This window comes from Xylanibacter muris (genome assembly GCF_013166605.1).
In the GTDB taxonomy this organism is placed as follows: domain Bacteria; phylum Bacteroidota; class Bacteroidia; order Bacteroidales; family Bacteroidaceae; genus Prevotella; species Prevotella muris.
This window is the reverse complement of the sequence record NZ_JABKKF010000008.1, coordinates 55,998-113,668: the sequence shown is the minus strand read 5'-3', so window position 1 is coordinate 113,668 and position 57,671 is coordinate 55,998. Positions and strand designations below refer to the sequence as shown.

The 57,671-nt window shown below is 43.3% G+C and carries 40 protein-coding genes and 2 pseudogenes (2 of these 42 cut by a window edge); 27 read left to right on the top strand and 15 right to left on the bottom strand.

Annotated elements, in window-relative coordinates:
* From porK to HPS56_RS09215, 7 genes are all read left to right on the top strand, one after another.
* Positions 1-990: the 3' portion of a T9SS ring complex lipoprotein PorK/GldK gene (porK, locus tag HPS56_RS09245; protein WP_172275860.1), read on the top strand. It extends 459 nt beyond the left edge of the window; the window shows 990 of its 1,449 coding nt (coding positions 460-1,449); the start codon falls outside the window, past its left edge; its stop codon occupies positions 988-990.
* The gene (porL, locus tag HPS56_RS09240; RefSeq protein ID WP_172275859.1) at positions 987-1,829 is read left to right on the top strand and encodes a type IX secretion system motor protein PorL/GldL; all 843 of its coding nucleotides are present in this window, start codon (positions 987-989) and stop codon (positions 1,827-1,829) included. Before porK ends, porL begins: the two co-directional genes overlap by 4 nt.
* A 30-nt stretch (positions 1,830-1,859) precedes the next feature.
* Positions 1,860-3,425: a type IX secretion system motor protein PorM/GldM gene (gene porM / locus HPS56_RS09235; protein WP_172275858.1), complete on the top strand. Its 1,566-nt coding sequence runs from the start codon at positions 1,860-1,862 to the stop codon at positions 3,423-3,425.
* Positions 3,426-3,446: 21 nt separating this feature from the next.
* Positions 3,447-4,502, top strand: a complete 1,056-nt coding sequence (gene porN, locus HPS56_RS09230) for a type IX secretion system ring subunit PorN/GldN (RefSeq protein ID WP_172275857.1) — start codon at positions 3,447-3,449, stop codon at positions 4,500-4,502.
* Positions 4,503-4,532: 30 nt separating this feature from the next.
* Complete coding sequence (locus HPS56_RS09225) at positions 4,533-5,156, top strand: porin family protein (RefSeq protein WP_172275856.1); 624 nt, start codon at positions 4,533-4,535, stop codon at positions 5,154-5,156.
* Between the two features lie 859 nt (positions 5,157-6,015).
* Positions 6,016-6,918, top strand: coding sequence for an Abi family protein (locus tag HPS56_RS09220; protein ID WP_172275855.1), 903 nt, complete (start codon positions 6,016-6,018; stop codon positions 6,916-6,918).
* Positions 6,919-7,460: 542 nt separating this feature from the next.
* On the top strand, positions 7,461-8,024 hold the full coding sequence (locus HPS56_RS09215) for a leucine-rich repeat domain-containing protein (RefSeq protein WP_369800296.1): 564 nt from the start codon (positions 7,461-7,463) through the stop codon (positions 8,022-8,024).
* Here the strand turns inward: HPS56_RS09215 and HPS56_RS09210 are convergent.
* The 9 genes and pseudogenes from HPS56_RS09210 to HPS56_RS09175 all read right to left on the bottom strand — a co-directional run.
* A pseudogene (locus HPS56_RS09210) lies at positions 7,966-8,964 on the bottom strand (DEAD/DEAH box helicase family protein); the annotation flags it as partial. The gene HPS56_RS09215 and the pseudogene HPS56_RS09210 sit on opposite strands and share 59 nt — an antisense overlap.
* Positions 8,951-10,216: a DNA sulfur modification protein DndB gene (locus HPS56_RS09205; protein ID WP_172275853.1), complete on the bottom strand. Its 1,266-nt coding sequence runs from the start codon at positions 10,214-10,216 to the stop codon at positions 8,951-8,953. The gene HPS56_RS09205 and the pseudogene HPS56_RS09210, both read right to left, overlap by 14 nt.
* Before the next feature lies 1 nt (position 10,217).
* Positions 10,218-10,739: a hypothetical protein gene (locus HPS56_RS09200; protein WP_172275852.1), complete on the bottom strand. Its 522-nt coding sequence runs from the start codon at positions 10,737-10,739 to the stop codon at positions 10,218-10,220.
* A 5-nt stretch (positions 10,740-10,744) separates the two neighbouring features.
* On the bottom strand, positions 10,745-11,851 hold the full coding sequence (locus HPS56_RS09195; protein WP_172275863.1) for an adenine nucleotide alpha hydrolase family protein: 1,107 nt from the start codon (positions 11,849-11,851) through the stop codon (positions 10,745-10,747).
* Positions 11,848-14,271 carry a hypothetical protein gene (locus tag HPS56_RS09190; protein ID WP_253952432.1) on the bottom strand — a complete coding sequence of 808 codons (2,424 nt, stop codon included), beginning with the start codon at positions 14,269-14,271 and terminating at the stop codon, positions 11,848-11,850. Before HPS56_RS09190 ends, HPS56_RS09195 begins: the two co-directional genes overlap by 4 nt.
* Positions 14,272-14,288: 17 nt before the next feature.
* Positions 14,289-15,056 carry a P-loop NTPase fold protein gene (locus HPS56_RS13380; protein WP_253952431.1) on the bottom strand — a complete coding sequence of 256 codons (768 nt, stop codon included), beginning with the start codon at positions 15,054-15,056 and terminating at the stop codon, positions 14,289-14,291.
* Positions 15,046-15,891 (bottom strand): DUF4007 family protein, encoded by an 846-nt coding sequence (locus tag HPS56_RS09185; RefSeq protein WP_172275851.1) that lies wholly within the window; start codon positions 15,889-15,891, stop codon positions 15,046-15,048. The genes HPS56_RS13380 and HPS56_RS09185 overlap by 11 nt, the downstream gene beginning before the upstream one ends.
* A gap of 13 nt (positions 15,892-15,904) precedes the next feature.
* Positions 15,905-16,912, bottom strand: coding sequence for a nucleotidyl transferase AbiEii/AbiGii toxin family protein (locus tag HPS56_RS09180; protein WP_172275850.1), 1,008 nt, complete (start codon positions 16,910-16,912; stop codon positions 15,905-15,907).
* Entirely contained in the window at positions 16,905-17,510 is a 606-nt protein-coding gene (locus tag HPS56_RS09175) for a DUF6088 family protein (protein WP_172275849.1), read from the bottom strand. Before HPS56_RS09175 ends, HPS56_RS09180 begins: the two co-directional genes overlap by 8 nt.
* A gap of 669 nt (positions 17,511-18,179) precedes the next feature.
* On the opposite strand from HPS56_RS09175, the gene HPS56_RS09170 reads away from it, so the two are divergent.
* The 3 genes from HPS56_RS09170 to HPS56_RS09160 all read left to right on the top strand — a co-directional run bounded on the left by HPS56_RS09170 (position 18,180) and on the right by HPS56_RS09160 (position 24,305).
* The gene (locus HPS56_RS09170; protein ID WP_172275848.1) at positions 18,180-18,674 is read left to right on the top strand and encodes a leucine-rich repeat domain-containing protein; all 495 of its coding nucleotides are present in this window, start codon (positions 18,180-18,182) and stop codon (positions 18,672-18,674) included.
* A gap of 361 nt (positions 18,675-19,035) precedes the next feature.
* Positions 19,036-20,487 carry a glycoside hydrolase family 140 protein gene (locus HPS56_RS09165; protein ID WP_253952436.1) on the top strand — a complete coding sequence of 484 codons (1,452 nt, stop codon included), beginning with the start codon at positions 19,036-19,038 and terminating at the stop codon, positions 20,485-20,487.
* Positions 20,484-24,305: a family 78 glycoside hydrolase catalytic domain gene (locus HPS56_RS09160; protein ID WP_172275846.1), complete on the top strand. Its 3,822-nt coding sequence runs from the start codon at positions 20,484-20,486 to the stop codon at positions 24,303-24,305. The genes HPS56_RS09165 and HPS56_RS09160 overlap by 4 nt, the downstream gene beginning before the upstream one ends.
* A gap of 277 nt (positions 24,306-24,582) precedes the next feature.
* Here the strand turns inward: HPS56_RS09160 and HPS56_RS09155 are convergent, their stop codons facing one another.
* On the bottom strand, positions 24,583-26,556 hold the full coding sequence (locus HPS56_RS09155) for a C10 family peptidase (RefSeq protein ID WP_172275845.1): 1,974 nt from the start codon (positions 26,554-26,556) through the stop codon (positions 24,583-24,585).
* 281 nt (positions 26,557-26,837) lie between these two features.
* On the opposite strand from HPS56_RS09155, the gene priA reads away from it, so the two are divergent.
* A complete protein-coding gene (priA, locus tag HPS56_RS09150; protein WP_172275844.1) occupies positions 26,838-29,114 on the top strand; it encodes a replication restart helicase PriA in 2,277 nt (758 codons plus the stop codon).
* A 2-nt stretch (positions 29,115-29,116) separates the two neighbouring features.
* Here the strand turns inward: priA and HPS56_RS09145 are convergent, their stop codons facing one another.
* Together HPS56_RS09145 and HPS56_RS09140 are read right to left on the bottom strand one after the other, a co-directional pair.
* Positions 29,117-31,480 carry a C10 family peptidase gene (locus HPS56_RS09145; protein WP_172275843.1) on the bottom strand — a complete coding sequence of 788 codons (2,364 nt, stop codon included), beginning with the start codon at positions 31,478-31,480 and terminating at the stop codon, positions 29,117-29,119.
* A gap of 88 nt (positions 31,481-31,568) precedes the next feature.
* Positions 31,569-31,871: a DUF4143 domain-containing protein gene (locus HPS56_RS09140; protein ID WP_501981708.1), complete on the bottom strand. Its 303-nt coding sequence runs from the start codon at positions 31,869-31,871 to the stop codon at positions 31,569-31,571.
* A gap of 1,576 nt (positions 31,872-33,447) precedes the next feature.
* Between HPS56_RS09140 and HPS56_RS09135 the strand changes: the two genes are divergently transcribed.
* From HPS56_RS09135 to HPS56_RS09090, 10 genes are all read left to right on the top strand, one after another.
* Entirely contained in the window at positions 33,448-34,542 is a 1,095-nt protein-coding gene (locus HPS56_RS09135) for a DUF3575 domain-containing protein (protein WP_172275841.1), read from the top strand.
* On the top strand, positions 34,535-35,899 hold the full coding sequence (locus tag HPS56_RS09130; protein WP_172275840.1) for a hypothetical protein: 1,365 nt from the start codon (positions 34,535-34,537) through the stop codon (positions 35,897-35,899). Before HPS56_RS09135 ends, HPS56_RS09130 begins: the two co-directional genes overlap by 8 nt.
* A gap of 29 nt (positions 35,900-35,928) precedes the next feature.
* Entirely contained in the window at positions 35,929-37,455 is a 1,527-nt protein-coding gene (locus HPS56_RS09125; protein WP_172275839.1) for a hypothetical protein, read from the top strand.
* Positions 37,456-37,505: 50 nt separating this feature from the next.
* Positions 37,506-38,708 carry a fimbrillin family protein gene (locus HPS56_RS09120; RefSeq protein ID WP_172275838.1) on the top strand — a complete coding sequence of 401 codons (1,203 nt, stop codon included), beginning with the start codon at positions 37,506-37,508 and terminating at the stop codon, positions 38,706-38,708.
* Positions 38,709-38,726: 18 nt separating this feature from the next.
* A complete protein-coding gene (locus HPS56_RS09115) occupies positions 38,727-39,863 on the top strand; it encodes a fimbrillin family protein (protein WP_172275837.1) in 1,137 nt (378 codons plus the stop codon).
* 57 nt (positions 39,864-39,920) lie between these two features.
* Positions 39,921-40,481, top strand: a complete 561-nt coding sequence (locus tag HPS56_RS09110; RefSeq protein ID WP_172275836.1) for a DUF3575 domain-containing protein — start codon at positions 39,921-39,923, stop codon at positions 40,479-40,481.
* Positions 40,482-40,603: 122 nt separating this feature from the next.
* The gene (locus tag HPS56_RS09105; protein WP_172275835.1) at positions 40,604-43,159 is read left to right on the top strand and encodes a hypothetical protein; all 2,556 of its coding nucleotides are present in this window, start codon (positions 40,604-40,606) and stop codon (positions 43,157-43,159) included.
* A 38-nt stretch (positions 43,160-43,197) separates the two neighbouring features.
* Complete coding sequence (locus tag HPS56_RS09100; protein WP_172275834.1) at positions 43,198-45,309, top strand: hypothetical protein; 2,112 nt, start codon at positions 43,198-43,200, stop codon at positions 45,307-45,309.
* Positions 45,310-45,339: 30 nt separating this feature from the next.
* Entirely contained in the window at positions 45,340-46,875 is a 1,536-nt protein-coding gene (locus tag HPS56_RS09095; RefSeq protein WP_172275833.1) for a tetratricopeptide repeat protein, read from the top strand.
* A gap of 35 nt (positions 46,876-46,910) precedes the next feature.
* Positions 46,911-47,246 carry a hypothetical protein gene (locus HPS56_RS09090; RefSeq protein ID WP_172275832.1) on the top strand — a complete coding sequence of 112 codons (336 nt, stop codon included), beginning with the start codon at positions 46,911-46,913 and terminating at the stop codon, positions 47,244-47,246.
* Between the two features lie 223 nt (positions 47,247-47,469).
* Here HPS56_RS09090 and HPS56_RS09085 read toward each other — a convergent pair whose 3' ends face one another.
* Both HPS56_RS09085 and HPS56_RS09080 read right to left on the bottom strand, forming a co-directional pair.
* On the bottom strand, positions 47,470-48,930 hold the full coding sequence (locus HPS56_RS09085) for an OmpP1/FadL family transporter (protein ID WP_253952430.1): 1,461 nt from the start codon (positions 48,928-48,930) through the stop codon (positions 47,470-47,472).
* Between the two features lie 250 nt (positions 48,931-49,180).
* Complete coding sequence (locus tag HPS56_RS09080) at positions 49,181-51,238, bottom strand: HD family phosphohydrolase (RefSeq protein WP_172275830.1); 2,058 nt, start codon at positions 51,236-51,238, stop codon at positions 49,181-49,183.
* A gap of 203 nt (positions 51,239-51,441) precedes the next feature.
* Here HPS56_RS09080 and gltX point away from each other — a divergent pair, with 203 nt between their 5' ends.
* Together gltX and HPS56_RS09070 are read left to right on the top strand one after the other, a co-directional pair.
* The gene (gene gltX / locus HPS56_RS09075; protein WP_172275829.1) at positions 51,442-52,959 is read left to right on the top strand and encodes a glutamate--tRNA ligase; all 1,518 of its coding nucleotides are present in this window, start codon (positions 51,442-51,444) and stop codon (positions 52,957-52,959) included.
* A 12-nt stretch (positions 52,960-52,971) separates the two neighbouring features.
* Positions 52,972-54,201, top strand: a complete 1,230-nt coding sequence (locus HPS56_RS09070) for a 3-deoxy-D-manno-octulosonic acid transferase (protein WP_172275828.1) — start codon at positions 52,972-52,974, stop codon at positions 54,199-54,201.
* Between the two features lie 118 nt (positions 54,202-54,319).
* Here HPS56_RS09070 and HPS56_RS09065 read toward each other — a convergent pair whose 3' ends face one another.
* Positions 54,320-54,838 (bottom strand): gamma carbonic anhydrase family protein, encoded by a 519-nt coding sequence (locus tag HPS56_RS09065; RefSeq protein ID WP_172275827.1) that lies wholly within the window; start codon positions 54,836-54,838, stop codon positions 54,320-54,322.
* Positions 54,839-55,063: 225 nt separating this feature from the next.
* Here HPS56_RS09065 and HPS56_RS09060 point away from each other — a divergent pair, with 225 nt between their 5' ends.
* The 4 genes and pseudogenes from HPS56_RS09060 to HPS56_RS13375 form a co-directional block, all read left to right on the top strand.
* Positions 55,064-55,435 carry a thioesterase family protein gene (locus HPS56_RS09060; protein WP_172275826.1) on the top strand — a complete coding sequence of 124 codons (372 nt, stop codon included), beginning with the start codon at positions 55,064-55,066 and terminating at the stop codon, positions 55,433-55,435.
* A gap of 53 nt (positions 55,436-55,488) precedes the next feature.
* Positions 55,489-56,229 carry an energy transducer TonB gene (locus HPS56_RS09055; RefSeq protein WP_172275825.1) on the top strand — a complete coding sequence of 247 codons (741 nt, stop codon included), beginning with the start codon at positions 55,489-55,491 and terminating at the stop codon, positions 56,227-56,229.
* A 320-nt stretch (positions 56,230-56,549) separates the two neighbouring features.
* Positions 56,550-56,960 (top strand): energy transducer TonB, encoded by a 411-nt coding sequence (locus tag HPS56_RS09050; RefSeq protein WP_172275824.1) that lies wholly within the window; start codon positions 56,550-56,552, stop codon positions 56,958-56,960.
* A pseudogene (locus tag HPS56_RS13375) lies at positions 56,957-57,671 on the top strand (leucine-rich repeat domain-containing protein) (its annotated part continues 302 nt past the right edge of the window); the annotation flags it as partial. The gene HPS56_RS09050 and the pseudogene HPS56_RS13375, both read left to right, overlap by 4 nt.

The following is a 57,671-nucleotide window of genomic DNA, read 5'->3' as shown; positions in this document are numbered from 1 at the left end:
AGGGCGATAGAGAGTGTCTATGTCACAAATCCCATTACTGGAGAGAAAATGCTGGATTACTCCCAGATGAATTACAGGTATGAGGTTTATGACTATGTTACAGCAGCGTTGAGAAGAAACCGCCTTAATCCTGAAGAACGCAATCTGAATACGGATATTGCCGTTGATGCCAACAGTGAGGTATGGATTTCCAAAGATACGGCATATATTGATGACGAGGGGCGTATTGTGCGTCAGACGATCAACCGTCCTCTTTCCGGTCCATGGGATTTCCTCAATACATATATAGTGAACATATATCCCGACACAACGTGCTGGGTCAACGATTTCCCTAATGCAGATAATGAGTCTTATATGCGCTTGTATTTCAGTAATCCCGCATATAATGACTATCCTGTTGTCGGAGTGACATGGGAACAGGCTAATGCTTTCTGTGCATGGCGTACGGAATATCTTCTGAAAGGACTTGGCAATGCGGCACGTTACGTGCAACGTTACAGGCTTCCTACCGAGGCGGAATGGGAATATGCAGCCAGAGGAAAAGAACAGAATGAGTTTCCATGGGATAATAAGGATGTGTCTACGGATAAAGGTTGTTTTTTTGCCAACTTTAAGCCGGACAACGGTAATTATACAAAGGATGGCAACCTTATAACAAGTAAAGTGGGAATATATCAGGCAAACAGCAACGGGTTGTTCGATATGGCCGGTAATGTGGCAGAATGGACAAGCACTATATTCACTGAGGCCGGTGTGGAATCCATGAATGATATAAATCCCCAGTTAAGGTATAATGCGGCAAAGGAGGATCCTTATCGCCTTAAGAAGAAAATAGTCCGTGGAGGTTCATGGAAAGACCCGGAATCTTATATACGTTCAGCCTGGCGTACGTATGAATATCAGAATCAGCCCCGTTCATATATAGGTTTCCGTTGTGTGAGAAGTCTTGCAAACACTACAAGTGATAAATTCAAAAAATCAAAGAAATGACAGTATATAGCAAGTTCAATATAGTTTACCGTCTGCAAAAATGGCTGGACAGTGTGCCAGGGCAGACATTCCTTAACTATGCTTACAGTTGGGGTGCTTCAATCGTTATCCTTGGAACACTTTTTAAGCTTACCCATCTTCCTGGTGCGAATATAATGCTTTATCTCGGTATGGGTACTGAGGTTGTCGTATTTTTCATATCCGCTTTTGACCGTCCGTTTGACAAGACGGCGATAGGCAAGGAACTTCCTACACACATGGAAGAAGATGAAGAAGGACAGGAATCAGGTGAGTTTGAAAATACTGAATCGGAAAGTCATGCCGTTCAGGGTGGCGTTTCTGGAGGGACTATAATAATCGGAGGAATGCAAGGTGCTTCCGGTGAGGGTATTTCAGGTGGTAATGTATCCTTGGACAATATTCCCGGAGGACAAGTTTCCACCGGTGGCGCGGCAGTCGCTTTTGCCGGTACTCCTGAGTGGATGCAGCAGCAACAGCAGGTTTCACCGGAAATGGAAGAGGCAACCAATAATTATGTGGATGAGTTGAAGAGACTCACTGAGATGCTTGCCAAAGTTGCAGACCAGAGTCAGAGACTTACAAGGGATTCTGAGGAAATGGAGAATCTTAACCGTACTCTTACCGGTATATGTAAGGTTTATGAGATGCAACTCAAGGGTGCCAGCGCACAGATTGGCACTATTGACCAGATTAACGATCAGTCACGTAAGATGGCGGATCAGATTGCCGAGCTTAATAAGATTTATGCCCGCATGATTGAGGCAATGACTGTGAATATGCGTGTCGCGCCTGTTCAGGGGAGTGACTTACGTGAATAATATTGAAAAAGAAATAAACGCTTTGTTTAGATGGCAATAAAGAAAAGGCCGGTATCCCCGCGTCAGAAGATGATAAATCTGTTGTATGTTGTGCTTATGGCAATGCTTGCGCTCAACGTATCTACAGAGGTACTCAATGGCTTCTCCTTAGTGGAGGAGAGTATTGGACGGACCACATCCAATGCCGCAAAAGAGAACCAGGTTATATATGATAATTTTGTTGAGCAGCTTAAGGCTAACCCCGCAAAGGTTAAGGCTTGGTTTGACAAGGCGCAGGAGGTGAAGCGTATAAGCGATTCTCTTTATAACTTTGCTGACGAGCTTAAGTTTGCCATTGTACGTGAGGCGGACGGTGACGACGCTGATGTGAAGAATATCCGTGCAAAGGAAGACCTTGAGGCTGCCAATCAGGTTATGCTTGCCCCGGGCCGTGGCAAGGGCGCAGCCTTGTATAAGGCGATAAATTCGTTTCGCGAGCGCATACTAATGATGGTTCCTGATTCTGCACAGAGGGAAATAATAAGTAACAATCTGTCGACCCAGATTCCTAAAACAGCCTTGACAATGGGAAGGAACTGGCAGGAATACATGTTTGAGGATATGCCGGTGGCAGCAGCTGTGACACTTCTTTCAAAACTGCAGAGCGATGTGCGTTATGCGGAGGGGGAGGTCCTTCACAGACTTGTTGCGAATATAGATATGAAAGACATACGTGTTAACTCTCTCAATGCCTTTGTCATTCCAAATTCCCAGACAGTTGTAAGGGGCGACAAGTTCTCTGCACATATCGTTATGGCGGCAGTTGATACCACACAGCAGCCTGACATTTATATAGGAAACCGGAAGATGGAATTGCGCAACGGACTGTATGAGACGGTATGCGGGCGTACAGGTGATTTCACACTTGCTGGTTTTATCGAGGTTTTTAATGGAAGCGGAGAGCGTATACGACGTGATTTTTCACAGAAGTATACTGTTGTGGATCCCACCGCTACGGTGTCTGCCGATCTTATGAACATGCTCTATGCCGGATACAGCAATCCTATAAGTGTGAGTGTGCCAGGTGTACCGCTTAATAAAGTTCAGGCCACGATGTCGGGTGGAACGCTTCAGCCTGTTGGTCCGGGGCGTTATATAGCACGTCCGGCTGCAGTAGGCAAGGATGTTACCATAACAGTCACGTCAACGAATACGGGGCGTGTCCAGCAGATGGGACAATTCACGTTCCGTGTACGTAAGTTGCCTGATCCTACTGCATTCATATCCGTAAAAGACGAACATGGAAATCCCGACCGGTATAAGGGAGGAGCATTGTTAAAGAGTCGTCTTATGGCGGCTGAAGGCATAGGGGCCGCCATTGACGACGGTATACTTGACATCTCATTCCGTGTATTGAGTTTTGAGACAAAGTTCTACGATAATATGGGAAATGCCGTGCCGATGATAAGCGACGGTGCCAGATTTTCCGAGCGGCAGCGTTCCACGTTCCGTAAGCTGAGTCGTAACAAGAGCTTCTATATCTCGGGGGTTACTGTAGTAGGACCGGACGGAATACAGCGTAAGCTTACATCGTCTATGGAGGTTACTGTAAAATAAGAATAACAGATTATCACATATATGAAACGATTATTGTTCTTTTTGATTATATCATGTGCTGTCACTTCCGTGATGGCTCAGCCAAAGGCACGCCGCAACTCCGTGTCGCGAAACAAACAGCAGACAGCACCGTCTTCAGGTATGACCAGAAGGGCGCAGATAATGTATCCCACAGCAATTGAGATGCCGGAGGATGTTGTGTGGAGGCGTGATATTTACCGTGAGATAGATCTCATGCAGGAGTCTAATTCCGGACTTTATTATCCTGTCGAGCCCATAGACAAGCAGTTGAATCTTTTCACATACGTGTTCAAACTGGCTTTGAACGGCTATATACCCGTGTATGAGTACCGTCTTGACGGAAACGAGTCTTTTTCCGATTCGTCAAAGGTCGACATGAAGACCGTGCTTGACAATTACGGTATCTTCTATGATGAGAACAACGGGAAATTGCGTGTTGACAACAGCGACATTCCTTCATCAGAGGTGAAACTGTATTATCTGAAAGAGAGCGCATATTACGATCAGGCCAATTCCTCGTTCCGCCGCAAGGTTCTTGCATTGTGTCCGGTTATGATGCGTGAGGATGATTTTGGAGACAAGCCGTCCCGATATCCGTTGTTCTGGGTTAAGTACAGTGATCTGGAACCGTTTCTCAGCCGTCAGACTGTTATGACAAGTAATCTGAACAATGCGGCAGTGATGACCATGGATGATTTCTTCACGCTTAACAAGTATGACGGTAAGATATATAAGACAAATAATATGCTTGGTCGTACGCTTGCGCAGTATTGTGCAACAGATTCGGCCCTTATAAAAGAGCAGAAACGTATAGAGGCAGAGCTTTTGGCCTTTGAGAAGAATATATTCGGTGATCAGGCGAAGAAAGACTCGCTTGACAGTATTTCCAGGCTTGATCCTAAGGCTGCACGTGCCGCTGCAAAGAAATCGCGTGCCGGTCGCCGTTCTTCCGGCAGTTCGTCTTCATCTTCCGTCAGCAAGAAACGTTCGTCCCGTTCCTCTTCAGGAGGAGGCTCGTCGTCTGCCCGTGTTACAGTCCGTCGACAGAGACATTAATTTTTGTAATTATATAAATAGATTTTGTTTATGAAGAAAATTTTTACCGTTCTTGCAGTTGCCATGGCAATGTTGACAGCTGTTCCCTCGCAGGCTCAGGTTAAATTCGGTTTGAAGGGTGGTCTGAATGTGACAGACATGAGCTTTAGTTCTGATGTAATTGACAAATCAAACCAGACAGGTTTTTTTGTCGGTCCTACCTTGAAGGTTACATTGCCTATTGTAGGGCTTGGTCTTGATGCAGCCGCTCTCTATGACCAGCGTGATGCCAAGCTTGGTGATGAAGATTTTTCCAAGACTGTTTCTCAGCGCAGTATTAATATTCCTATCAACTTGCGCTATTCCATTGGCTTGGGCAGTATTGCCGGAGTATATTTTGCCGCTGGTCCTCAGTTTGGTTTCAATGTAGGCAGCAAGAACTATGATTTTGGCGAAGGTTACGGATTTAACCTTGAGAAGTCAAACTTCAGTATAAATCTTGGTGCGGGTCTTACACTTATCAAGCATGTCGAAATCGGTTTTGCATATAATATAGCATGCGGAAAGACCGGTGAGGCAAAGTGGACGGATATTTTAGGCAGTACTGTAGAGCAGACCTTCTCTAAGAAAAGCCGTACAAATGCATGGCAGGTATCTGCTGCGTATTATTTCTAAGTGTTTGACATCCTTAGGATATAAAAAGAATAATACGGTGTGTATTCATCATGGATGCACACCGTATTATTTTAATATTGATAAATCCCTTATCTGCCATGTATGTGTGTTTGTAAAAAATCCTGGAATATGCAAGCAATTCGTAAAGATTATTATCTTTACAATTGTACCTCACTGTATTTCGGAGGTGTGCATATTATTTATATGCTTGTTTTTTATTTCATATTTCAGAAAATAGAATAAACTGCAAGCCGGATGCAGAAGTAAAATTTATTTTGATTGTGCTGAGGTGAAGCATTTATTCAAACGCGAAGTTTAAAATAGATTAATTATAACATAAACAGATTACAATGAAAATGAAAAGATTAAGATTGCAGGTCATAGGGCTTGTATTGTTGTCGTTTCTGACAGATGTCGATGTGTCTGTTGATGAATCGTCCGAAGCCAATGAGGGCTGTATACAATACATCTCATGAGGCGTTCTCGTTGCTTTGTTCTTGACAATTTTTGTTTGAACTGCCAGATTTTTACACTGTCAAAACCAAAGCGTACAGTTATGCCTTATATGTATATATGTCTGCTCAACCTCTGCCCATCGGGACTTCCGATATGAGTATATACGTTACAAACGTAACACTTTTACCTTGAAAACAGTATTGCTTGGTTGACAAGACTTGACTTTATGGTCTGATTTAACATTGTTAAATACAACTATGTCAAAGAAATCCACTTTTACACGATTTTTTCTTGTCGAAAAGTTTGTATTGTCAATGATTATTCCTATCTTTGCATTGTCAGTCCTCGCCAAGCCTCTTAACAATGCTCAAATCGTGCGAGGCGTTTTTTTGTTTATGCACTCATGGCTAATCTTATTCCCTTTACAAAACGGTTTGAATCTTCAGAAAATCTCGTTGATTTGCTTGAATCGCGAGGTTTGCAGATTTGTGACAGGGATAAAGCCATACAATATCTTGACAATATCGGTTATTATAGGCTATCTGCTTACATGTACCCACTGTTGAAGATGCCCAAGACAGCACATCTGTACAAGAATGGTGCCACTTTCAAACAGGTGATGATGCTTTATCGCTTTGACAAGAAACTGCGACTGCTCATGTTCAACGAGATAGAAAAGATAGAAATTGCTATTAGACGTGCCGTGATGCAGATACCAGCAGACATGATTGGCAACCCTTTTTGGCTTACAGACTCTTCTAATTTCTTGGATAGTTACAAGTTTAATGATACAATGCGAGCTATATCCAAGGAGTATAGCAAATCCAAGGAAGAGTTTATCCTTCGTTACAAGCGAACTTACTCAGAGCCTTATCCACCATCGTGGATTTTAGGAGAACTGCTTACTATTGGAAATGTCAATGCCATTTATCGCAACATTAAGCAAAATCGCATACGCAAGCGCATAGCAAAGCGTTTTGGATTACCAATCAATGTGTTTGAATCATGGCTCACGGTTATTGCTGTTACTCGCAATGCATGTGGGCATCATGCCAGAGTGTGGAACAAACAGAATGCTATTCAACCAGCAATCCCAAATAGTCCTGTATATGCATGGATAACATTACAAACTGATTCCATGCGTGCTTACTTTGACCTCTGCATCATCAAGTATTTTCTCAATGTCGTATCTCCTAACAATGATATGCAATCCAAACTAACATGGTTGTTCATTCGGTTTCCCGAGATCGATTTAAAAGCTCTCGGTTTTCCACAGGGATGGGAAATCGAACCATTATGGCAATAATAACATGTGGAGTGACTACTAATCACCATATCCCCCTTACATGTTCTTCTTTGGTTGTTTCCCATTTTCCCGCATTATAGGTTTGGCTCAAATGACTCCATACAATCCCTATTATTGTAATCTTTGATGTAAGCAAAAGTTAAATCTTATCCTTTTCGTATCTAAATAGACTCCATACTGTCACTTTTCTGTCGTTTTAAAGCGTAGGCTGCTGACAATCAATTAGTAATATATACAATTGTGTTTGTTCCTTCGTTTTATTTTAATATTGATAAATCCTTTATCTATTATGTATGTGTGTTTGTGAAAAATCCTGGAATATGCAAGCAATTCGTGAAAAATGACTATCTTTGCAATTGTATTTCACTGTATTTCGGAGGTGTGCATATAATGTATATGCTTGTTTTTTATTTCATATTCCAGAGAATAGAATAAACTGCAAGCCGGATGCAGAAGTAAAATTTATTTTGATTGTGCTGAGGTGAAGCATTTATTCAAACGCGAAGTTTAAAATAGATTAATTATAACATAAACAGATTACAATGAAAATGAAAAGATTAAGATTGCAGGTCATAGGGCTTGTGTTGTTGTCGTTTCTGACAGTCGTTCCGGCAGATGCCGATGTCGTGTCTATTGATGAACTTGTGTTCACGGAAGTGGAAGGAGGCTATGAGGTGGCATCGAAGACACGGGTGTTAAGAGGTGCTGTTGTTATTCCGGCTGAGTATAACGGCAAGCCGGTAATAGGTATTGCGAAAAACGGTTTTAAAAATTCAATTTCACGATTTCAATCTGTTACTATGCCGGAGACAATAATATATATTGGAGATTCTGCTTTTTATAGTTGCAGCGGGATTGAAAATTTAAATATTCCGGCTTCTGTGAGAACTATCGGGAAATATGCTTTTTGCGGATGTCGTAATATAACGAGTTTGGATATCCCTTCCGGTGTAACAAAAATAGAAGATGGGGTTTTCTATGATTGCCGTGGCCTTACAGAAATCAATATCCCCTCCGGTGTCACTTCAATTGGAGAGGCTGCATTCATTTATTGTAAATCTGCAATAAGCAGTTCAGCGAAGTCAAAGTCTTTCCTGTACCAGTAGCCATTGCAAATAATCCCTTTTGCGATACTTTCCAGTTATTGAAAGCCGCTTTTTGATATGGTCGTGCCTCTGGAAATGGAAATTGAGGAGAAAGGGTTGCAGACCGCTCATTTTTAATATTCTCTTTCCCTTTATTCAAAGTATCAACTATTGCTGTGACTTTAGCTTGCGCACGTTCTAAAATTCTGCGGATTGAATCCGACGTGCTATTCTCTGTCCTACTATGAAGAATACATTGCTCATCTTCTAGAAGTTCCTTTATATCCTTATGCTTATAGGTCTTTGTGATATGAGTGATAATTTGGTCTGCTTTAAGATAATTGACCGTATCATCTTCACCAGAGAATGTGCGATTGAAATCGTTGACAATATCGTTAATACGATTCTTGTCTCGCTCTCCATCCCAATCGCAAAAAGCATTGATGCTCTCAATATTTTCTACAAGAGCCATTCTTGAGAAGTTACATGAACCATCAAACGCTACTTTATTAATTCCGTCAGAGAACATGCCACATTTAGAATGTGCTATACCATTGCCAACCTTGGGTGTAATAATCTTTATTTCCATACGCTCATTCCTAATAAGCCAAGACAAGCACTCGAAAAAATGCTCATCATGCTTGGAAAGAGTATATGATATGTGGTCTATTGCATTAAGGTCAAAGTACGGTGTGTTTATTTCCGATTCACCAACCACAATAGCATTGCGGTCTTCTTCGGACAACACATCATTGATTATCATCCTCATTCTACCACCATTATAAAGAAATGCAGCAAAACCATCTGCTAAAACATTGATAGCAGATGAAGAGAAAAATCCAAGTTTGATATCGAATGTAGTGGCGTTACACAATGCCTCAGAGAAGAAGCCTAGTGGCTCCCACTCTGTTCGCGACATGAAACGCCTACTATCCGGCCATATTACATCAGTTTTCAACATTTAAACTTAAATTATTAATTTGACTCATAGCTTCCTCCTCTGTATTTATGTCAAAAACTGCAGCATATTTAACCTTCATTTTTTTCATATCAACCTCTGAAAGGATTGTATTATCATATAAATATAAAAGAAGATATTTTACCAAAGCTTGGTTTCTCATAACCATTTTATGTGTCATCGGATTCCATAAAACTTTATTCCATGGACTATGTGACACTATACGCTCCATATGTTCAAAACGATGCAATATTTCGGAAAACTCAGTCGCCTTTTCAAGCCGTATTTTAGACACTGCTTCTACAAAAGGCTGTAATCCAATAGGTCTAAAAAAGATGTTTCCTCCCGATTCTGATGAACGCATTTCTGAAGCTGCAGTCGTAGGAGATGTACTATTGATAAATTCATTAAATTCAGGGAATACACTCCGCATCAAGTCCCAAAAGTCAACAAGAAAATACTCAAATGCCTCAAGTATATCATCACTTGGTCTAAATTTCAAATATTCATTCAACTGAGATTGCGTATATTTCTTACCGTCTCTAATTGTGATGAATGTATTAAACAAAGTTATGTGACATGCATACAATGTCATTAGAGAAGTAAAGGCCATTTTATCATTTGCAGGTATAGCCTTATTATTAGTTGCTTTAATCCTACTACCTGTGAATAATGGATAATTCTCTAACATATTTCTGGTAACAATAGCTACAGCATCATCCTCATCAAGCGCAATAATATCACCTAATCTTACAGGTTTTACATACCTATTTAATGTAGAAAAAATACGTCTTGAATGTTCTCTACCCTCTGGTGTATTTTTGTGACCAATTAAAACGACACTAATAGTTTCAGTTGCAATTTCCGGTTTACATTCCAAAGCCTTTTTTATACCTTCTACACGATGCTGCCCATCAACAGGAAAAATTTTCTCTTGCCCATTCAATTCTAACAAACCTATATGAGGATAAGAATGCCCATCTATCTCGTATCTGATTTCTCGCCATTGAGGATCTCCATCATAAACCGCTAAAACTAGACTATCAAAAAAATGATCTTCTCGTTTAATTATATAATCTTTAATCTTAATGTAATTATCAGATAACGAACGTTGTATCTGTTCTTTTATGGAATTTGCAGTATGCAACTCATCATCAACTTTACTTACCATAGTTGCAATCTGAGAAAATGTCAAATTCGCTATGTAATAGATAGTATTACCTATTTGTCCTTTTATTGCTGGTATATTAGTCATATCAAAAAGCTTTTACTATTGGTTGAAAATCTAATTTATCTGGAATATCTTCGTTAAAATCCGGTTTAATAGCACGGATCAACATTACTTCATTTTTGTCAATTGTATCATTATTTATATCAGGATAATACCTATAATACACATATTGCCCCCAACGTTTAAACATATTCTTAATCTTTGGTCTTTTATCGGTAAAGTATTCTTTTGCACGTTTATTAATATTTTGCAAATCTGTATAATGACATCTTCCAACGTAGACTATATGTTTTTCCATAAAAGGTAATGTAATCCCTTTGATGAAAAACAAATATATGCCACCTGTATTAGACGGAATTGCCTTAATTTCATCTGAAATTCCATCGTTTGTAGAATTTAAATATTTTATTTCTGGTTGCCAATTATCTTCACAAAAGATTGGGTTGTCACAATCTGGACAATTATCAATCCACCTTTGAGGGTTCAGATTAAATGAAATCTCAAAGTTACGATCCTCAAATTCAATATCAAAAGCATTTCTTCTCATATCTTTCAAATAAAACAATTTGCACAAAAATTATCTTCATCAATATCGCCTATGTTATCAGCCAATCTACAAGAACCCGCTTGCCGCTTTGCCTCTTGTTTCTTGATGGCATCCAGTTTAATTTGGCGGATACGTTCAGGCTTAATCAAATCAGCTAAACTCTCATTTTGATTCCAAGTATAACCACCTTTCTCAAAATCCATTGCTTTTTGATATAGTTCTGGATGTTGCTCATAAAGCCATATCCACTCTATCTTTTGTTGGAAGAAACAGAAATAACAACCAGAACGACTACGGTTGTATGTGCCAACTTTTCCATCAACTTCAAACTCAATCGGTTTGTAATAGGCAGGAACACCAACACCGCTTTCCTCTAGAATACGGAATATATCATCCCTCACAAGAATATCGTCATTGTCAACCAATGGGAAATCATCAAGTTTACCAACTGGATAATCTGTGGTTTTAAGGTATTTGAACACCGCTTTATTAAATAGCTTAGTATCTAAATCTAATAGTGCATTGGTCTTTTTACTATAATAAAATTCTTTTGTGAGTGGCTTTTCTATTATCTTCTTCGCTTCTATCAAAATATCTCCATCACACAATGAAGTATATATAGATATAAGTTGAGGAATATTATTGTTACTTAGTACCTTGTTTATGACATCCACACTCCAAATGTTTTTGCGAAAAGGGAAGATTGACTGAATATTTGGTTTTGTGGAAACATACCCTTCACGGTCTTCGTCTCCACGAATACCGACATAGGAGATTGTTGGCATATTACTTACAAACTTTTCCATTTCAACCAATTTCATTTTATTGGTACACCAACGAGCCTGAGGCGAAGGTAGATAATTACCAGATGCTTTTAGAAAATGTTCAAATGGTGTTGGCTCTGGACTACCTGCTGCGGCTCTCAACATTGTAATGCCGCCAAGATATGTGTCAAGACGGTTTATCAACAACTCCGTCTCTGCCAGTTCACATCCCGTATCAGTATTATAATACTCCAATCTCAGTTGTGGATATTTATTCTTAAGGTAGATGGCTAATGCTGCACTATCCTTACCTCCTGATATACCCAATATGTGTCGTACCATATTTATTTTAACCTTTCGTTCAACATTTTTAGCAAAACACATACATCAAGTTCATTATTACCAGATAATAGTGTTCGCACTTTACTTTCGATCTTTTCTGCCTCCGAAACTTTTGCCTTAGGAAGACGATATGTCTTACTTGATTTGAAATCACCTTTACTTGTCGCCAATTCAAAATTAAATGCAACCTCGTCAGTTTCATTATTAATTTCATTAAAGGCTGTATATCGTTCTAATTCTCCAAACAAGTGTGTGAGGTTTGACAAGAACAAGGCTTCTTCTTTGTCTTCTATAGTTTCTATTTTACGATCGAATACCACTAATCCTATCTTCTCATAAAACTCACGTTTATTGTCAGATGGAGCAAGAACTCTATCCAAAAATGATTTTGATTTAGCTGTCAGCAAGCCTTTGTTTATACTTGAATAACGTCGAATCAAAACATCTTTATATTCAATATAGTCGTGAGGCAGTCCCAAATACCCTACCACTGTTTCTTCTATACGATCTATAAACAAGTCATAGCAAATAACTAATTCATGAACAGCCGTTTTAATAAGTTGCAAATATTGGGCTGTAAACTCTTCATTGTGAAGATTATTATACCCTAAAACCGCTGGAATATCTTCAAGAAATGCCTTGCACGGATCTTTTGCAGTTGCTAAAACGTCCCTAAATTTTGCAGTCACATCATAATCGAATTTACTTGTATTTTTTGCATATTTATTCAAACCGTTATAAAACTGAAAGAACGGACGGATGGTATCCATAAGAGAATTTGATGTTATGGTCTCTCCACGCTCTTTATTTAGGAATTCTCTGTATTTATTAAACAATTCCAATTTGATACCGCTAACATCAAAAGCTTTTATCGTAAAGTCATTCAAGCGTTTCTGCAATAGTTCAAACAATTCTTTATTAATATTCAGAACAAATGTTTCGCCATTATAAAGTGCAAACTCCTGTTGCTTCACAAATAGAAAGATGGGCAACCAAAAGTCTATGACACCTTGTTTCAATTTGTATGGACGCATTTTTAATATCTTTACTAAATCTGACAATTTAAGGGCTTTTTCTGTGCTTTTCGCTAAAAAATCAGAGCAAACAGTCCATAACGATTGAAGATTTGGAGTAATTGGCTCTCCTAAGAACCATAATCCATCTTCGTTTTGACGATGAATTCCGGAACTCTTAAACAATGTACTGTATATAGTACGCTCAGGCGGATATTGGGTTGAAGAAAATCCAAAATTTTCTTCTTGCCAATGTTCAATCATTGCATCTAATAAATTCACTCTTGCCAAAGAAATAGCCGAGCTTATTTTCTGCTTATTAAACAATTCGTTTCTAATAATAGGCGTTTTATTATATACTACATCGCAAACATTAGACAGAAGCTGATTAAAATCTTTTCGACTCGTTACTATCTGTTGTTCTCCATTAAAAAACCATTCAACCTGACCATTGGGCATTTCAACGCAACTATTAATGACCTCATTAAGCAATTGCGTCTCAAAGGACTGTTGTTTAAGTATCTCTCCTTTTGCGATGCGGTCTTCCAACACCACATTATCAAGAAGATATTGCAGCTTCTTTATTTCATATAGATGCCTGACAATTTTTTCTGTATCACTAAAGTAAACATAGACTATGGCTTTGCCTGAACTCGCTGATAACTTCAACATGCAATCTTTAACATCCTCTAACGGGAAAATCAAATTTATAAAACCATCATCGTCACCTGTTGGTTCTACATCATATGGTTCATTAGAAACTACATACTGGAAATAACGAGGGGTTCCTGTCCTGTAGTATGAGGCAGATGCTACGACAACTGCCTTCTTTACATAAGGAGCAATTTCTGTTGCGACTAACTTTGGTACAGGTACAATTGTGGCTGCTTTATATAGTTCATCTTCAATATTTATATCTGTACCCTCAAATAAAATAAATTGTGATTTATATGCAGCGAAACGAATAATCTTGTTCGCGGTTAATTTCTCAATAATGCCTCTCGGATTCTTTATGCCTAATGCCTTTGAAGCATAAGCCTCCAAAAAAGTTAAATCAACGACCACGCCATTATAGAACAAATTAAGCAGACCGATAGACTTAACTATTTTGAGTGCATCATCGATGTTGTTCTTATTAATAATTCCGCTTTCTACTCGTTCTATGGCAACGCGAATAGCACGCCAGTTGGTAGAGTCAATATTTGTTTCCGCCAAGGCTGTGTAGAAGTTATATATGACATAATCATAAACGACAGCCAAGTTATAAGTTGTTGTATCATTTGGGAGAAAACTATTTATTGAGTTGGATGCAGTGTCATGCAAGAAAGAAAATAGCGTTCTCTCGTTCTGACCATACCGTTGAATAGCCAGTGTCAAACATGAAGCAGCTACAGCATCTAATGGGTACAGCATTTTAGACGTTCTGACTGTCAGCGACTCTGATATGATTCTGTTTTTTTTGCCAACGAAAATATTCCAAGGAAATTCTCTTTGGCATTATCTGTCATTGTCTTTGATTTTGTTAGACTTTCGGCTGCCAAAAACAAAAGTTGTTCTACTGGCTCTGCGAAAACCAGTTCCTTAAAACGACCTTTTACCTTTAACCACTCATTTCTTTGAGTTTCGGTAAGCTTGTGAGCATAAGCCCCAAAATTCTGGTGAAGTGTGGTAATAAGTATTACGTTTCGAGACGAAACAGCAACAAACTCTGCTAATGTCTGTAAGAAATATAGTTCTTTTTCAGGGTTATTATTGGCAGCATGTTCAAGTATCTTGCCAAATTCATCAATAAAAATGAACAAGAATTTATTCTGAGCCTTTAACTTTATTAAGTACTTTGTAAACGTACCAAAAATGTTTTTGCTATCATCGGAAGGAGCAATTGACAGTTCCTTTGATAACAACGTCGAAAGAGATGAATAGTCTCCTACGATGTTCATAAACTCAAAACTCTTGGCATCTGCAAAAACGCTTCTTTCCGATACCAATTTTGATCTGTTGTTGAGCAGGTCTTGTTCTAAAGCCATTAGGAAGCTAGATTTTCCTGTTCCGTATGTTCCAATTATCAAGAATGAATGGATTCCTGATTGGAAACTATCGACAATATTGCCATACACCTTTTGTGCATTGGGTGTAACGATGTAATTGAAGTTATCGCTCACACCCTGGCTTATGTTTGTAGATAAATTAAATTTCATCGTTATTGTAATATCTATTCAGCACTTCAAGTATATTTGGTTTCTGGAGAAATTGCACATTCCTAATTCCGCTATTGTCTGTGTAGATGATTTCTTTGGGATATTGTTCGCTTAGTGAGCGTATCATCATCAAAAAAGAAGAAATGGGAATGCAGAATATCAATGATAGTTCTTGTAACTTGTCAAAAGATACTGTTTTGTCCTCTCCCGCAATATGAACTAATGCAAATAGAACAATTAAAGGATTAACTTGCTCTATAGAAACTTCATTGAATGAATACTTTCCTTCGTTCTCACGGAGAAGACCTATACCCAACAAAACATTCGCATATTCTTCGTTTCTCTTCGGACTTGTCGGTGCAAGATAGTTTTGTAAAAGCACTCTTATATCCTTCTTAACAGTATTTTCATTAAACACGTTTTTTTGTTCAGGTACATTGCACTTTCTTTTAATGAATGAAAGAACCTGTTCTTTGTCAAATTCTTTCTTCTCACGTTGCAAGTCAACAAAAAACAAATGATAAATACTTGAAACCGCAGTCACCACTAACATATAATGAAGAATCCATAGGGTGGCATTATCCTCGGCATAAGGATCTCTTCCATCTCTTTCATCAAAAAGATAATGAGCAATTTCCGTTGCCTCGTCATCATTCAAAAGACCAAATGCCCTCAGCCAAAATCTAATTGATTGAACCATATTTTTGCCGACACCAAGTTTTACGACAGCGTCTGGATCTGTAAATTTATTGTGGTCAACCAAATAATCATATCCCTTTTTTAGCCACATGGACTTACAGGGGAATGATTCGTGACCAGAAAAACAGTATCTCATTTTATCAATGTTTTTAGTGTTTAGTATTATGAAATAAATTTTCTAATTCTCTCATTTTTTCTATCAACTCTTCAAACGTTGGTTTTTCACCATATATCATAGAAGATTGCATATCTTTGTAATCGCTACGCCAATCGTCAATGACATCATCTGGAGGTAGCAGGCAGATACGTTTTCTAATGTCGGGAGTATAATCCACTCCACTCATGCTGGTGAATAGTTCCCGATGATGGTGTATTGTATTCCAGAGTTCATCATTTGCAATAGCCCGTGCTGCAATGTCTGTGTTCATCATCTGCGCTAAGTCATACAAATGACGAGATTTGCGATTAGCTTCCCTTGGTAACTGGGAGGAAAACAACTCATGTAGCAGGAAAGCCTTTTCAAGAAAGGTCTTTTCTGCCACTGCTGTGGGTATTGGCAACTGTTTGACTGTTGTACTTATAGGTAACTCTTCTTCCAAAATGCTTTTAACCACGGCATTTGCAGTTGGCTCAAGCAAGGAACGGGCACCAATCTCCAGTTTTACTTCCGAATGCAGATAGGGCAGGCCGCTGTCAAATATTGATTTATATCTTATGTATATCACTCTGGGCTCAGGATATGTACTGTCTCCCTCACCGTCTGGCTCTGCCTCTATATTGAGCCAGTTGTCCATTCCGTTTGATGATACTTCATTTCTTAGCTGCTGGCACAACTCATCTCTTACAAAAACAGACGAAGCCTTCCTCAACCGCTTGATTTGTTTCTTGGTCAAATCACCTTCAAATCCCCAGATGGAAGGGTCTATTACCAAATCTATATCCTCGGAAAAGCGTCGTATAACTTTCCATACTTTACTGAGCGATGTGCCGCCTTTGAATACCAAATGTTTCGCTACAGGTAACGAGAAAACCTGTTGCAGTACCACGGTCACCCATAAGTCTTTTTCCACAGCTTGCACAGGCAGTCCTGTTCTGTTGGCAGCTTGCGAGAGCACCATTCGCTGTTGCTCTGTGGATAACTGAAAATAATTATTCATACGCTTTTCTTGTTATATTTCTTATCCATGCTGGCATGAGTGCTTCATCTGCCAATATGTTTTCTTTTCTTTCTTTCTGAAGTACACTTTTGATACGCTTGATGATATCTTCCGTTACATTGTCTTTCCCTACTTCTTTTAAGGCAAATGTAACGAGCATTGCAAGCGGATTTGTGAATGCAAGATTCCGTGGAGTGGTGTATTTGAACTGTATCGAACGGCCATTCCCAAGACTTACTTTGCGTGGAGCACCATCAGTCAGGTAAACCACATTCATCGGTACTTGTGTTGACAATCCTAACTTGTTCATAGCATATATGCCAGTCGGAACAATACGCGCTTTGTCCCTGCGTGCGATGGTTTCGGCTATCTGTTCTATGGAGGGCATCAATACGCCAAGCCCCAAGACCGTATCAATCTCAGGATATAAGTATATACCTCTTGCCAAACGAACGATGTCGCCTTTTGCTGTCAGCCTTTCAAGACTTTTACCAACAGCCTTTACTTCACCATATGAGGTAAAATCAGACGGAAAGAATATGCTTCCTCTTCCTTTGGCTTGAATAGCTGTCAAAATATTGTCTTCTATACTTGCCATTGCATTTAATTTTGTCGCAAAGATATAAATTATTTGCGACTTTTATATGATTATTGGCAAATTAATGAATGTATTTAATATTATTTATCTAAACATATATGGTTATTTGGATTATTTTTCTATATATGGCATGAATTCCGATTGTAAACTCGACTTTATTCACCTTATCATATATAGGTAATAAAGTTAAGTTTTAAATTCTTTATCCTCATATACTCAGAAGGGGTGGTCTGCCTCACTTCATTAAGAGATATCGAAGATAATTTGCAGTCAAAAAAGAAAACTACCTATGCAGCATACCACTACAACCCACTTGACTTTATTCCTCTTATTATATACAGACATTAAAGTAAAGTTGTCTGCATATCCATATTAGGTTAAAGGGTATCATTTTAACCATACCCCTTTGTGTCACTAATCACATAAGGCTGTTCATCAATACATAATCCGATACCCAGAAAACAATCATTCACACTCACTTCTTATCTCTTTTGGTTGTCTCTATTAATTTCCTTTTCTTCCCTCATTTGGCCATCCTAACCCTACGTTCTTTCTTAAAGTAAGTTAAAATCGTTGTTTTTTTACTGTTCTTAGCCTCATAAGTAAATCCCAATTCACTTTTCTATCGTATCAGCCGCATATAGTTGGCAATCAAACACTTCCATATACATGGGTTGCAGTAGCCTTACTGATATTTCCATTCCTGATGCTGTTACATATATTCCTGATGAAGCATTTCATGGTTGCACAAATCTTACGGATGTGTCAATAGGCAAGTCCGTGGAAACGGTTTCCAAAGGAGCCTTTCTCGGATGCGCCAATCTTAAGAATGTTTCCGTATGGAGCACAACGCCTCCATATATTGGTGATGGAGTATATGGGAATACAGATGTTTTCGATGCCAATGTATATAATAGTGCCACATTGCATGTTAGGCCGGAATCTGTTAATGACTATTGCATTCATTCTGTTTGGGGCCGGTTCCTGCATACACAAGGCGACCTGTCTACTGGTATCGGTGGCGTTGTTGTGGACAAGGGTAATGGGCCTGTTGAAATGTATCGTCTTGACGGTGTCCGGACAGCAGTTCCTGACGGTGGCCATACACCGGGAATATATATCAGGCGTCAGGGCGGCAAGTCGGAAAAGGTAATGATCAGATAGTGTATTGACAACTGCCGTCATCATAAAGCGATGTAGACGGAAAGTGTGCAGTGCTCCAAAGCTCAGTCAGGATTCGCAATTCTGGGGCTTGGGGCACTTTCTTTTTCCGGTATATTTAGTTATATGAGCGGCAGCTCTTGCCACGGATAAGATTATATTTATATCATAGACTGTGAAAAAACAGCGGAAGGCATATATGGTAAAGGATTTTTTGAGTAATTTTGTAAGCGTGTGTTATTCTGTTCACCGCTTTTGGAATGGGATTTATTCCAGTTTAAGATAAAATAAAAGTACTAACCGGAGGCTGGCGTTCAGTCGGCTTTACTAATTAAAAGTTATAATGAGAAGGATAATTGTGATGATGTTTGTTGCGGCGGGGCTTGTTCTGTCCGTTGCACAGCGTGTTATGGCAGTCGGAAAACCGTGGGATAATGGTAGGCTGCAAGTGTCGGAGAACGGGCGTTTTCTTCAGTTTGAAAACGGCAGGCCGTTCTTTTGGCTTGGCGATACGGGCTGGCTTCTTCCTGAGAGGCTCGACCGCGATGAGGCGGCTTACTATCTCAAACGCTGTGCCGGGGCAGGGTATAATATGGTGCAGGTTCAGGTGGTAAACGGTGTTCCGGCATTTAATGTTTACGGTCAGATGTCGATGTCCGACGGTTTCAAGTTTGATGCCGTCGACAGTAAGGGAGTATACGGATATTGGAATCACATGGACTATATAATAGACTGTGCCGCCTCTCAGGGCATTTATATCGGGATGGTGTGTATATGGGGCGGTCTTGTCAAGGCCGGCCTGATGGATGAGGAGCAGGCCAGGAGTTATGGACGCTTTCTTGCGGAAAGATATAAGGACCGCAAGAACATTGTATGGATAATCGGAGGCGATATCCAAGGCAACATACGTACAGAAGTATGGGACGCACTCGCCACAACAATCAAGAGCATAGACCATAATCATCTGATGACGTTTCATCCGCGTGGGCGCTGCACTTCTGCCAGATGGTTCAACGACCGCAGCTGGCTTGACTTCAATATGTTCCAGAGCGGCCACCGCCGTTACGGTCAGCGTATGGGAAACAAGGATTATCCCATTCCCGACAATACCGAGGAAGACAGCTGGATGTATGTTGACTCGGCATGGAGCTATAAGCCTGTAAAACCTGTTCTCGACGGAGAGCCGAGCTATGAGGGCATCCCCCAGGGGCTTCATAGTGCCGATGACCCTCTGTGGAAGGCATGCGACGTGCGTCGTTATGCCTATTGGTCAGTGTTTGCCGGTTCTTGCGGTCATACATACGGCAATAACAATATAATGCAGTTTGCCAGGCCCGGTGTCAGCGGAGCCTATTTTGCCGACGGTGAAAGAAAACCGTGGTATAAGGCTTTGAACGACCCGGGATTCAATCAGATGAAGTATTTGAAGCATCTGATGCTTGCCCTGCCTTATTTTGACAGGATTCCCGACCAGACGATAGTTGTAGGCAATGGAGAGAAATACAGACGTCTTGCCGCTACACGCGGAGAAGACTATCTTATGGTATATAATTATACCGGACAGGACATGAAGATAGATCTTACCAAGATTAGCGGAAGCAGGAAAAATGTATGGTGGATGAATGCGTCAGACGGCACGGTGAAATATATAGGAGATTTTCCCGACAAGGTGCTCACGTTCAAGAACAAGGCCCGTGGCGGTGATGATTCGGACGGTGTGCTCATAGCCGTGGATGCGTCTAAAGATTATTTAGATAAAAAACTTGAGTCAATATATACTGTGAATACAGATAAGAAAAAAGACCTGACCGAATGAAAGCATTTTTTATACGTACAGTATTGTCCGTTGCCATATTGCTGCCGGTTGTTGTGTCGGCAAGGACAGAACCGGTAAACCTAAGGACAGAAAACCTTTTCAATCCATTGGGGCTGGATACCGGCAAGCCGCGGTTTTCATGGCAGACCGTTTCAGATAAGCGTGGAGTGGTGCAGGAGGCCTGGCGGATTCTTGTGGCCTCGTCACCGGAAAAACTGAGTCGTGATGAAGGCGATTTATGGGATTCCGGACGTGTTGCCGACGGCCGTCAGCTGTGGATAGACTATGGCGGCAAGCCGCTGAAAAGCAATGTCCGTGCATGGTGGAAAGTGATGGTCTACACAAACCGTGGCCGTTCGGAGTGGAGTCGCGTGAATACCTTTGGTATAGGATTGCTTGGCGAGACGCGCTGGGCCGGCCGTTGGATAGGGCAGGAAGACATGATGCCCGGTGAATGCCGCGGATTGCATACACGGCTTGCTGCCCGTTATTTGAGGAAGGAGTTCAACCTGAAGTCTGTGGCTGTAAAGCGTGCCACCGCATATATATCCGGTCTCGGACTTTATCGTATGTATGTAAACGGAAAGGAAATCGGGGCGGATGACGTATTGAAGCCGGCACCGTCGGATTATCGCAGGACCGTTTATTACAATGCATACGATATTACGGATGCCGTGAGTTCCCGCACGGCGGTGGGGATTGTGCTCGGATGCGGCCGTTTCTTCCCGATGCGGCAGAACAAACCATACAAGACCCCTGTGTTCGGGTTGCCCAAATGCCGTATGAACATTATTGTGGAATATGCCGATGGCACCACTCAAAAACTGGTTACAGACGAGAGTTGGAAAGTGACGGCGGAAGGGCCGGTTCGTGCTAACAACGAGTATGACGGTGAGGAATATGATGCCCGTATGGAGCTTGGGGGCTGGACTCGGCCCGGATACGATGATTCCCAATGGCTTCAGGCTTATCGTGCGGCCATGCCTGACGGCACTTTGCGCGGGCAGATGATGCCGCCGATGGGCGTTGCCGCATGTCTGCGTCCGGTGGAAGTGAACAGGCGTGGCAGTGCGGTAATACTCGATTTCGGACAGAATATGGCCGGTTGGCTCAGCTTCGTGCCAAAAGGGAATGCCGGTGATACGATACGTATCCGCTATGCGGAGCGTCTCAATGCAGACGGTACGCTATATACGGAAAACCTTCGTGACGCGATGTCTGAAGATATTTATGTGTGCAACGGCAATGAAACCGCATCCTGGACGCCCTCTTTCGTCTATCACGGGTTCCGCTATGTGGAGGTGAGAGGCATGGGCGATGTGGCGTCGGGAGATTTCCATGCACAGGCGGTGGCGGACCGTATGGACGATACCGGCAGCTTCCTGTGTTCAGACACAATCCTCAACAAGGTTGTCGGTAACGCCCGATGGGGAATAATGAGCAATTATAAGGGCATGCCCGTAGACTGTCCGCAGCGCAACGAGCGTCAGCCGTGGCTTGGCGACCGTACGGCCGGCTCTCTTGGCGAGAGTTTTCTCTTTGGCAATGAGCGGCTGTATTCCAAGTGGATGCGTGACATCTGTGAATCGCAGCGTGAAGACGGATGTATACCCGATGTCGCCCCTGCTTTCTGGAATTATTATACCGATGATGTCACTTGGCCTGCCGCCCTGCCGTTCACGTGCGATATGCTCTACCGTCAATACGGCAATCTCCGTCCGGTGGCCGACAGTTATCCGCATATATCACGGTGGCTGGAACATATCATGTCGGAATATATGCGTGGCGGTGTGGTGACGAAAGATAAATACGGTGACTGGTGTGTGCCTCCGGAGTCGTTGGAGCTTATCCACAGCAGCGACCCGGCACGGCGCACGGACGGCAGTCTCATTGCCACGGCCTATACCATACGTTGTCTTCAGCTTATGGAAGATTTTGCCCTGTGGCTCGGATTCGGTGAGGATGCCGCAAGGTGGAAGGCGGCCCGGGCGGATATGGCGGAGGCGTTCAACCGTAGTTTCCTCACTGTCAGGCGCGGCACATCTCCTGTTCCCGGCCATACCCTTTATCCCGACAGTATCTTTTATGGCAACAATACCGCTACAGCCAATCTTCTGCCTTTGGCATTCGGAATCGTTCCCGACAGTCTGAAGACGGATATTGTAAGGAATATAGTCGCAAATATCATCACTGTGAACGGCGGTCATGTGCCTTGCGGAGTGATAGGCATATCGTGGCTGTTGCGCACACTGAGTGCAAACGGGTTTGCCGATGTGGCGTGGCTTCTGGCAACAAACAGCTCTTATCCTTCATGGGGATATATGGCGGAAAGCGGGGCCACCACAATATGGGAATTGTGGAATGGCGACAAGGCGTCGCCGAAGATGAACAGCGGCAACCATGTCATGCTGCTTGGCGATCTGCTTGCGTGGTGTTTTGAGGATATAGGCGGTATCCGTCCTGCGTCCCCGGCTTTCAGGCATATTGTCCTGCGTCCCGATTTCAGTATTCAGGATTGTAGTCATGCCGATGTGACATACAGTTCGCCATACGGCAGGATATCAAGCCGTTGGCGCAAGACGCTTCAGTATTTGGAATGGGATGTTGAGATACCGTGCAACACAACGGCGGAAATACAATTTCCTGACGGCCGGACAGAGCGTATCGGTTCCGGTGAATATCACTTCACTTCTGTCATTCCTACATCTTCCAGGGCGATAGCCAGGGATGAGTTTCTTTATGAGCAGGCCGCGTTTCCGCAATGTCATGCCGCTACCATATCCGAATTGAAGAACGGTGACCTGGTGGCCGCCTATTTCGGAGGCACCCATGAGCGTCATCCGGATGTGTGTATATGGGTGAGCCGCAAGCCGAAAGGCTCGGACAAATGGAGTGAGCCAATACTGGCAGGCGACGGGGTGTTCCGTCTTGGAACGCCCGATGCCGCGATCGCCGGCATCGGCGAGACCTCAACACCGGCATCGGAAGGTCCTGTGAGGGATAAAGGACTGAATCCTGATACGGCGAGACGCAAGGCTTGCTGGAATCCTGTCTTGTATGAAATGCCTGACGGAGAACTGTGGCTGTTCTATAAGATTGGCCTTCGGGTGGGCGACTGGACCGGATGGGTGGTCAAATCCGTGGACGGAGGGTGTACATGGGGGCCGCGTGAGGCCTTGCCCGAAGGATTTCTCGGACCGGTGAAGAATAAGCCGGAGCTTGTAGGCAACAGGCTGATATGCGGCTCGAGTACTGAAGGTGGAGGGTGGAAACTCCATTTTGAGATCTTCGACCTTGCCTCTAAGCAATGGAAGTATGTAGGGCCGATAGAGGCCGAAACGGCTCCGCGTACAGAGGATACGTCACAGATTAAGCCGATAGACTGCATACAGCCGTCGATACTGCGCCTTGCCGATGGTCGCCTGCGGGTGCTTTGCCGTACGCGTAACGGCTTTCTGGCGGAATCGACGAGCAGCGACGGCGGTGACACCTGGAGCAAGGTGAGGCTTACGTCAGTGCCGAACAATCAGTCAGGCACTGACGCTGTCACGCTTGCCGACGGCCGCCATGTGTTGGTATATAATAATTTCCGTACTCTCAGCGGTACAAAGAAAGGGCCCCGCACGCCTTTAGACATTGCTGTAAGCGATGACGGTGACAACTGGCGTCATCTGCTTACGCTTGAGGACTCGCCTATAAGCCAGTATTCGTATCCTGCAATAATACAGGGACGCGACGGCAGTCTTCATTGTGTGTATACATGGAGAAGGCAGAGGGTGGCATATAAGAAAATCAATGTCGGGGATATGGAAAAGTGACGTAGTCTCCGGTTGAAACGTAAAAGAGGCATCTGCAGTTAGCGAAGTGCCTGCCTATAAACTTTAAAATGCCGCTTTGCAAACCTTCCGACTTAAGTCAGACGTGTTTCCGACTTAAGTCAGACACCCTTCCGACTATAGTCAGAAAGCTTTCCGACTTAAGTCGGAAGGTTTGGAGACAGGTGCTTCGCAGTTTGAGAACGTGCCGTTTTCATGATAATGAACGGGTGCTTGTCACCGGTGCTACAGCCTGTGCCTCATTGTGTTCACTATACGTTCAGTAAGTCTTTTTGTATTCTATATCCGGTATTGTCTTGTTGTTTTTCACGAATCCCCTGCATGTGTATATGTTGTTTCCGTAGAATACGCCCATGTGATGTAGGTTTTTGTGTTCTCCGTAGCGTCCTTCGCTCTTGAACGGAGAACCGTTGCGTATAGTCTCGGCCGGTATTGTTGTGACGCATACTTCATGCAGCAGGTAGCATTGTGCGAATGCTCCTGACTCCACTTCCTTCACACCGGTGGGCAGCGATATCGTATTAAGCGAATTGCACCATAGAAAAGCCTGGCCGGATATTCTTCTGGTGTTTGCCGGCAGTTGTATCTCCGTTATGTTTTGGCAGTCAAAAAACATCATTGGCGATATGCCGTCCGGTGTCGGATAAAACTCGATGCACGGTTCGGACTTGTATTCCACATATCTGTAGCCTTGTCCGTGGCTTATGGGCGATTTCAGGAATTTGCGGTATTCCTCCTGCGATAATCCTTTTTCCAGATCGTATTGTTTTCCCCCGTATGAGAAGCTGCCTTTTTCTGCCTTCAGTCTGAGATATGGTTTTGTCTTGTCTCTTGTGAATTCTGCGGCCGACAAGTCTATCCGTTGCAGTCTGCCTGTCCATTCCCCCGGTTTGCAGTGTGTCTCCACATGGTTTTTTCTCCATCCGTCTGTCGCTCCGGCCATTCTTCTTATCAGTGCGATATCCGTTCCGTTTAATTTTCCTCTTATTGTTATGCCTGTCAAGTCGAGCATTTCCGCCTCGGTAAGAAGTTTCCCCAGTGTGCCCGGAATCATAATGTTGATCGTCTTGTGTGATTTTTTTCCGTCATCCGGCCGTATGTTGCATACAATGTCATCTATTATATGATGCTTGCTGTCAGCTCCCTCAATACTGTCGTCGAGCAGCAGTTTATAGTATCCGTTGGCGGCCCCGCGCCATCCTAAATTGAAATGATAGTAGCCGTCTCTGTATCCGTCGCATAAAAAGGAATGTGTTCCTCCGGATACAAGTACCGGGCGTCCTTCTGCCAGATCTTCATTTATTAGTCTGCACAGCATCCTGATATTGTCAGATTGTATGAACCGGCATTCGGGCGAGTATCTCCAAAAGTTTACGAGTACGGTCCTGGCCGCAAGATTGTCGGATGCCGTGCCCGACACCTTGAATTTCGAAGATGTGGCCTTTGCGTTTATTCCCATCAGCTCGGCAACCGGCTGCACCGTTGCCGCGTTCTGTAGCGTGGCGGGATATATGTTCTGCATCATGTTCCAGTCCGGGTATGTTTTCTCGAAGTCAATGGTTGTTCTCCCGTTTTCGTTGCCGCCTGTATATTGTCCGTTGCCTTTCTGCGGGTGACGGTGATAGAACATCAGTTGTGACACTGCGGTGGCCACACATCCTGTGAGTGTGCGTGTCGACGGCGGTATGATTATAGGGCAGTCGTTGTTGTACGGGTAATCCTGCCCCCAACGGCTTTTAGTCAGCGGCTTGGTTTCCGGCTGTTCTTCTATGTGGAATCCTGCGGATGCGCTTATGCGGGGCTTGCCTGTTGCCTGCAGCATCCTCAGCTGTTCGCGGTAGGATGAGATGAGGTTTTTCTTCCATGCGGACTCCGTGCCGTTGAATGCCGATTCCAGGCTGTAGGCGAGCAGTCTGCTTTTCAGATATGGCTCATATACAGCCTTTGCCACTATAGCGAACATGCCGTCGGCAGTGTTTTCACAGATGCTCAGTTCGTCATATTCTTCCGTGACACGCCAGTGTTGTCTTCCTTCCGTGATTCCGTACGGCCGCATCTTGCCGTATATGACGTCAAGTTCCTCTCTGTGGCCGTGGTATTGGGCAAGGCCATAAGAAATACAGATGAAAATAAATATGAGTGTCACCGAGGTTCTTGACAGCCATGTATGTGACGTGTGTGTCGGTATGCGGTGGTTTGAAGGCTTCTTGTATGCGGGGTTTTGTGTATTCATACGTTAGTGAGTGAATATGTGCTGTTGTGATGTAATGTTTGCTCGCCTCGTGCAAAGTTACTGTTTTTTGTCGGCATTGCGGCTGTTATATGATGGTTTTGTGTTTCCATTGTTGATAATCCCGAATCCAATGACCGATTTTGGATAATTATGTTTCCTTTATCTTGAAGACGCGCTGTGCCGTATGTATCGGTGGATATGTGTCATGCCGGTTGATTTTTGTGTTTGCATGTATGTTTTTTGTTTGCTGAATTGGAATATTAGATGTAACTTTGCATCCCATGATATATGCAGACATAATACTCCCGTTGCCCCTTGACGGCCTTTTCACATATTCGGTTCCTGACGAAATGAGTGGTGAAGTGAAGGAAGGCATGCGCGTGCTTGTGCCTTTAGGCAAGAGCAGGCATTATGTTGGTATTATATCCGGACTGCATTCTGTGAGGCCGGAAGGCTATGAGGTGAAGGAAATCTCCGGACTTCTGGATTCCGCCCCAGCCGTGTTGCCGCGGCAGTTGGAGCTGTGGCGCTGGATTTCCAACTATTATATGGCCCCCTTAGGCGATGTCTATAAGGCTGCCATGCCGTCTGCGCTGAAGACCGAGGAGAGGCTGAGACCGAAGACAGAACAGTATGTGCGTCTTTCTCAGGTCTATCGTTCGGAAGGCGCCCTTCATGTGGCGATGAATATTCTTGAGAGGGCGCGCCGGCAGAAAGAAGTGTTTGTGTGCTACCTGTCAATGTCGCATTGGGATGAGGCCGTGGCGGGAGACGGTTCCGTCATGCCGCGTGAGATAACCCGTGAGGAGCTTATGAATGCCTCTCATGCCAATGTCGCGGTTGTGAGGATGCTTGTCGACAGGGGGATTCTGGAAACATACGAGAAGGAAGTAGGCCGTCTTAATGACGGTGGCGAGCCCGATTTCCGTAATATAAAGGAAATGAGCCGGCCGCAGACCGAGGCTTACAACAGAATACTGTTATCTTTTTTCGGCAAGAACGTAACCCTGCTTCACGGTGTCACTTCAAGCGGCAAGACCGAGATATATATCCATCTTATAAGGCGCGAGATAGAGGATAATCACCGTCAGGTGCTTTATCTCTTGCCCGAGATAGCCCTTACCGTTCAGATAATGGACCGTTTGAAGCGTGTCTTCGGAAACCGTCTTGGCATTTATCATTCAAAATATTCAGATGCCGAGCGTGCGGAAATATGGAACAGGCAGTTGTCTTCTTCTCCATACGATGTCATACTCGGTGCGCGTTCGGCTGTTTTTCTGCCTTTTCAGCGTCTTGGCCTTGTTATAGTAGACGAGGAGCATGAGACTTCGTATAAGCAGCAGGATCCTGCCCCGCGCTATCATGCACGCAGTGTGGCTGTGGTCCTGGCAGCGATGTATGGCGCCAGGACATTGCTTGGCACTGCAACACCTTCGGTTGAGACTTATCAGAATGCCATGACAGGTAAGTACGGGCTTGTGGAGCTTACGCAGAGATACAGTGGCGTGGAACTTCCCGAGGTGCGCGTGGTGGATGTGCAGGATCTTCATCACCGGAAGATGATGACAGGCTCGTTCTCACCGTTGTTGCTCGGAGAAATGCGTGCGGCACTTGATGACGGCGGTCAGGTCATACTCTTTCAGAACCGCAGGGGCTTTGCCCCCATGGTTGAGTGCCGGCAGTGCGGATGGGTACCGCGGTGCCAGCATTGCGATGTATCGCTTACACTGCATAGGAACATGAATCAGCTTACATGTCATTATTGCGGCTACACCTATCGTGTGCCGGTGGAATGTCCTGCATGCGGAGGCAAGGAACTGATGGCCAAAGGATACGGAACAGAGAAGATAGAAGACCATATAATGGAGCTTTTCCCCGATGCACGCGTAGGCAGGATGGATCTCGACACCACCCGTACGCATAATGCTTATGAGCGTATTATAAGCGACTTTTCTTCCGGACGTACCAATATTCTTATCGGTACGCAAATGGTCAGCAAGGGACTTGATTTTGGAAAAGTGAGCGTAGTAGGCATACTGAATGCCGACAGCATGCTTAATTTCCCTGATTTCCGTGCTTACGAGCATGCTTTCCAGATGATGTCGCAGGTTAGCGGCCGTTCCGGCAGGCGTGGCAGGCGCGGACTTGTAATCCTGCAGACAAAAAGTCCCGGGCTTCCGGTGATAGATCATGTGGTGCGTAATGATTACGGTGCGTTGTTCAGGGAGGTGACGGACGAGAGGCGGATGTTCAACTATCCTCCGTTCTGCCGTCTGATATATGTGTATCTGCGGCATAAGTCCGATAAAACGGCAGAGGCGGCCGCCCTTGAGATGGGCCGCCGCCTGAGGTATCTGTTGCCCGGCCGCGTGCTTGGTCCCGACAAGCCGCCTGTGGCAAGAGTCAAGGAGATGAATATACGCAAGCTTGTGATAAAGCTTGAGAACGGTATAGACATGAACCGTGTGCGTGAGTGCCTGCATGATGTGCGGCACACGATAATGGCCGACAAGCGTAATAGTCTTCTTCAGGTCTATTACGATGTCGACCCTGTATGACGCTACTTTTTCATGATCTTCTTTGTTGTGTTGCCATATCTTATTATATACATACCGCCCGGTAGTTTTTCAAATTCATCCATATTGTCCGCAACCTTTATTCCCGTTGTATCATATATGCCTTTGAATGGCGTATTGATTTCTTTCACGCTGTCCTGCACGGTATCGTCTATTCCCGTCATATCGGCTACGGTGAAAAGACAATATCTGTTGTGTTGTCCGTAGGATGCCATTTCTTCCAGTTTGCCATAGCTGTTGAAATAGTACGGGATGGCAATATATCTTTTTCCCGGTTCAAGTCTGGGTGCGGTGCCGCGGAATACTATATCAGCCGTCTCCCCAGCCTCGATAATACAGTTTGCGGTGATATAGCTGATACTGCTCCCACCGTTTTCAGGAAAGAAGAACAGAAATACCGGCTCGGCATTGAAACCGCTTTCGCACCTGATCCTTGTCCTTGCTTCAATGTCGTTGGGATTGACGTTGTTTGCATTCTTCATTTCCATCGGTTCTGTCGTGTACAGTTTCAGGATACCCTGTGGGGGAGTCCTTACCGATATCTCCGTGCCGCTGCTGATTATCTCATTGTCGGCGTTTAGTATATACATATTATATATACCGCTTTCTGACGGTGCGTATGCGGTGAAATCCACGGTCTGCCGCATTCCGCTTTCAATATCCACGACAATACTGTTGACAATGCTTATTATGCCGGTTCCTGTCTCCTGCAAGCCTATGCGTATGTCTCCACGATAATATCCTGACGTACAGTTTATTGTTGCCTGTCCGGTGAAATTATATTCAGTGAATGCCTTTGATGTTATCGTTACGTCGGACGCCTCTATGACGGCTCTGTTGTTGCCTTCAGGTGTAAATACTATTCTGTCTGCCTTTACTGTGGCCTTGTAATACTGTGTCTCGTTTGTGGCCATCATCATTATGTCATGCCATTTCCCTGTCTCTTCATCGCAGAAAGCCGGGTATACATAGTATTCTCCCGGTGTTTTGGGGAATGCGGAAAGTGAGATGCTGTATGAGCTGTATCCATACATGTTTTCAAGTTCTGCACTGTATTCTGATTTTATATATTCCGTTTCCTTCTCCGTAGCACCCGTCACTCTGATTCCGAAGGTGAGATGCCTTTTGGGTATTCCATAATAAAAGAAACCGCCGTCAAGTGTTATTTCAGAGTGGATGCCGGTTTCTGCCGGTGATATCTCAAGCTTTCCCTGACAAAGAACCTCAGGAGGGCAGTAGACACCGTTCTGTTCCTTTTTTATTCCTGTTATACATTGCTGGTTGTAGTTGTATCCGGCGGAGCTTCCTCCTATGCCTTGCTGTGATGGGTCAAGAGCCGCCAGCAGAAAATATCCGTTGCTTGTTCCTCCCCATCCCCAGTTGATATGGAAATAACCGTCTTCATATCCGTCGCATACAAAGGCGTGTCCTCCCGAATTGTTGCTTCCGCTGTAATACACAGGACGTTTCTCCGAGAGTTCGTTGTATATTAATTCAGTCCATTGTGTCAGTGTATAGAAGTCTCTGTAGTTGAGTTTCAGACTTTTGTCGTATTTGAAATGTTTTACAAGGGCTGTTGCAGCATTGTTTGATTGCGTTCCGCTTCCATTGGGATTATAGTTCATTTCGCAGGCTATGCCGATGTCGTACATAAGTCTTGCCACGGCATCTTTCGATTGTGCCGGGCTTTGGCTGCTGTAAGTGTCAGTCATCATGTTCCAATTGTAGGTGCTTTTGCTGAAATCAGCCGAGAGTGTCGCGCTTCCTGTGTGCCATTCATAAGAATGACTGCCTGTTCCTGTATCCGGCCATTTATGAAAATACATTATTTGGGCAATGGCAGTGGCAACGCATCCTGACGGGCATTTCACGCCCAGATATGACGGACAATAGTCATTATACGGTGAGTCCTGATTCCACATACTCGATACCATCGGAGCGATGTCATTACGTGCGATTTTTGTTATGTGTGCGGATATGGTATTTTGTTTTGTAGCATATTCTGTCTGCCTGTTATATTCATTGAGCCACCAAAGCATGTTCTCCGGCATATTCAGTGTGTCGATACTTCCGTTGTCTGCATATCCGAGAACATTCGCCATGGCTTTGTCATCGGCCGCCACTATTACAAAGCCATTGTTTTCTCCTATATTATAAGCATAATATCCGGTGGAGGACTTTATCATGCGCATTGAGCTTGCCATGGCTTTTTTCATTCTGTTACTGCCTGTGCGGCTTACGAATTCTCTTGCAATGTCTTTGGCCTTACTTTCTGTTATTCTTTCCGCAAATGCACCGTTGATGCAGTACAGCAGAATCAGAAATGCCAGTGATAGTTTTCTTTTCATGTACTTATCTTGTTATTTGTTATATTTTATTTCATTGTCGCATATTTACCGCTTTGTAAAAATTATCTAATAAAGGATATTTGTATATTTAAAAATAACTCGTTATAGCATAAAGCGGAACATTCGTCATCCAGTCCTGCTCCCGGTAATCTGACATGGAGAAACGTAATCCGTGTATCTCCGGATGGGATGTCACAAAGGTGGAAAGTGATTTGGCACGAAGATTCTCTTCCGCTTTCGCTTCTATCGGGATAATTTTATTGCCGTGCTGAATCAAGAAGTCAATCTCCAACTTTGCATCGTTACTATAATAGAAAACAGAAGTATCGTGAGTGGCTGCTAATTGGCTCATCACGTAGTTCTCCGTGAAAGCTCCTTTGGACTCTTTCATACCGTTTTCCGCTACCAATAACTTTTCGGGAGGTGTTTCGCTCATTGCTCCTAACAGACCGCAATCCAAAAGAAAAAGTTTGAAACATAATGCTTCTATACATGGAAATCATTGGTTTAATTAGACTTCAATTGCAAAGATACATTTTTCCGACCGAATAAATGCAACTATTCTTCATTTTTCCGACCGAATATTAAGCGGATAAATACATAAATCCGACCGAACATCAAAAAACACTCGCTTTTATATTCTTTGTTCTGCAATTTTTTACATGCCTTTGTAGCCGGAGTTACAACAAAAGAACACAAGAAAAAAGCATGGTGCTAAATTGGAGGCATTCTATTGATAAATAACAAGTTGAATTTCTCTCCCATTTGTAAAATGGGGTCACCCGCCAAACCATGGGGAGTTTCGGCTCAACAGATAAGTCAGGGGCATTCTTTGTTCACCCGACAATCGGCTGACACGCAACCCCGCCGGCTTTGAATCATTTGGCTTAACGAAAACGTCCGTTTGTTACTTTCATCCTCCATGTAGGGACGTGCCTTTGGCACGTGTCAAGCGGCAAACGATCACACCCTCAGTTCATTATAAACATTGTACACATCGCAAAGCGATGTCCCTACTCGGGGGAAGAAAAATGGCTACTTGTATTTATTAAAAACAGGAAGTGAAGATTACTACAAAAATCAAGATAAAGTATCGGAATATGGGGAATGTTTTTTATGTATCTGGCAGATGTAAAGGATGTGTGTAAAATATGTGTGTAAAATATGGTGTATAGTGTTAAGGCTGTCCGTTTTTTTGTTATAATTGTTTGTCGTTATATACTTGACGCACTCTTATGTAGAGTTATACTTTTATGGTTGCAAAGGTATAAATCTTTTTCAAATTGCGCAAGATTTATAAGAAATAAGTGTTTTTTTAATTGTGATGTTTGAATAATGTTTGTCGGATTTTATTAATATATAAGTTATAATAACTTGATTTTATCTGCTTCATTTAAGGTCAGACGTACTCTACATAAGAGTGCGTCTGATTTCTAATTGCTATAGTTATTGTCATCTTGTGTAACCTGACGTACTCTACATAAGAGTGCGTCTGATTTTTAATGTATTTTATATGTTTTAATATTGTTCTAAAGTGGGAAATTCTTCTTTTAGTAATCTTTGTTTGGAGGAACCGTTCTTCCATAGCTCTGTCCGTTGTAAACAAGACATAGGAGGAGTGGAGCTTGTTTTCTTGGATACTGTTGTAATCGGTTTACAATGAATATTTGAGGCAGTTTTTTGATTTGAGGTTCATCTGGAAAACTTATCGGATTATGATTTATATAGGAACGGAAATAAGGAAAATCTTATTGAAAAAAGGCTTGTCTGTAGCCTGGCTTTCCCTGCAGTTGTCTTATTCGCGGGCAAATACTTATAAAATATTAGGAAAGTCGTCAATAGACACACATCTTTTGTTTCGTATTTCAAAGATTTTGGATTATGATTTTTTTTGTGTCTATTCATCCCAATTGCCGGTGGGAGAAGACGGCAGGGATAAAATTTCATTAAGGTCAAAAGGTATATAAATGGGTTTTATTAATAAAATATATTCAAAAGTATTCATACTTGTCTGTTTCTTGTCAGTTGCCATAAATGCAAATTCACAGCTGATAGAAACAAGGCGCAAGGTCGACACGCTTTCTTTGGCCGAACGTATAACGGTAAGGACAAACATGATTGACTGGACGTTGTTGATACCGAATGCAGGTGTGGAGTTTGATATCCTTAATACAAACTGGAACAGATGGACGGCAGGGCTGAACTTTAGATATAACTGGCAGACAGACCATACATTTTCTTCAGGACTGGTGTATGATGTAAAGGAGATAAGGCTGGAATTCAGAAACTATTGGCGTACGCGTGAGTTGAGCGACAATAACAATGTAATGCGTCATGACCGTTTTATCGACCGTTTGTTTTCCTGCCGCAGGTCAAGAGTAAGGCATCCGCTTACAACATATTATCGCGGACTGTATCTGGCATGTTCGAGCTTTTCGACTAAGTTGGGAAAATACGGAAAGCAGGGTAATGCCCTTTCTTTCGGCTTTATATACGGAATAGTAAGGCCGTTGTATGAGTTTGGAAACGGTAATACTGTTGATTTTGAAGCAGGAGTGAGCGCCGGTCTGGCTTACCGTAAATATGATAAATATGTTCATGATCGCGAAAGCAACTGTTATCCTTTGGTGGAGACAGGATGTAAGTCTGTTGTTCCGTCAGTAAACGAGTTGCGTGTCGGATTTGTCTATCGTTTTGGCAGGTATCCTGTAATCAGAAAGTATCGTTGGAGAATAGAGACAGATGCCTCTTATATAGATTCTATGCGCTCAAGGCAGCTTATAATGGAAACCGAGAGGCAGAATAGGATAAATGCGGCAAACAGGCAAAAAGAAATACGTGAGGCTTTCTTTGCCGTGTATGATTCGGTTGCGGAGGCAAACAGGCGGAAGTCCGTAAAGGAGGCGAGAAAGATTGTTGCTGTGGAAAATGATTCCGTTTCCGTGAACAAAGACAAGAAGAGCGGGAACGATAAAAACGGCAATAGGAAGAAAAAGAAAAAAGTAGATGCAACAGGTGGCAATGATGTAAGATACATAAAGAATGGTGATGTTGATGAATAATAGTATAAGGTTTATAATAATAGTGGCGGCATTGCATGCCGCAATGCTGCTGGCTTCATGTGACAGCGGTATAGAACTGTGCCGTGACGTTCAGCATCCGCATTATACTGCTGTGAAGTTTGATTATGAATGGGGAAACATTGATGCGGAAGACAGGCCGGATTCCATGTTTGTCGTTGCCAACAGGATTATAAACCACTGGAAATGCGTAATGGCATTAAGTACGACCGACCTTAAGGGAAACTATCTTCATAATGCTCCTGATGATTTGGAAACAGGGACAGAAGACGGTGAAGACGTTGACGATCCGGACGGAGGAGATACTGTGGGGCCTGACGGAGAGCAGGATGACACTGACAGTATGGGAGAGTCTGGCGATGATGTTGAGGGCAATGAGACAGAGGACGGTGAAGACGATGAGACAGAGGACGATGAAGGTGAAGGTGATGCCGACGGGATATCTTCTGTGGATGAATTCAGAATAAAAAGCGGCTATTATAAACTCATAACCTTCACAATGGGGGCTGCAGAGCTTAAGAAAGAGAACATAATGGCCTATATCACAGACGATATGCAGGACAGTAGGTTTCAGGACTTTAATATCGAATATAAGACTTATGGCAAGAATGATAAGGAATTTAAAAAGTCGATAAGCGTTGAAAACTGGGAGGATTATAATCCTTATAAGGGATATATGATATCGGATATACGGCCGGTTTATTTTGATACGACTACAGTAATGGAAATACCGGCTAATATTGTAAAGGAGCATAAGTTCAGACCTCTTCCGGTCACTCAGTCCATAGATATCCGGTTTGAGATAAAGAAGGATATGGGCAAGGTCAATTTCAAGATAGACAGTGTGTGGGCGGAAATATCCGGGGTGCCCCAGAGAATAAACCTCTCGCGCGGATATCTCGATATAACGGAAACATGCAAGATGATGTTCAGGTGTGATTGCTGTGTGGCGGGAGAAAGCGGGAAGTCTGACAATCTGTACAACCGGAATAATGTGGAATGCCGGGCCGTAATAGATGTGCCGAGCATAGTGTCGAGTACAAGCCGAGATATGGTTACTGGTCCGGGAATAATGCAGGTACTGATTTATGCGAGCACGGGAGATGGCGAATATAAAAAATTCCAGGGGAAAATAAATCTGTACAATACTCTGATGAAGTCAAATCTTTACAGAAAGACAGAGGATGGCAAGCATGCTGTAAGGAATGGCATTAGCGGAAAGTTGGACATAAAGGTGAATCTGGTAATAAACGGCAGGGATATACTTGAGAGTCCTGACAATAACGGTGGTATAGACCGTTGGTTGCCGTGCGACGGAGATTTTAATATGGATATATGATGAAAACAAAAGGAAGTAAATATACTGATATGCTGAAAGTTATAAATTGGAAATCTTTCCCGGCATTATTGACCGTTTTGGTTATTACGGTATCATGTTCGCAGGCTTATCCGGGATTGAGTTATGATAATGGAGATGAGATAACGAATACGGAGACTTATGACAAGACTCCCATAATGGTGTTTGTCAATGAGCAGAATTTCTTTTCAATATCATCGACCCGCAGTAGCGGGACCGGTGCGTTTATGGAATATAATGAAGGTGATAAAAGGAAGTATAACAACTCGATATTCTATATATACGCTTTCCGTACGGAGGCTGACAAGCATGGAGGGCCTTTCAAAGGAAAGAGTCCTGACCTGAGGAAAAGCTTCTTTGCCTTGGGCCATGATAAAGATAAGAATAATGAGAGTTGCCTGGTAGACGGTCCTGATTATGATTTCGGCATGCCCACAAGGCCTAATACGGACGGTGTAGGTGCGTTGGAGCCTTTTCTTGAAGGCAATAGTGAAATACTTGGAGAAGACAATGCCATATATTACAGCGCCATGTATGAGGAGACGGGCTACAACTTCTTTGCCTATTTCATTGATAATCTCGACAAGAGAGGCGACGGTTGTGTTCCTCATCGCGAGAAAGACATGATATGGTATGACCTGACAATAGACGGTACGCAGGATATAATGTGCGGATATGCTCCGCGCCTGACAAAAAAACGTTTGGATGAGGAATATAAAAATGCAAATATAAAGAATCAGAAGGACCGTGAGAAAATAGAACTGATAGGGGGATACAGCACTTTTGCGGCTCATCGCGGCATATATCCTATTGTAAAGATGAATCACCGGCTGTCTCAGTTTAGATTCAGGGCTTTCCCGGGTGAGCCGGCAGCCGACAGTATCCTTATTACGGCTGTAAAGATGAAAGGTTGGGACAGGGGGCGTCTGGTTGTTGCGACAACAAACAGCGACACGGCATCAATAGGATTCGCTCCTTATACTGACGGACGTAAGGCTGACCTGCTGTTGAGAGACTCGCTTGTATTCAATGAAGACGGAACGCCTGACGAATGTCCTCCTCTTGGCTCTTCAGTATGGTACGACTATGAAGAGTATAAAAAGTTTAAGGAGGAGAATACGGTGAATATGGGTTATATGACCGATCGCTGGAAGAACGAATGGAAAAATGTTTCATGGGACCGTCGTGATCATATTGATGTGGGAGGTTCGCTGATGCTGTTTCCCGATTCTATATATGAAGTGACACTGGAATACAAACAGTTGCTCAGAAACGGACGGATACAGAACCTTTCGGCTGTTTATAAACTGACAGCGGAACAGGGCGCATCCGCAAATCCGTCAGGATATATCAGGGATGAGAATACCGGACGGTGGATGTTTAAGGCCGGTAAGTACTATACGATGAATATAGCCGTATATGGCCTCCAGCCTATTATTGTCGAGGCAGACATAGATGTATGGAATCCCGGTGATGAAATTCCTATTGAGCCTGATGACCCGAACTATAATGATAATACGGGAGTGAGTACGGAGTGACAGAAGTAAAACTATATTATAAACATAATTATTAATTAAATTTTAACGACATGAAAAGATTATTTGTTTCAATGTTTTCTGTGACAATGCTGCTGTGCAGCTGTTCACAAAGTGAGGATATCATCGCCGGTGGCGGTTCTGACAACGCAGACGGGCTTGTGCCGATAAATATCGGTGTCACATCGCTAAAGACATTGACACGCGGTACCGGAACTGTAGGCGCTGTCGGTGGCGATCAGGGTAAGAACTATTGGAATGCAGAGAAGATAAATGTCTTCATGGTGAAGAAAAACACTACAGAGATTGCGGAGTTTGATGACGGAACAACGAAAACAACGATTTTTGATAATGCAGTGTTCACCACTCCTTCAAATGATCAGGACCCGGAAAACATATTGGCTGTGGCAGAGGCTGGCGTGAAATATTATCCCGGGCAGAACAACTTTGACTTCTGGGGCTACCGTCTTGACGGTGCGCAGCTTCCTGATGAGAATGGTGATGACTATACCAAGACAGACGAAGAGATTTCCATAAGGTTTGCCATTGACGGCTCACAGGATGTCATGGTGGCAAAGGCAGACTTGAATGATGAGCAAAAAGAAGATTTTGCAAGACAGGATGGCGTAGGCGAGGCAAAGAAAGACAATTATTATTCTGCATTTGCCGCGCGTCACGGTGTCCAGCCGACATTGAATTTCAAGCATCTTCTTACTCGTCTTACCTTTAATGTGAAGGCAGGTAAAGAAGAGGTCGTGGACAACAATGTCGAGGTAGTTGGAATAAGAGTGAAGTCAAAATATACAGGAAAGCTTGTTGCCGTTTACACAGGCAATACATACGATGAAGGCCAGATTGTATTTGACGAGGATATGGAGAACCTTTCATTACAGCAGCGTGATGAGAATTCAGACAACCTGAAGGCTTTGGAGCCTGTTGCGGTGACCTATTCGGAAGATGTTAATGCTCCCGGACTCAGTGTAGGTGAGGCTCTCCTTGTAGCTCCACAGGACGATTATGAGATTCAGATAGTATTGCAGCAGCCTAACAAGACCAATTCGGAGAAAGTGCCTTACACATATACCATGAAGAAAGTCACCACGGATAGCAAGTTGCCGTTTGTGGCAGGTACTTCGTACAATATTACATTCATTGTATACGGCTTGCAGGAAGTAAAGGTTACAACGACATTGGAGCCTTGGAAAGAAGGAGATACCATTGCGCCAATCACTCCCGAAGACGAAGATGAGAATTAATATAGAGTGAATATCCGGATGAAGAAATATATTTGTTATTTAGGACTTGGCCTGCTCGCTATGGCGGCTTCATGTTCAAATGAAGACATGCCTGAAACTGGTGGCTCGGATATAGTAATATCAAACAGTGATGTTCCGATAAGACTGTCATCCTCTCCTGTTGGCGGTACACGTGCCAGTGTAGAGTCGGACGGTGGCCTGTTTGAAGCGGACGGCCTTGGCATATTCTGTCTTGCGAAGAACACCATCGGGCGCAATGCCGTCGAGCCGGAAATAGACTGGAGCACCGGTGGTTATGCGGTATGGCTGAACAATACTGAAGCCAATGCACGCAAGAACAAGTCAAAGACGGCCACGATGATCGATTGGGCCGATGGAGTGTCAAGGTGGTATCCTACGGGTAACTGGTATAGCTACAGATTCTACGGATACTATCCGCGTACGGAGAATATCAGGTATACGGAAAGCTCCGTAGTGGCCGTAATTCCTATCGACGGCACCCAAGACCTTATATGGGGACGTACTGACAATCTTGACGACAGTGAGGGTAATCTGGCTTACAGTGCGGCATATTTCCGTAGTGCAAGTCATAAGAATGAGACTCCGTCGATTGCGTTCACACATAAGTTCATGCGTCTGACATTCTCTATGGTTCCTGGTGTTGATGCCGACGGAACAATCAACGAGGCATTGAATATGGGCATTGAGAGTATCAAGATTAATAATGTTCCGGATGTGGCATATCTTACTGTTGCCGACAGGGAGGATATAACCAATGACGGAACTGTCAGCTATGAATGGGACAAGGTCACATACTTCTGTCTATGCGATTCGGGGGATGTGGCCTTGAGAGACGATCATTTTGTCCGTCCTACGGAAACGACGATAGGCCAGGGTATATTGTTGCCTGTTCCTGTCGACGGGGTGGCTCCTTATACTGTTGAGGTGACATTGAAGGATAAATCAGGAAATGTATTCCATTCGGATCATCCCATGACAATCCGTTTTGCAAATGCCGACGGAAAGTTTGAGGCAGGGAAATCGTATAATATAAAGTTGACAATCAACGGTGCAAAGACTGTAGGTATTGATGCGACACTGACGGGATGGGTTACAGACAACAGTACTCTGAACGGGTCAGGTATAATTTATTAATATTTTAAGGAATGCTGGTGCATATCATTGTGCACCGGCATTCCAGATAAAGACAATATGAAGAGAGTCAGACAACTTTTAATACTCCTTATGCTACTGTCGTCTGCCGGTATCAAGGCTCAGATGCTGTCGGTGAATACAGACGTGGTGCAAGATGTGCTTTTAACCCCAAATGTCGGTTTCGAGCTTGTCACGGGCGAGCGTACAACAGTTTGCCTCAATGTGTTCGGCAATTATAAGCCGTGGGGAGTTGACATGAAGATTGTCGGAGTTCAGCCGGAATTCCGGTATTTCTTTTCCGGACGTCCGATGCATGGTCCGTTTTTCGGAATAGGAGGCATTGCGGCAAGTTACGATATTCACTGGAAAAGTAAGATTTACGATGGTACGGCATTGGGAGCCGGCCTTACGTTCGGATATGTGTTCAGTCTTGCACGGCGTATAAACGTGGACTGTCATGCCGGGTTCGGGCCTGTTTTTTATAAGCATAAGGAATACTTTGATAATGACTTTTATGACGAAGAATTTATTGACGGCAATATACAGCGTGCGAATGCAAACGGCTATTGGTTGCTTCCTACGCGTATAGGAGTGTCGGTTTCTTATATTCTGAAGTAGTTTTGTATGTATAATAATATTTGGTTTTCATACGTAAATAACCCGTTGGCATGTTTCTGAAGAGTTTGTCATATATTAATAATGTATATATAGCAGCATTATTTCTGTCTGTTTTTTGTCTTATGCCGGTTTCTGCCCAGGATGAAGATGATGATCCCGATATGGAGACCGTCACTTTTTATCTTACATTGAAAGATAACAGGACGGGAAAAGGAGAGCCCGTGTCTGTAGAATACATCGTACTGAAGTCGGAGAAGGCTGCAAATACGTTGAAGAGCAAACTGAACAACGTCTTGTCTGATGAAGAGACGGGCAAGGATGTCGAGGCATTGACAAAGTTGTTGAAGAAAGAGAAAATCACGTTTAAGAAAGCAAATACAGGTTCCTTTAAGGTACGTGGATTCATAGGCGATGCGGTATTGGTGTTGCCAAACCGTGAGAGAAAACTGTTGGATGTGTTCACGATAAAGAAGGGGAGGAAGGAAATAAGGAAAATGTTTGTCGACACGTCTGTGCAGCATCTTAAGAATGTGGATATAGTTAAGGTTATCACAGATACGTCAAAGTTTGAGAAAGTTCCGCCGATTGATCTTGGAGACAGAGTGATTTTCAATATAAATATAAATCTTCCGGCAGGCTATGTCAAAGACGATTCCAGGCTTATTGTACAGCCTGTTGCCATAGACTGCCAGACAGATGACACTGTGGCTTATTTGAACCCGATAGTGTTTGAAGGTGAGCGGTATCATAGGCTTCAGGATAAGCGTTTCGCTTTTGATTATAAGAAAAATGACTCGCTTTCACGGGGATATGACAGTGTGAATGTTCTGCGAAGCCAGACTAATTTTGTATATAAGGAAAGTGTGACATTCAGGAAGCCAGACGTGAAAAAGAATTATAAAGGTATATATTATACGATACTGGAGGACTATCATCACCCTTATTGGACCAATGGCGGGGAAGGGACGGGCAGTTGTCTGGCCTATAAGCCGTTTAAGTTTATGGATTTCTCCGTGGCATTGAAAGAACAGCCGATAAGTGAAGAGTTTATGGAGCCTGCCGAAGAAAACTATATGCGAAAGAATACCAAGCTGTCGCTGAAATTTAAAGTCGGGAAGGATGTTCTTACCAATGATTCCGTGAACGACCTGGAGCGTAATAAGCTGATAGCCGAGTTACGGTCGTACGGAAGTAATCTAAGAGTCGTTAATATTCAGGGAGGAGCTTCGCCTGACGGTATGCTGTCAAGCAATACCGAGCTGGCAAGGAAGCGTTCCGCAATGGCCATTAGGATGATCAGGGGCTATTTGCCCGGTGATGTGCATATCAATCAGAAACATCCGTTGGTTTACACATGGGAGGATGTCGTGGCAGAGCTTCAAAGGCGTGGGACCTCTGCCGAGATAATGGAGATGGTGAACAACACTATATCCGGAACAAAGCCGGAACAGGTGAACATAAAGCTGCGCAATATGCCTTTTTATGAAAAGGAGATATTGCCGGTATTGGAAAACCAGCGAATAATGACTGTTGACTATCGTTATGAACTTCAGCATATAATGAATGCTGAAGAGGCAGTAGATGCTTATTATGCGAAGAAAAGAGAGCTGCTTGCCGGTAAGGAGCGTTTTTCCAACGGTGACTATTATAATCTTTTTGCAACAATAGCTGATAGTACCGAACTTGACACTGTCACTATGCTTGCATACAAACATATTATATCTCAGCAGGCGTATGAACGCACCAAGCTGGCACCATACGTATGCAACCGTATGGCTTTGTTGAAAATACGTTCGGGAACTCCTGATGTCGAGATTCTGAAACCTTTTATCTATTTTGGAAAAAAGGCCGGGTACAGCCCTACAGATATGAACGGAGAAGCAATAATGGTCTATAACCGACCGGAAATAGTATTGACTCAGGCCGTGAATTATTTCCAGATGCAAAAACTGGATACTGCGATGTATCTTCTTAATATGGTGCCCGGTAGGGCGGAGACAAAGGTAATAAGGCACTTCCTTAATTTTCAGATGTACTATCTGAAGGATATGTTGGGCCAGCTTGAAAATCCGGAACAAAGAAGACTGTTGAAAGAGGCGGAGGCCTATGTGATGGAATCTGATGAAAACAAGGCGATTCTATATACAGAGCTTCGTAAGTACTCCAGCCGGTCGCGTGAGGAGATTGAGCGGTATGTCGACATGCTCGGTGATGACAATCCGAAGAAATGGTATCTTAAGGGAATATTATGGTCTGATGAGGCCGGAACCGAGCCGGCTTTACAGCTCGGTTTAGGAAATGACGGATTCAGGATACTGACGGAAGAAGAGGAGAATGCTATGATGATACATGACCAGATTGGCTATAAGGTATATGAGAAAGCAAAGGAGAAATACTTGAATGAGCATAATGGCGATACGTCACTTACTACGGACAATGACGCCCCGCATTTCCTTGCATATTTCCAGCATAGCTTTGATTTGGAACCGAGTTATAAGCGTCTTTATTTTAACGAAGGAAATATAGACGAGAAAATGCGTGAGAGGCATCCGTACAGGAAAAAGGACATTCAGAAATATAGGGATAAGTTCAGACTGATAATGGCCGCACGCGATGCAAATGCCGAGCATTCGGATACAGGCATGGAGACTGCCGGGAATGAGAATGCCGTCCGATAATGTCTGATTTATATCCATATAGAATAATAACCAGAGAGATGATAAGGAAATATATAATAATGGGCCTGTTTTTTGTTGCCGGTGGTGGTTTGGCCATGGCTGGTACGGATATGGCGGAATTACAGAAAACGCTTGTAGCTCCGGCAGATACACTTGACAGCCTGGATGATTGGGAAGACGGAATGCCTGTCGATACGGCCGGACGTTCCGGAAAGAACTATGCTACGGAATTCAATGCCCTTGACTATGTTTTTGAGAGCCGTTATCTGAATCATGGCGAGCATTTCACAAAACGCTGGGACGACCATCTGTTTTTCGAGGCCGGTGCAGGAGTCATGCAGATGGTGCCCCCTATATCAGGCTATCATTTCAATCCGCTAACAACGGCTGATATATCCGTTGGCAAGCAGTTTGACAAACTTCACTCCCTGCGTCTTTCCGTTCGGGGGGCTTTCGGCTATCAGCAGGAAAAGGACGTTATCCTCAATCGTGTGGGTATGAAGCTTGACTGGCTTTTCAGTCTATCCTCATATATTGACGGATATAACCCCTCGCGTCTGCTTGACGTGTCTCTTGTCGGGGGCATTGGCGGACATTACACACGATACACCAAGAAAAGGAGCGGCTATGCCCCCGAGGGGCATCTCGGATTGCAGTTAAGGTTCTTCTCCGGTCCTCAGGGATATTTTGCGATAGAGCCGTATGCGGGTATAGCTGGTGACAATATTGATTTAAGTGAGAACCGCAATTTCCGCAAGGCGGATGTTTTCTATGGAGCAAACCTCAGTTTCATATATTATCTTCACAACAATCTGTCACCGGAGTCACGCCTGCGTTTTTTACGCAGGTCATATAAGACAGAGAAAAACGATACAGTGCTGCCTTCCTGGCGTGTTCCGTGGTTTATGGAGTTTGGAAGCGGTGTCAGTTTTATGAATGCTCCGTCGCTGAATATGTTTGAGACTATGGGGCATGACCTCTCGCTGTCGTTGGGAAAATGGTTCTCTCCGGTTGTGGGTATCAGACTTACCGGGTCTGTACGTACCGTGTCATGGCAAAAGGTTATTAATCCGGAAAAGATAACCCCTTATCATCCGGAGTATAGGTTAAAGAGCACGTCTTCATATTCGTCGGGAAGAATAGAGGCGATGTTTAATCCGATGGGGTTCGGCGACAGGTTCTCATGGGATGAGCCCTATGGCTTTTATTTCGTGGCCGGTGGAGAGATAGGGTGGGTTCATAAGAATCAGTCCGACAATCTGCGGTGCCGAACAATGGCTTATTCCGGAGGAATTCATTTATGGGCAGGACTTACTGAAGACATTCGTTTTTTTGTCGAGCCGAGATATACATACTATGAATACAAGATACCGTATAATAATGTTGACTGGAACAAGCGTTTTTCTGACGATGTGTATTCCATTAACTTCGGTCTGACAGTAAATATGCGTGCAAGGCGTTTCAGGGAGAATTATGCGGATAACATGGACGTTTCTGACAGACCGTCACGTTTCTATGCGGGTGTCGGAGGAGGTCTGAGTTCGTTTGTAACAAAGACAGATTATTATAATGAGCGATTGAAGATAGGATTTAACGGAACGCTTTTCTGCGGATACAGGATAAATGAGATTCATGGTTTGCGCCTGTCTTTTGAATATATGGCCAATAAGAAGAACAGCATGAACTGGTATAATGACTATGGCATGAGTTTCAGCGATGGTAACTGGCTTGTTGTAAAAAGGAACGGATTGTGGAACCACCGTTTCTTCTGGGGATTCGCCTCGCTTGATTATTCTGTCAATCTGTGCAGTCTTATTTCCGGCTATTGTCCCGATAGAAAGTTTGATGTTGAGCTGTATGCGGGGCCTACGCTTGTCATGCTGTATGGGGAGCGGGGCGGGCTTGACGAGAGCGAGCTCCTTCAGGCCGGTCATGAGGCCCGCCTTATAGATGAATCCGGTCCGCAGACAGGATTAGGCGGGAATCTTGGGCTTAGGGTAAGCACACGCCTGTATAGGAATATATCTTTGTTCGCCTCTCCAACTGTATATGTGTTTAAGGCATGCAAGACTCCAGGAACGGACTTTTCACTGAGCAAGTCCGTGAGATTACTTGAAACTCTGAATGTCGGAGTACAATATGATTTTTAAAGTTTTATCGGATATTAAGAAGAAAGAATTATGATGAAGGCCGTAAAATATCTGTTTGTGATAGTCTCTGTGTTTAATCTTCCGTTGACTGTAAATGCGCAACAGACAAAAGATCCGAAGGCGGTTGTAGTTGCTTTTAAGACAGTGTGCAAGGGATTTTCGGCAAAGGAGATGGATGTCTTCTTCCAAGAGAACTTATATAGGCAACACAGACAAAATCCGGAGGTGCTGACCGGAGTGGCTGAGGCTTTTTTACGTAACACAGGCGTCACCGACACGCTTTATTCTGCAAAATATGCGGCAGAGGCTATGGCCGTCAATCCTGCGTACGGTCCTGCATACGCGCTCATGGCTGATATTGCATACGCGAAGCGTGATACGTTGGAAGTGGAGAAATGGCTTGAAAAGGGTATGTCGGCAGCTTCGAATTCTCCGTTGTGTTATATTAGATATGCCAGACTTTATGGTATAAACAAGGGAAATGAGGCAAAGATGAAGGAGGTGATGGAGCGGCTGAAAAGCAATGTTCCCGATTATCCTGTATACAGGGATATGGCACGTATTTATGAAGAGAGGATAAACAGATCTATAGGCAGCGAGAGCTATAATCTCACAGAGGCGGTGCAGAATTATGAAAAGGAAGTTCAGGACAGTCTTGCCATGGAAGATGCGTCGCTTTTCATAAACCATATTTATGGAACCGGTGTGACGCAAAATTCCGGTGGGGGCAAAGATGCGGCTCGTGCTACTTTCAGGCGTGTGATGGACTTGTGTCGTTTTTGGCTTGAGAAGTATCCGCGTTCGGCAAGTTTTAATAGGATGGGCTTTTATTCTGCTTTTAATACTGACGAATGGGATGAGGCGATATCTTTTGCGGATGCTCTTTTCCATAGATCTGATTTTGCGGATATAACGGCAGATGACGTGAAATTCTATGCGGCGTCATACAAGGGAAAGAAAAACTATCCGAAGGCTGTAGAACTTTATGATGAATATTTGTTACGCGATAATATAACAGTTTTCCAAAAGGCACAGGTATACGGAGGGCAGGCAGAGTGTTATATAGAGATGGGAGATTATGACAAGGCGGCACAATGTTATGGGACAGCCTCAGAGACTGACGCAGATAATAAGTATGCGTATTTGTGTCAGTTGGCGGAAATGTATAAGACAAAGGCCGAAGAGCTTAATGGAAAAGACAAGGTTGATGCCTATAATACAGCTGTGGACATCTTCATGACGGTTGCGGAAGGCAGTGCCAAAGATGATGAGCGTGCCTTGTATGCGTGCTTTATCATTATAAATGACATGTTGAAGGATAAAGAGCGGGTAAGACCCGTGTTGGAAAAGATTATATCTGTTTTTGAGGCGAAAGGAGACAAGTCAATATTCGGATTGGAGGGGAAAGCCCAGATATATAAAATGACGGCATTGTCATATTACGAGAAGAAAGCTTATTCGAAAGCCTATTATTATTTTGAAAGTTCTCTGAAGTGTAATCCTGAAGATAAGGATGTGGCAAATGCAGTGAAGGTTTTAAAGCCATACGCAAGGCGCAGAAGATGAAGCGCATTTAAGAGTTAATGGTAAGCGCAGGACTTATGAGGTGTTCGTTTGAGAGAAAACTGTTGATAGTAGGCAGAATCAGGAATGGAGAGCCGATATACAGACTTTCCCGTGAATACAATGTTCATGAGGATAAGATTCGAACCTGGGTTCGCATGATGGCGCGTTATGGGTCAGACGGATTACGAAGACAGCCGAGAACCAAGGCGACACCGGATTTCAAGGAGGGTATGGTGCGGAAGATTCTCGATGAAGGAATACCGCTGTCGCGTGTGATGATAGACTATCGTGTGAGCAGAACCGCACTTGAGCGCTGGGTGAGTATTGTCCGTAAGGGTGGCTACGAGGCTCTTCGTGTGATAAGACAATAAGAAAAGACTATAATATAAAGAATAAAGAGAGACTGTCCATGGTAATCCATAAACAGTCTCTTTTTGTGGTATTTCATACCATTACGCTAATTGATACAGGACATAATTGTCATGAAGAACATGATTACATAATCTTTTATGTCCGCTTTTTGTTATCCTTCAATATATGTCTTTTTACATTATATGACTTATACCTGCTTAACTATATGATTGGCTTATTTTGTTACAGGGTGATGTCGAGCCCCAGGCCGAACACACGGTTTGTCCGTGTGAAAGAGTTGGTGGAGATGCCGGAGGTCATGTCATAGTCGTCATAGTTTGTCTGGAAGTAGGCCGCGTTTATTTTCATGTTGTCTGCCACTTTCACTCCGACACCGAATCCGAATGACCATGAATTGACATTATAGCTGATGTCGTTCATTCCAGCATCTTTCATGCCATATTCCGTTCTCTGATATCCGGCACTTACTTCGATGCGCTTGTTTACATTGTATTCAAAACCTGCGAGATATTCGTTTGTGTCGTCAAGCATTTCTTTGGTATATTGTTTTGTGTCTACATCGAAGTAATGATGCCATCCTGCCATGACCTTCAGTTGCGGCAATATCTCATATTGTGCTCCTACTGTGAGCAATGCCGGAGTGTCCTCCGCCACTTTTCCGCCATCGGCGAATTTGTCGAGCATGGCAATATTTTTCGCGCTTGCACTGTTTGCGGACTTGTTTTTAAGGCGCATGCGTGTCTTAAACTCATATTTTGCGGCAAGGTTAAGTTTTCCTAACTTGTAGTCTGCTCCGATTATAGGAGCCACTCCCCAACCGGTTTGGTCACAGTTCAGTTCTATATCCTGTGTCGCAGCGGAAAGCGTACCTGTTGCCACGGCAGCCTGTTTCAGACCGGCGGCAGCCTCTGTATTTCCGGCTTGTTCCATTGCACCGGCGTAATAGCTCAGTTGTTGTGAAAGTTCACCAAAATGCTTTGTTGCGGAAACCATGTTCGCTCCTGTAGCATCGATATGCTCTATGGCAATGTTTTTCACATATCCGTAATAATTTGCTGTGCCATAAAGCATGCGCAGGCCTCCGTATACAGAGAGGTTGTCTGATATTTTTCGGGCTGCTCCGAAAGTGAATCCATAATAATACTGGCGTCCTCTCATGTATGAGTCATACTGGTAGCCGTTGCCCATGGCATGGCCTGCCATGTTTGGTATTCCGAGTGCACCGAGAGTCTGGTAAAGCCCGTTAACTGTTTCCTTATATGTTGTCATGCCGGCAACAACCTGTTCAAATGACCCCAAGCCGTTGTCAAACTCACATTTTCCTCCTCCTCCGGTAATGGCAAATCCGAATTGGAAGCTCCATTTGTCCTTGTTGTATGCTGCCTGGATTGAAGGTATGATCGGAGCGTCTGCCTTTCCTTTGAATTTATGTATGGCATTTCCGGGATTTTTCATGTTGTATACAAACAACGGAAATCCTGTTTCTATTGTACGTGTCTGATGGGCATTTTGGAGGTTTATGGACAGATGCAGGCCGTTGTTAAGGAATGCCACACCTGCGGGATTGCTGTAAACACCGTCGATTCCTATTGCCGCATCACGTGCAGGATTCCGTAAGAATGCAACGTTTTGATTTGTGTTTGTCAATAAACCGCCGGCATTTGCGGTTGTGATTACTGCCATCGCCATTGTTGCTAAGCAGATTGATTTTAATGGTTTCATTCTAAATAAAATTAAAATAATTGGCTGCAAAGGTAAGAAATGTGTTCTGATTTTCGGTTTTTGAGTATTTGTATTATACTATGTTAACGTATTTTTTAATAATTATACCACATATAATCATGTTTGTGCATAATTCCATGCACAAACATGATTCATTTATAATAATGATTTTATTTTGATTCCTATATCTTATTTGTTCTGACTTCCTGTTTCAGTTGTTTTTGTTGAGTGTCGGATAGTTGATTCTTGTATGATATATTGTCTTTAGTTTCTCTATAATGACAGTTTTCGCGTAAGCTATATCTCTGAATGTAATCGGACATTCACGGAAATAGCCTTCGGCAAGCATATTGTCCACAAGTCTGTTAACCATTTCACGTATTGACTTTTCCGTATAGTCGGAGAGTGAGCGTGATGCCGCTTCCACGCTGTCTGCAATCATAAGTATGGCCTGTTCGCGTGTGAAAGGATTTGGGCCGGGATATGTGAACAGCAGATCGTCCACATATTCTTCCGGATGCTCGTTTTTGTATTTCACATAAAAATACTTTGCCTTTCCCAATCCGTGGTGGGTGCTGATAAAGTCTTTGATTATTGACGGCAGGTTGTTCTTTTCCGCCATTTTCAGTCCTTCTGTGACATGGCTTATGATAATCTGTGCGCTGTCTATGTATGACTGGTTCTCATGCGGGTTGACTCCTGCCTGGTTTTCTGTAAAATATATCGGGTTTGCAAGCTTTCCTATATCGTGATATAATGCTCCGGTTCTTACGAGCTGGCTTTTTGCTCCGATTTTATTTGCTATTGCCGCTGCCAGGTTTCCTACCTGTATTGAATGCTGGAAAGTTCCTGGCGCTATTTCGCTCATCTTTCTGAGTAGCGGAGTGTTGGTGTTTGACAGCTCGATAAGTGTGATGTCGGATGTAAAGCCGAAAGCTTTCTCTATCACGTATAACAGAGGATATGCCAACAGTAGCAGACATCCGTTAACGATGAAGTAGTTATAGTAGCTGATATCTATACCCTGTACGGCCGTTGAGTGCATCATGTCGAAAGCCATGTCCATGGCCATGCTTACGAGTGTTACGATTATCGCTGTCTTGAACAGTTGTGAGCGGTTCTGCAGTTCGCGAAGCGAATATATGGCAGCAAGTCCGGCGGCAGATTCCACAACGATGAAGTCGAAAGAATGCTGCAGCATGACCGCGCACAGAAAAAGCATTACTACAAGAGTGAAGAATGCCGTCCGTGAATCCATAAAAACGCGTATGAATATCGGTACCATTGAATATGGCAACATATAAACATGTCCGATATTGTTTCTTACCATCAGGGCCGTTAGAACAGAAAACAATATAATCAGTGAATAAAGCATGGCTATGCTTCTCGGTTTTTCAAAGTAATCCTTTCTGAAAAGACTCAGATATAATGTGAAAAACACAGTTATGATTGTTATATACAGCACTTCACCGCCAGCATTGATGCCTATTTGGGTAGAGTCGTGGTTGCGTCTTTCATTTTCTTTCTTGAATGACTCGAGAGTCCTGTATACCTGTTCGCTTACAATTTCTCCCCGTGCTATTATTTTCTGGCCTTTCTGAACCACTCCGCTTGCCAATGGAATGTTGTCGAGAAGATCGTTGAGGCTTGCCGTGCTACGTTCCTTGTCGTATATAAGGTTCGGGGTTATGTATTCGTTGAGATTGCATTTCTGTAGAATCAGCTTGTGGGGTTCCAGAATCTTTGACATGAGGATTTGCTCGTATGCCGTCTTGGTGGACAATATTCTGTTTATAGGTACACTTACGGCATTTTTCTCGTTAACGATCCTTATCATCCTTGATGTGTCGGTATACAGTTGCCCGAATTCTGCAGAACTTATTATACCTGCCTGATATACAGCATGCAGCCTGTTGGCAATTATGCTTATATAGTCATCCGACAGTCCGGGAATGCCTTTACTGAAATCGGATACGAACTTTCTGGTCATGGTCCGTTCCGTTTCCTTGCTGTATTGATAATAAGGCTCATACTCTGCCATGATGCTGTCGCGTTCTCTTTTTATCACCTCGTCAGATTTGTATATGGGAAAATCAAACGGGGCAGTGAAGTCTGCGTATTTCCACGGCTTTCCCTGTTCGGCACGGAAATAGTTGCTGTTGTCACGCGGCATGAACCAGAATATTATTGTGACGGTGCCTATTATAATAGCAGCGCGTATCAGAAAGTCACGCCATGTGATGTCTTCTTTAAGATTGAATGTGCTCATTGATGTTTTATATGTTATTTTGATGTGCGAATGCAAAGATACTAAAAAAAACGAATCGGCAAAGACTGATGTCGCTTTTGTCTTATGTTTTTGCCTTTAAATATATCTGTGATATTATATAATAAGGAAAAGTTTCATAAAAGTCAAAAAAATATTGTAATTTTGCACAAAATCATTTGCTAACAGTAAGATTAAACATAGGAATGGCAGAAAGAAGAGTCAGGGTGCGTTTCGCACCAAGTCCTACAGGGGCATTGCATATAGGTGGTGTGCGTACCGCGCTTTATAATTATTTGTTTGCCCGTCAGCATGGAGGCGATCTTGTGTTTCGTATTGAGGATACGGACACAAACCGTTTTGTTCCGGGGGCGGAGGAATATATCATAGAGTCGTTCAAATGGCTTGGTATAAAGTTTGATGAAGGCGTGTCGTTCGGTGGCAATTATGGTCCTTATCGTCAGAGTGAACGCCGCGATATATATAAAAAATATGTGAAGCAGCTGCTTGATGCAGACAAGGCCTACATCGCTTTCGATACACCGGAGGAACTCGATGCCAAGCGTGCCGAGATACAGAATTTTCAGTATGACGCCCATACGCGTATGCAGATGCGCAATTCGCTGACATTGGACAAGACAGAGGTAGACAGGCTTGTGGCGGAAGGTAATCAATATGTGGTGAGATTCAAGATAGAGCCCGGAGAGACAGTGCATGTTGATGATATAATCCGCGGTGATGTGAGAATTATGAGCGATATTCTTGACGACAAGGTGTTGTATAAGAGTGCGGACGAGCTTCCCACTTATCATCTTGCAAATATTGTCGACGACCATCTGATGGAAATCTCGCATGTGATACGTGGCGAGGAATGGTTGCCGAGCGCTCCGCTTCATGTACTTCTTTATAAGGCTTTCGGCTGGGAAGACACAATGCCTCGTTTTGCTCATTTGCCGTTATTGCTCAAGCCGGAAGGTAAAGGTAAGCTGAGCAAGCGTGACGGTGACCGTCTCGGGTTTCCCGTATTTCCGTTGGAATGGCATGACCCAAAGACAGGTGAGGTCTCATCTGGATACCGTGAGAGCGGGTATTTTCCTGAGGCAGTCATTAATTTCCTTGCATTCTTAGGATGGAATCCCGGTACGGAGCGTGAGATATATAGCCTTGACGAGCTTGCTGGACTGTTTGATTTGAGTAAATGCAGCAAGTCGGGTGCACGTTTTGATTATCAGAAGGGAATATGGTTCAATCACGAATACATACTTGGCAAGAGCAACGAAGAGGTTGCGGAATTGTTTGCCCCCATAGTGCGTGAGCATTGTCCGGAGGAGACAATGGAGCGCATAGTGGCTGTGGTGTCGATGATGAAAGACCGTGTGAGTTTCGTTAATGAGCTTTGGCCTTTGTGCTCATTCTTCTTTGTAGCTCCTGATGCTTATGACGAGAAGACACGCAAGAAGCGTTGGAAGGAAGATTCTGCTCAGGCAATGACCGAACTTGTGGAAGTGCTCGAGGGCATTGAAGATTTCTCCGTTGACAGTCAGGAGAAAATTGTTGAGGAGTGGATACAACGGAAAGAATATAAGCTGGGTAATATAATGAATGCCTGGCGTCTTACTCTTGTTGGAGAAGGAAAGGGGCCCGGAATGTTTGACATATCTGCATTCCTTGGAAAAGAGGAAACTGTTTCCCGCATGAAACGCGCGATAGGTCAATTAGGATAGACATTATATATAATGTATAATTTAGCTATATACTTATACCTGTTGGGCGTAGCGATAGCCAGTCTGTTCAATAAGAAGGTGAAGAAGATGTGGCATGGGGAGCGCATGGCTTTCGAGGTGTTGCGTGAGAAGGTTGATCCGTGTGCGTCTTATGTGTGGTTCCACGCGGCGTCGCTTGGAGAGTTTGAACAAGGGCGTCCTTTGATGGAGCGTCTCCGCCGTAATCATCCTGAGTATAAGATTCTCCTTACTTTTTTCTCGCCTTCAGGCTATGAGGTGCAAAAGAATTACAACAGAGCGGACATTGTGTGTTATCTGCCGCTTGATACTCCGATAAATGCCATACGTTTTCTACGTCTGGTACGTCCGGTAATGGCATTTTTCATTAAATATGAGTTCTGGTATAATTATTTGCATATACTGAAACACCGTAATGTGCCGGTTTATAGTGTGTCAAGCATATTCCGTCCCGGACAGATATTCTTTCGTTGGTATGGCTTCGCATATCGCAGGGTGTTGCGGTGCTTCACCCATTTTTATGTTCAGAATGACGTGAGCAGAAATCTTCTTTCCGGTATTGGTATAAGTCAGGATATCGTGACTGTTACGGGCGATACCCGTTTTGACCGTGTACTTAAGATAAAGGAAATGTCAAAACAACTTCCGGTTGTCGATGCTTTCCGTAAAGGGCACAAGGTGTTTGTGGCAGGAAGCAGCTGGCCTTCGGATGAGGATATTTTCATAGAATACTTCCGTGACCATCCTGAGTGGCGTATGATAATAGCTCCCCACGTTGTCAGTGATGAGCATTTGCAGCAGATAATTGAAAAGATCGGAGCCGGCCGTAAGATTTTGCGATATACCGGTGCGACACCGGAGGATGCCATGGATGCAGATTGCCTTATCATTGACTGTTACGGCTTGTTGTCAAGCATATATCATTATGGCGATGTAGCCTATGTCGGAGGAGGCTTTGGTGTAGGGATCCACAATGTGCTTGAGGCTGCCGTATGGGGGATGCCGGTTGTTTTCGGTCCTAATAATGCCAATTTTCAGGAAGCCCAGGGACTGAAAGGCAGTGGCGGAGGATTTGATTTCTCAACTTATGGAGAATTTGAGGAAATAATGCACCGTCTTGTCTCGGATGAGGCATGGCTTGAGAAGTGCGGGCGTGATGCGGGAGACTATGTTAAAAGTAAGGCAGGAGCTACGGATATAATATTCTCCAATGTAAAGCTTTAGTGTTATAAAAGGTCCGGTCTCTGTAAGCACGGTGGCATTTATATAATGGAACGGCCATGGGGTATATATTACTTAATATTCCTCATGGCCGTTCTGTTTTTATTCAGACTAAGATATATCAGTCTTTCTTATCTTCTTCAAGATACCATTTAGAATATTCGATGTAGTGGTTTGCAAAGCTTTCTGCCTGATCAGGGCGGGTTTTCTTTATGAACTTTGCCGGAACGCCTCCCCAAATCTCGTGTTCGCCTATTTCCGTGCCTTGCAATACCAACGCACCGGCGGCAACAACAGCGCCTTTGCCTACAACACATTTGTCGAGCAGGGTGGCCCCCATGCCGATTAACGCACCGTCTTTTATTGTGCAGGCATGTACGGTGGCGTTGTGCCCTATGCTGACATTGTTTCCTATGACTGTCGGTCCGGTGGTGTTTGTTACGTGTACGCATGCACCGTCCTGAACGTTCACTCCATTGCCCATCGTGATAGGGGCGACATCGCCCCTGACTACAGCGTTAAACCATATAGAGCATTCGTTGCCCATAGTAACCTCACCTACAATGGTGGCGTTTTCGCTGAAGTAGCATTCTTTGCCCCATTTCGGGGTAAGACCCTTGATTGATTTTATAAGTGCCATTGTGTTTTGTTATATCTGTTTTATGCAAAAGTAATATAAACTTCCGAGAAATACCATGCCAATGGTGCAAAACTTACATAAGAAGTTGTTTTAGCTGTTTGTATGCAATTCCCTACCGGTTCTATACCGTGGTTTTTCTTAACTGGATGTAAATAAACATCAGTGATGTTCTTGTTTTTTGAAATAATTGTATAAATTTGCCATGGAAAAATAATTATATATAATATGATAAAGACAGGACTTACATATACTGTTAGATTGGTTGTAAATGAAACAAACACGGCGATGGCCTTAGGTTCGGGAGACTTGCCTGTTTTTGCCACTCCGGCCATGGTGGCGATGATGGAGAAAGCAGCGATGCTTGCTGTTGCGGATTCGTTGCCGGTTGGCAGTACGACTGTGGGCGGGCATATTGAGACTTCGCACATTAAACCCTCACCGGCAGGGGCCGAAGTGACGGCTACGGCTACTCTTGACAAAGTGGATGAGCGCAGGCTCTATTTTCGTCTGGAGGCACGTCAGGGTGAAATGATTATCGGTAAGGGTACGCATTTGCGCTTTATTGTAGATCGCAACGGTTTTATGGCCGGTATCTGAGAAATCTTTATAAAGCGAAAGGGTAATGTAGATATAATATAAAATGTTTGAATATGAAAAGAATATTGCTGCTGTTGGCGTTCATGCCTATGTTTGTATTTGCACAGAATGCTACTGAGGCACAGAAGAAAAACGCTTTAGGCACAGATGTGCAGAGTCCGATGTTCCCTGGTGGTGCAGATGCTATGAGGGAGTATTTCTCAAAGAATACGAAATATCCGGAGGAAGCGAGAAGTAATGGTGTTCAAGGTCGTGTGATTATAGATTTCATTGTTGGTGTAGACGGTTCCGTGAAGGATATTAATGTTGTCAGGCATATAGCTCCTGCTCTTGACGAAGAGGCTGTGCGTGTAGTGAAAGCCATGCCTAAGTGGATTCCGGCAAAGAAGGATGGTAAGCACGTAGAGGTGAAGATGACTCTTCCTGTAGTGTTCCGTCTGCCTGAAAAGTCTGGAACGACGGCAGAGAAAAAGCCCAAAATATTTTCAAATCCGGAAAAGCTCGCTTCATTTCCAGGTGGGAAGGAGGCTTTAATGAATTATTTGGCAGAGAACGTGAAGTATCCCGCTGCAGCAGAAAAACAAGGCATAAAGGGACGGGTTGTCGTAAGTTTTGCTATTGGTGTCGATGGTTCTGTTACGGAGGCAAAAGTGTTGAAATCTGTAAATCCGCTGCTTGACGAAGAGGCTGTGCGCGTAGTGGAAGCCATGCCCAAATGGATTCCTGCAAAATTGAACGGAAAACCGGTGGAGGTAAAATATTCTGTACCTATAACGTTTGACTTTGCTAAATGACGGTAAAACGTCTGTAAAAGTATCGGGACGGTTATGAGGCGGTGGAAATGCAACGTTGTTTTTTGACATTTCCACCGCCTTATGGCTTTCTGTATATTTAGAATCCAATTAGTCTGAATTGGTCTTGGGTTTTGGTTTATGACCGGTTGGTAGGATAAGATTTGTCTCAATGTTTGAGACTGTTTGTGCTTTTTACAGTTGTAAAAACAAAATAGTAATATCTTTTGTGTAATTTTGCATTTATTAAGATTATGATTGTGGGCAATCTTCTTATGACTTGCTTTTTGTAATGATTACTTATAGATAAATATCAGATACTTATGCAAAAGATTTTAGTGTTATTGTTGATGTCATTAATGTCATCAATCGTGTGTGTCGGTCAGAATAATATTTCCGATAAAGTTTATGACTCAGTAGAGCGGATGCCTTCTTTTCCTGGAGGTGATAATGCAATGTATCAATTCTTTGACAAGAATATAAGATATCCGTCAGAGGCAGAAAAGCAGCAAGTCGGTGGAAGTGTTACCGTTGAGTTTGTTGTTGAGCGTGACGGAAAGATTAGCAATGCCCGTGTTGTAAATTCTGTCAGTCCGTTGTTGAACAAAGAGGCTGTAAGAGTCGTGAAAAGTATGCCACGATGGAATCCGGGCAAGCATAAAGGTGTTGCGGTCAGAGTCAAGAAGAGTGTTATGGTGTTCTTTATATTTAAAAAAACAGATAATAAAAAATGATTAAAATGAATAAGTTTATACTTGTTGCTGTATTTGGAATTGTATGTATCGGAACAGCCGCCCAGACATTCAAATATAAGGGTCTTGTCTATAATGTAATAGACGAAAGTAAAAAGGAGGTGGAAGTAGCACACCAGAATCCATCATTCTTTGATGACTTGAAAGAAAATATAGTTATTCCGGCAGAAGTAAAATATAAAAAAGAAACGTATAAGGTGACTCAAATAGGGGATGCGGCATTTTGTCATAAGGTTTTAAATGGAGATGATGCTATATCAACTCTTATTCGGGATGGAGCTTTTAAATTAAATACAGGCAACAGGCTTGTTCTTCAGAAAGGTTTTTGCAGGCTTGTTCTTCCTGAGGGTTTGGAGAGAATAGGTAAAAACGCTTTTGCTAATTTTACAAATCTTAAGAGTATAAATATCCCCTCTTCTTTACATTATATTGATAATAATGCTTTTTATGGCTGTGTATCATTGGAAGAAATTGTTCTTCCTGCCGGTTTGGAGATTCTTGGCATAAAAGCATTCTATAATTGTAGAAGTTTGAGGAATATAAATATACCGGAGACAGTTAGGAATATAATGGGACAATGTTTCCGTGGGTGTCTGTCTTTAGAAGAGATAAAACTTCCCGATGGTATAGATAGAATAGGCCCCGGAGTATTTTATGGTTGTGAAAAGTTGTCGCGTATAAGTATACCAATGT

Bases quoted from the DNA above. Each gene is read 5' to 3' on its own strand.
- porL (WP_172275859.1), top strand. From the start codon at position 987: ATGACAGTATATAGCAAGTTCAATATAGTTTACCGTCTGCAAAAATGG.
- porM (WP_172275858.1), top strand. From the start codon at position 1,860: ATGGCAATAAAGAAAAGGCCGGTATCCCCGCGTCAGAAGATGATAAAT.
- porN (WP_172275857.1), top strand. From the start codon at position 3,447: ATGAAACGATTATTGTTCTTTTTGATTATATCATGTGCTGTCACTTCC.
- HPS56_RS09225 (WP_172275856.1), top strand. From the start codon at position 4,533: ATGAAGAAAATTTTTACCGTTCTTGCAGTTGCCATGGCAATGTTGACA.
- HPS56_RS09220 (WP_172275855.1), top strand. From the start codon at position 6,016: ATGGCTAATCTTATTCCCTTTACAAAACGGTTTGAATCTTCAGAAAAT.
- HPS56_RS09215 (WP_369800296.1), top strand. From the start codon at position 7,461: ATGAAAATGAAAAGATTAAGATTGCAGGTCATAGGGCTTGTGTTGTTG.
- HPS56_RS09205 (WP_172275853.1), bottom strand. From the start codon at position 10,216: ATGACTAATATACCAGCAATAAAAGGACAAATAGGTAATACTATCTAT.
- HPS56_RS09200 (WP_172275852.1), bottom strand. From the start codon at position 10,739: ATGAGAAGAAATGCTTTTGATATTGAATTTGAGGATCGTAACTTTGAG.
- HPS56_RS09190 (WP_253952432.1), bottom strand. From the start codon at position 14,271: ATGCTGTACCCATTAGATGCTGTAGCTGCTTCATGTTTGACACTGGCT.
- HPS56_RS13380 (WP_253952431.1), bottom strand. From the start codon at position 15,056: ATGAAATTTAATTTATCTACAAACATAAGCCAGGGTGTGAGCGATAAC.
- HPS56_RS09185 (WP_172275851.1), bottom strand. From the start codon at position 15,891: ATGAGATACTGTTTTTCTGGTCACGAATCATTCCCCTGTAAGTCCATG.
- HPS56_RS09180 (WP_172275850.1), bottom strand. From the start codon at position 16,912: ATGAATAATTATTTTCAGTTATCCACAGAGCAACAGCGAATGGTGCTC.
- HPS56_RS09175 (WP_172275849.1), bottom strand. From the start codon at position 17,510: ATGGCAAGTATAGAAGACAATATTTTGACAGCTATTCAAGCCAAAGGA.
- HPS56_RS09170 (WP_172275848.1), top strand. From the start codon at position 18,180: ATGGGTTGCAGTAGCCTTACTGATATTTCCATTCCTGATGCTGTTACA.
- HPS56_RS09165 (WP_253952436.1), top strand. From the start codon at position 19,036: ATGTTTGTTGCGGCGGGGCTTGTTCTGTCCGTTGCACAGCGTGTTATG.
- HPS56_RS09160 (WP_172275846.1), top strand. From the start codon at position 20,484: ATGAAAGCATTTTTTATACGTACAGTATTGTCCGTTGCCATATTGCTG.
- HPS56_RS09155 (WP_172275845.1), bottom strand. From the start codon at position 26,556: ATGAATACACAAAACCCCGCATACAAGAAGCCTTCAAACCACCGCATA.
- priA (WP_172275844.1), top strand. From the start codon at position 26,838: ATGATATATGCAGACATAATACTCCCGTTGCCCCTTGACGGCCTTTTC.
- HPS56_RS09145 (WP_172275843.1), bottom strand. From the start codon at position 31,480: ATGAAAAGAAAACTATCACTGGCATTTCTGATTCTGCTGTACTGCATC.
- HPS56_RS09140 (WP_501981708.1), bottom strand. From the start codon at position 31,871: ATGAAAGAGTCCAAAGGAGCTTTCACGGAGAACTACGTGATGAGCCAA.
- HPS56_RS09135 (WP_172275841.1), top strand. From the start codon at position 33,448: ATGGGTTTTATTAATAAAATATATTCAAAAGTATTCATACTTGTCTGT.
- HPS56_RS09130 (WP_172275840.1), top strand. From the start codon at position 34,535: ATGAATAATAGTATAAGGTTTATAATAATAGTGGCGGCATTGCATGCC.
- HPS56_RS09125 (WP_172275839.1), top strand. From the start codon at position 35,929: ATGCTGAAAGTTATAAATTGGAAATCTTTCCCGGCATTATTGACCGTT.
- HPS56_RS09120 (WP_172275838.1), top strand. From the start codon at position 37,506: ATGAAAAGATTATTTGTTTCAATGTTTTCTGTGACAATGCTGCTGTGC.
- HPS56_RS09115 (WP_172275837.1), top strand. From the start codon at position 38,727: ATGAAGAAATATATTTGTTATTTAGGACTTGGCCTGCTCGCTATGGCG.
- HPS56_RS09110 (WP_172275836.1), top strand. From the start codon at position 39,921: ATGAAGAGAGTCAGACAACTTTTAATACTCCTTATGCTACTGTCGTCT.
- HPS56_RS09105 (WP_172275835.1), top strand. From the start codon at position 40,604: ATGCCGGTTTCTGCCCAGGATGAAGATGATGATCCCGATATGGAGACC.
- HPS56_RS09100 (WP_172275834.1), top strand. From the start codon at position 43,198: ATGATAAGGAAATATATAATAATGGGCCTGTTTTTTGTTGCCGGTGGT.
- HPS56_RS09095 (WP_172275833.1), top strand. From the start codon at position 45,340: ATGATGAAGGCCGTAAAATATCTGTTTGTGATAGTCTCTGTGTTTAAT.
- HPS56_RS09090 (WP_172275832.1), top strand. From the start codon at position 46,911: ATGAGGTGTTCGTTTGAGAGAAAACTGTTGATAGTAGGCAGAATCAGG.
- HPS56_RS09085 (WP_253952430.1), bottom strand. From the start codon at position 48,930: ATGGCAGTAATCACAACCGCAAATGCCGGCGGTTTATTGACAAACACA.
- HPS56_RS09080 (WP_172275830.1), bottom strand. From the start codon at position 51,238: ATGAGCACATTCAATCTTAAAGAAGACATCACATGGCGTGACTTTCTG.
- gltX (WP_172275829.1), top strand. From the start codon at position 51,442: ATGGCAGAAAGAAGAGTCAGGGTGCGTTTCGCACCAAGTCCTACAGGG.
- HPS56_RS09070 (WP_172275828.1), top strand. From the start codon at position 52,972: ATGTATAATTTAGCTATATACTTATACCTGTTGGGCGTAGCGATAGCC.
- HPS56_RS09065 (WP_172275827.1), bottom strand. From the start codon at position 54,838: ATGGCACTTATAAAATCAATCAAGGGTCTTACCCCGAAATGGGGCAAA.
- HPS56_RS09060 (WP_172275826.1), top strand. From the start codon at position 55,064: ATGATAAAGACAGGACTTACATATACTGTTAGATTGGTTGTAAATGAA.
- HPS56_RS09055 (WP_172275825.1), top strand. From the start codon at position 55,489: ATGAAAAGAATATTGCTGCTGTTGGCGTTCATGCCTATGTTTGTATTT.
- HPS56_RS09050 (WP_172275824.1), top strand. From the start codon at position 56,550: ATGCAAAAGATTTTAGTGTTATTGTTGATGTCATTAATGTCATCAATC.